43 protein-coding genes and 1 tRNA gene (2 of these 44 running past the window's edge) are annotated in these 57,671 nt (G+C 34.6%); 24 read left to right on the forward strand and 20 right to left on the reverse strand.

The genetic code is table 11. The features are described 5' to 3' along the window. The 5 genes from pyrH to rplM all read right to left on the reverse strand — a co-directional run. Window positions 1-560 carry the 5' portion of a UMP kinase gene (gene pyrH / locus PQF96_RS15770; protein WP_109435663.1) on the reverse strand. It extends 148 nt beyond the left edge of the window, so 560 of the gene's 708 nt are visible here — the first part of the coding sequence; it begins with the start codon at window positions 558-560; its stop codon lies beyond the left edge, outside the window. Between the two features lie 458 nt (window positions 561-1,018). Next, on the reverse strand, window positions 1,019-1,984 hold the full coding sequence (gene tsf, locus PQF96_RS15775; RefSeq protein ID WP_109435662.1) for a translation elongation factor Ts: 966 nt from the start codon (window positions 1,982-1,984) through the stop codon (window positions 1,019-1,021). A 170-nt stretch (window positions 1,985-2,154) separates the two neighbouring features. Next, window positions 2,155-3,000 (reverse strand): 30S ribosomal protein S2, encoded by an 846-nt coding sequence (gene rpsB, locus PQF96_RS15780; RefSeq protein ID WP_109435661.1) that lies wholly within the window; start codon window positions 2,998-3,000, stop codon window positions 2,155-2,157. 128 nt (window positions 3,001-3,128) lie between these two features. Further along, complete coding sequence (rpsI, locus tag PQF96_RS15785) at window positions 3,129-3,515, reverse strand: 30S ribosomal protein S9 (RefSeq protein ID WP_109435660.1); 387 nt, start codon at window positions 3,513-3,515, stop codon at window positions 3,129-3,131. Then, window positions 3,515-3,970, reverse strand: a complete 456-nt coding sequence (gene rplM / locus PQF96_RS15790; protein WP_109435659.1) for a 50S ribosomal protein L13 — start codon at window positions 3,968-3,970, stop codon at window positions 3,515-3,517. The genes rpsI and rplM overlap by 1 nt, the downstream gene beginning before the upstream one ends. A 282-nt stretch (window positions 3,971-4,252) precedes the next feature. Here rplM and PQF96_RS15795 point away from each other — a divergent pair, with 282 nt between their 5' ends. Both PQF96_RS15795 and PQF96_RS15800 read left to right on the forward strand, forming a co-directional pair. Further along, entirely contained in the window at window positions 4,253-6,946 is a 2,694-nt protein-coding gene (locus PQF96_RS15795; RefSeq protein ID WP_271767321.1) for a DUF5916 domain-containing protein, read from the forward strand. 133 nt (window positions 6,947-7,079) lie between these two features. Next, window positions 7,080-8,270 carry a serine hydrolase domain-containing protein gene (locus PQF96_RS15800; protein WP_271767323.1) on the forward strand — a complete coding sequence of 397 codons (1,191 nt, stop codon included), beginning with the start codon at window positions 7,080-7,082 and terminating at the stop codon, window positions 8,268-8,270. A gap of 58 nt (window positions 8,271-8,328) precedes the next feature. Here the strand turns inward: PQF96_RS15800 and PQF96_RS15805 are convergent, their stop codons facing one another. Next, window positions 8,329-9,012, reverse strand: coding sequence for a hypothetical protein (locus PQF96_RS15805; RefSeq protein WP_143918030.1), 684 nt, complete (start codon window positions 9,010-9,012; stop codon window positions 8,329-8,331). Window positions 9,013-9,214: 202 nt separating this feature from the next. Here PQF96_RS15805 and PQF96_RS15810 point away from each other — a divergent pair, with 202 nt between their 5' ends. After that, on the forward strand, window positions 9,215-9,685 hold the full coding sequence (locus PQF96_RS15810; protein ID WP_143918031.1) for a lipocalin family protein: 471 nt from the start codon (window positions 9,215-9,217) through the stop codon (window positions 9,683-9,685). A gap of 52 nt (window positions 9,686-9,737) precedes the next feature. Here PQF96_RS15810 and polA read toward each other — a convergent pair whose 3' ends face one another. Continuing rightward, complete coding sequence (gene polA, locus PQF96_RS15815; protein WP_271767643.1) at window positions 9,738-12,566, reverse strand: DNA polymerase I; 2,829 nt, start codon at window positions 12,564-12,566, stop codon at window positions 9,738-9,740. A 415-nt stretch (window positions 12,567-12,981) separates the two neighbouring features. Between polA and PQF96_RS15820 the strand changes: the two genes are divergently transcribed. Both PQF96_RS15820 and PQF96_RS15825 read left to right on the forward strand, forming a co-directional pair. After that, window positions 12,982-14,220 (forward strand): metallophosphoesterase, encoded by a 1,239-nt coding sequence (locus tag PQF96_RS15820; RefSeq protein WP_143918033.1) that lies wholly within the window; start codon window positions 12,982-12,984, stop codon window positions 14,218-14,220. A gap of 84 nt (window positions 14,221-14,304) precedes the next feature. Continuing rightward, window positions 14,305-14,601 (forward strand): thioredoxin family protein, encoded by a 297-nt coding sequence (locus PQF96_RS15825; RefSeq protein WP_109435652.1) that lies wholly within the window; start codon window positions 14,305-14,307, stop codon window positions 14,599-14,601. On the opposite strand, the gene PQF96_RS15830 is transcribed toward PQF96_RS15825, so the two are convergent. Next, window positions 14,598-15,251 (reverse strand): polysaccharide deacetylase family protein, encoded by a 654-nt coding sequence (locus PQF96_RS15830; protein WP_271767325.1) that lies wholly within the window; start codon window positions 15,249-15,251, stop codon window positions 14,598-14,600. The two genes, PQF96_RS15825 and PQF96_RS15830, sit on opposite strands and share 4 nt — an antisense overlap. 52 nt (window positions 15,252-15,303) lie before the next feature. Beyond that, window positions 15,304-18,612: a glycosyltransferase family 117 protein gene (locus tag PQF96_RS15835; RefSeq protein ID WP_143918035.1), complete on the reverse strand. Its 3,309-nt coding sequence runs from the start codon at window positions 18,610-18,612 to the stop codon at window positions 15,304-15,306. Between the two features lie 207 nt (window positions 18,613-18,819). Between PQF96_RS15835 and PQF96_RS15840 the strand changes: the two genes are divergently transcribed. Both PQF96_RS15840 and PQF96_RS15845 read left to right on the forward strand, forming a co-directional pair. Next, window positions 18,820-18,892 (forward strand) — tRNA-Gln (locus tag PQF96_RS15840). Between the two features lie 393 nt (window positions 18,893-19,285). Continuing rightward, entirely contained in the window at window positions 19,286-19,801 is a 516-nt protein-coding gene (locus PQF96_RS15845; RefSeq protein WP_271767328.1) for a hypothetical protein, read from the forward strand. A gap of 49 nt (window positions 19,802-19,850) precedes the next feature. On the opposite strand, the gene PQF96_RS15850 is transcribed toward PQF96_RS15845, so the two are convergent. Then, window positions 19,851-21,359, reverse strand: coding sequence for an alpha-L-fucosidase (locus PQF96_RS15850; RefSeq protein WP_271767329.1), 1,509 nt, complete (start codon window positions 21,357-21,359; stop codon window positions 19,851-19,853). Between the two features lie 540 nt (window positions 21,360-21,899). Then, complete coding sequence (locus tag PQF96_RS15855; RefSeq protein WP_333925538.1) at window positions 21,900-22,733, reverse strand: universal stress protein; 834 nt, start codon at window positions 22,731-22,733, stop codon at window positions 21,900-21,902. A gap of 214 nt (window positions 22,734-22,947) precedes the next feature. Between PQF96_RS15855 and rimP the strand changes: the two genes are divergently transcribed. From rimP to infB, 3 genes are read left to right on the forward strand one after another with little or no spacing between them, the layout of a single operon-like run. Further along, a complete protein-coding gene (gene rimP / locus PQF96_RS15860; protein ID WP_235010934.1) occupies window positions 22,948-23,448 on the forward strand; it encodes a ribosome assembly cofactor RimP in 501 nt (166 codons plus the stop codon). A 15-nt stretch (window positions 23,449-23,463) separates the two neighbouring features. Next, the gene (gene nusA / locus PQF96_RS15865) at window positions 23,464-24,696 is read left to right on the forward strand and encodes a transcription termination factor NusA (protein ID WP_109435626.1); all 1,233 of its coding nucleotides are present in this window, start codon (window positions 23,464-23,466) and stop codon (window positions 24,694-24,696) included. A gap of 43 nt (window positions 24,697-24,739) precedes the next feature. Then, complete coding sequence (infB, locus tag PQF96_RS15870) at window positions 24,740-27,595, forward strand: translation initiation factor IF-2 (RefSeq protein WP_271767330.1); 2,856 nt, start codon at window positions 24,740-24,742, stop codon at window positions 27,593-27,595. Between the two features lie 83 nt (window positions 27,596-27,678). Here infB and PQF96_RS15875 read toward each other — a convergent pair whose 3' ends face one another. Beyond that, entirely contained in the window at window positions 27,679-28,137 is a 459-nt protein-coding gene (locus tag PQF96_RS15875) for an SPOR domain-containing protein (protein WP_271729968.1), read from the reverse strand. Window positions 28,138-28,367: 230 nt separating this feature from the next. On the opposite strand from PQF96_RS15875, the gene PQF96_RS15880 reads away from it, so the two are divergent. Genes PQF96_RS15880 through PQF96_RS15915 form a run of 8 tightly spaced genes read left to right on the forward strand, consistent with a single transcriptional unit; the run spans window position 28,368 to window position 40,194 of the window. Continuing rightward, entirely contained in the window at window positions 28,368-29,687 is a 1,320-nt protein-coding gene (locus PQF96_RS15880) for a cytochrome c3 family protein (RefSeq protein ID WP_271767331.1), read from the forward strand. Window positions 29,688-29,747: 60 nt separating this feature from the next. Continuing rightward, window positions 29,748-32,876 carry a TAT-variant-translocated molybdopterin oxidoreductase gene (locus PQF96_RS15885; RefSeq protein ID WP_271767332.1) on the forward strand — a complete coding sequence of 1,043 codons (3,129 nt, stop codon included), beginning with the start codon at window positions 29,748-29,750 and terminating at the stop codon, window positions 32,874-32,876. A 34-nt stretch (window positions 32,877-32,910) separates the two neighbouring features. Next, on the forward strand, window positions 32,911-34,647 hold the full coding sequence (gene nrfD / locus PQF96_RS15890; RefSeq protein WP_109435621.1) for an NrfD/PsrC family molybdoenzyme membrane anchor subunit: 1,737 nt from the start codon (window positions 32,911-32,913) through the stop codon (window positions 34,645-34,647). 4 nt (window positions 34,648-34,651) lie between these two features. Beyond that, window positions 34,652-35,191, forward strand: a complete 540-nt coding sequence (locus tag PQF96_RS15895; protein WP_109435915.1) for a DUF3341 domain-containing protein — start codon at window positions 34,652-34,654, stop codon at window positions 35,189-35,191. Between the two features lie 5 nt (window positions 35,192-35,196). After that, a complete protein-coding gene (locus PQF96_RS15900) occupies window positions 35,197-35,847 on the forward strand; it encodes a c-type cytochrome (protein WP_271767334.1) in 651 nt (216 codons plus the stop codon). Between the two features lie 37 nt (window positions 35,848-35,884). After that, window positions 35,885-37,222 carry a quinol:cytochrome C oxidoreductase gene (locus PQF96_RS15905; RefSeq protein ID WP_143917123.1) on the forward strand — a complete coding sequence of 446 codons (1,338 nt, stop codon included), beginning with the start codon at window positions 35,885-35,887 and terminating at the stop codon, window positions 37,220-37,222. A gap of 33 nt (window positions 37,223-37,255) precedes the next feature. After that, window positions 37,256-38,332, forward strand: a complete 1,077-nt coding sequence (locus tag PQF96_RS15910; RefSeq protein ID WP_109435618.1) for a cytochrome c oxidase subunit II — start codon at window positions 37,256-37,258, stop codon at window positions 38,330-38,332. Between the two features lie 44 nt (window positions 38,333-38,376). Beyond that, the gene (locus tag PQF96_RS15915; protein ID WP_109435617.1) at window positions 38,377-40,194 is read left to right on the forward strand and encodes a cytochrome c oxidase subunit I; all 1,818 of its coding nucleotides are present in this window, start codon (window positions 38,377-38,379) and stop codon (window positions 40,192-40,194) included. A 55-nt stretch (window positions 40,195-40,249) separates the two neighbouring features. On the opposite strand, the gene PQF96_RS15920 is transcribed toward PQF96_RS15915, so the two are convergent. From PQF96_RS15920 to PQF96_RS15945, 6 genes are read right to left on the reverse strand one after another with little or no spacing between them, the layout of a single operon-like run. Further along, window positions 40,250-41,278, reverse strand: coding sequence for a Gfo/Idh/MocA family protein (locus PQF96_RS15920; protein ID WP_271767338.1), 1,029 nt, complete (start codon window positions 41,276-41,278; stop codon window positions 40,250-40,252). Next, on the reverse strand, window positions 41,271-42,530 hold the full coding sequence (locus PQF96_RS15925) for an MFS transporter (RefSeq protein ID WP_271767340.1): 1,260 nt from the start codon (window positions 42,528-42,530) through the stop codon (window positions 41,271-41,273). The genes PQF96_RS15920 and PQF96_RS15925 overlap by 8 nt, the downstream gene beginning before the upstream one ends. 1 nt (window position 42,531) lies before the next feature. Then, complete coding sequence (locus tag PQF96_RS15930; protein WP_271767342.1) at window positions 42,532-43,935, reverse strand: four-carbon acid sugar kinase family protein; 1,404 nt, start codon at window positions 43,933-43,935, stop codon at window positions 42,532-42,534. Next, the gene (locus PQF96_RS15935) at window positions 43,932-44,570 is read right to left on the reverse strand and encodes a cyclase family protein (RefSeq protein ID WP_271767344.1); all 639 of its coding nucleotides are present in this window, start codon (window positions 44,568-44,570) and stop codon (window positions 43,932-43,934) included. Before PQF96_RS15935 ends, PQF96_RS15930 begins: the two co-directional genes overlap by 4 nt. A gap of 10 nt (window positions 44,571-44,580) precedes the next feature. After that, window positions 44,581-45,627, reverse strand: coding sequence for a tartrate dehydrogenase (locus tag PQF96_RS15940; RefSeq protein ID WP_109435914.1), 1,047 nt, complete (start codon window positions 45,625-45,627; stop codon window positions 44,581-44,583). After that, window positions 45,620-46,264: a GntR family transcriptional regulator gene (locus PQF96_RS15945; protein ID WP_160114104.1), complete on the reverse strand. Its 645-nt coding sequence runs from the start codon at window positions 46,262-46,264 to the stop codon at window positions 45,620-45,622. The genes PQF96_RS15940 and PQF96_RS15945 overlap by 8 nt, the downstream gene beginning before the upstream one ends. Before the next feature lie 159 nt (window positions 46,265-46,423). Here PQF96_RS15945 and ruvB point away from each other — a divergent pair, with 159 nt between their 5' ends. Continuing rightward, a complete protein-coding gene (gene ruvB, locus PQF96_RS15950) occupies window positions 46,424-47,446 on the forward strand; it encodes a Holliday junction branch migration DNA helicase RuvB (protein WP_109435611.1) in 1,023 nt (340 codons plus the stop codon). A gap of 33 nt (window positions 47,447-47,479) precedes the next feature. Further along, the gene (locus tag PQF96_RS15955) at window positions 47,480-48,808 is read left to right on the forward strand and encodes a cytochrome P450 (protein WP_271767347.1); all 1,329 of its coding nucleotides are present in this window, start codon (window positions 47,480-47,482) and stop codon (window positions 48,806-48,808) included. Window positions 48,809-48,824: 16 nt separating this feature from the next. On the opposite strand, the gene PQF96_RS15960 is transcribed toward PQF96_RS15955, so the two are convergent. Beyond that, complete coding sequence (locus tag PQF96_RS15960) at window positions 48,825-49,580, reverse strand: RNA polymerase sigma factor (protein ID WP_271767349.1); 756 nt, start codon at window positions 49,578-49,580, stop codon at window positions 48,825-48,827. Window positions 49,581-49,740: 160 nt separating this feature from the next. Here PQF96_RS15960 and queG point away from each other — a divergent pair, with 160 nt between their 5' ends. The 3 genes from queG (at window position 49,741) to PQF96_RS15975 (ending at window position 54,548) form a co-directional block, all read left to right on the forward strand. Beyond that, on the forward strand, window positions 49,741-50,667 hold the full coding sequence (queG, locus tag PQF96_RS15965; RefSeq protein ID WP_271767351.1) for a tRNA epoxyqueuosine(34) reductase QueG: 927 nt from the start codon (window positions 49,741-49,743) through the stop codon (window positions 50,665-50,667). Between the two features lie 209 nt (window positions 50,668-50,876). Further along, window positions 50,877-52,595: a sodium:solute symporter gene (locus tag PQF96_RS15970; RefSeq protein WP_271767353.1), complete on the forward strand. Its 1,719-nt coding sequence runs from the start codon at window positions 50,877-50,879 to the stop codon at window positions 52,593-52,595. 12 nt (window positions 52,596-52,607) lie between these two features. After that, complete coding sequence (locus PQF96_RS15975) at window positions 52,608-54,548, forward strand: trehalase family glycosidase (protein ID WP_109435606.1); 1,941 nt, start codon at window positions 52,608-52,610, stop codon at window positions 54,546-54,548. Between the two features lie 93 nt (window positions 54,549-54,641). On the opposite strand, the gene PQF96_RS15980 is transcribed toward PQF96_RS15975, so the two are convergent. Continuing rightward, a complete protein-coding gene (locus PQF96_RS15980) occupies window positions 54,642-56,834 on the reverse strand; it encodes a bifunctional alpha,alpha-trehalose-phosphate synthase (UDP-forming)/trehalose-phosphatase (RefSeq protein WP_271767356.1) in 2,193 nt (730 codons plus the stop codon). Between the two features lie 93 nt (window positions 56,835-56,927). On the opposite strand from PQF96_RS15980, the gene PQF96_RS15985 reads away from it, so the two are divergent. Then, on the forward strand, window positions 56,928-57,671 hold the beginning of the coding sequence (locus PQF96_RS15985; protein WP_271767358.1) for a glycoside hydrolase family 15 protein. It continues 1,044 nt past the right edge of the window; 744 of the gene's 1,788 nt are visible here — the first part of the coding sequence; it begins with the start codon at window positions 56,928-56,930; the stop codon falls past the right edge of the window.

Here is a 57,671-nt window from a genome sequence, read left to right on the forward strand (position 1 = left end):
AAAACATCATCAAAGGATATAAAATCAAATTTTGTTGCATCTGCATTTTTCTCAGGATCAGAGGTGTATATGCCATCTACTCTGGTGCCTTTTAGAATAACATCTGCATTAATTTCAATTGCTCTTAATACTGCTGCAGAGTCCGTAGTGAAATAAGGGTTTCCTGTTCCTCCTCCAAAAATAACAACTCTTCCTTTTTCAAGATGGCGCATTGCTCTTCTTCGTATAAATGGTTCTGCTACTTCATTAATTTTTACCGCAGATTGTAATCGAGTAGGTATTTCGGCATCTTCAAGGGCGCTTTGCAATGCTAGTCCGTTAATAACAGTAGCAAGCATTCCCATATGGTCAGCCTGGACTCTATCCATTCCTTTACTAGCGCCTGCAACACCTCTAAAAATATTACCCCCTCCAATTACAACAGCAACCTGTACACCTCTATCGGTGATCTGTTTGATTTCGTCAGCATATTCTGCTAATCTTTTAGGATCAATTCCATATTGGCGATCACCCATTAAAGCTTCGCCAGATAATTTAAGTAATATTCTTTTGTATTTCATTGTGAGATTTAACTGTGGTGCAAATATAATGATATTCTTAATTTAGGAAATAGTTTAGCTTATAAAGGTAATTTTTTGAATTTAATACCTAAATGTTAAAATTTAACTCAATTATAAAAAAGGGTGGTTTTCCCCTATAAAGGGTATTGGTTAGTGTCAAATTATGTTATAGGTTTGCCTCAGGGAAAACAAAAAAAATGTGGGGGACGAGAAATATTTTTGGAAGAGTATTTAGATATTTAAAACGCATAAATATCATTGATATTGATGCAATATAAACTGATTGGGGAGTCTGTTTGTATAATTGGGGGATAAGCGCTCAAGGAAACTTGAAGCTTATATAAATATCTTGAATCTAGAAAAAAAATATTTTTTAAATATGATGAAGAAAAAACCGCTTCTATATAGAAGCGGTTTTTGTTTTTTTAGATCTAACTCTAAAAATATGTGATTTGTAATTATCCTAAGGCTATTCTTTCAAAATTAACCACAGATACATCACCTAATGATTGTACATAATCAGCTACAGTCTTCTTTTCATCTTTGATGAAGTTTTGGTCAAGAAGACATTGTTCTTGATCTAATGTAGTATTATCAGATATAAATCTTTCTAATTTACCAGGAAGAATTCTATCCCATATTTGCTCAGGCTTTCCTTCTGCTTTAAGCTCAGCTTTTAATTTTTCTTCTGCCTGTGCAATTATTTCATCAGTCAATTGAGATCTTGAAATAAATTGAGGGACGTTTTTTAACGTTTTTCCTAATCGACCAAGTTCGATATTTTCTTTTTCGATTGCAGCAATTCTTGCTTGAGTTTCTGAAGCAACATATTCTGGATCAAAATCTTTATAAGATAATGTAGTAGCTCCCATAGAAGCTACTTGCATAGAAATGTCTTTAGCAAGGCTTTCTGCGCTTTCTATAGCAGTAGATAATCCTGTTAAAGCACCAATTTTATTTCCATGAATATAAGACCCGACAAAAGGAGCTTCTAATATTTTAAAATCTCCAATTTCGATTTTTTCTCCAATAACACCAGTTTGTTCAGTAAGTTTTTCCTGAACAGTCATACCATTAAAATCTGAAGCTAAAAACTCTTCTTTAGAGGAAGTGTTAAGTGCTACTTCAGCTAATTCTTTTGCTAAAGAGACGAAAGATTCATTTTTTCCAACAAAGTCAGTTTCACAATTAAGAGAAACGATTACTCCTTTATTTTTTGTGTCGTTAACTTTTGCAATAACCGCACCTTCTGCAGATTCTCTATCTGCTCTTTTATCAGCAATTTTTTGTCCTTTTTCTCTTAGGATTTTAATTGCTGCGTCAAAATCTCCTTCAGCTTCAACAAGTGCTTTTTTGCAGTCCATCATTCCGGCACCTGTAGCTTTACGTAATTTACTTACGTCGGCTGCTGTAATATTTGCCATATCTTTAAATATTTAATGTGTAAATGTGTTGTTTATGTAAAAAACAAGTCGTTTAGTTAGTACTGCAAAAGTAAAGAACCAAACGACTTATTAATTTTATGCTAAAGTTAAGTTTACCTTAAAGATAAAACCCTAACCTAGAATTTTAATAGATTGAGTAATCAATCTGTTTATTCTTCTTCTTGCTTAGCAGCTTCAGTTACTACTGGTGCTTCTACTACCGCTGCAGCTTCAACTTTTGCAGGAGCTTCTTTTACAGGTGCAGCTTCTTTTGCAGGAGCGGCTTGTTTTGCAGGAGCATCCTTTTTAGGAGCATCTTTTGAAGCTTTTCTTTCACTTAAGCCTTCGATAACAGCATCACTAACATAAGTCATTACTTTGTCAATAGATTTAGAAGCATCATCATTTGCAGGAATTACATACTGTACTTGACGAGGGTCAGAGTTAGTATCAACCATTGCGAAAATAGGAATGTTTAATTTTTGAGCTTCTTTTACCGCGATATGTTCACGAGTAATATCTACAACAAATAACGCTCCTGGTAGACGAGTCATATCAGAAATAGAACCTAAGTTCTTTTCTAATTTAGCTCTTAAACGATCTACTTGTAAACGTTCTTTTTTAGATAATGTGTTAAAAGTACCATCTTTCTTCATTCTATCGATAGCAGCCATTTTTTTAACGGCTTTACGAATTGTAACAAAGTTGGTAAGCATACCACCAGGCCATCTTTCAGTGATGTAAGGTTGGTTAGCTTTAGCTGCTTTTTCAGCAACAATTTCTTTAGCTTGTTTTTTGGTAGCGACAAAAAGGATTTTTCTGCCAGATGCTGCGATTTTTTTTAAAGCTTCACTAGCTTCATCAATTTTTGCAGCAGTTTTATATAAGTTAATGATGTGAATACCATTGCGCTCCATATATATATATGGTGCCATGTTTGGATCCCATCTTCTTGTCAGGTGACCAAAGTGTACACCCGCATCAAGTAATTCTTTTACTTCGATATTGTTTGCCATTTTTGTAATAGTTTACGTTCTGTTGAATTAGCAATGCTCAAGTGGCTACTTTTGTATGGCCTTGGGCATTTAGATGCTAAACTAACCCCTCATATAGATGAAGTAACAACAAATACTGTTTTAATAAATTAACGTTTAGAGAACTGGAATTTCTTACGAGCCTTCTTCTGACCGAATTTCTTACGTTCTACCATTCTTGGATCTCTTGTCAATAAACCTTCTGGTTTAAGGATTGATCTGTTTTCCTCGTCTAGCTCACATACCGCTCTTGATATAGCTAAACGTACAGCTTCTGCCTGACCAGTGATTCCTCCACCATATACATTTACATTTACATCGTATTTATCCTCATTACTTGTTAAAGTTAAAGGTTGGTTTACTTTGTATTGTAAAGTAGCGGTAGTGAAATAGTCAGCAAGATCTTTTTTGTTAACCGTAATTTTTCCAGAACCATCTTTAAGATAAATTCTAGCTACAGCCGTCTTTCTACGACCAATTTTGTGAATAACTTCCATTACTTAAATTCTTTTAAGTTAACAGTTTTAGGCTGCTGAGCGTCCTGACCGTGGTCTGCTCCTGCATATACCTTTAAATTACGGAATAAAGCTGCTCCTAATTTGTTCTTAGGTAACATTCCTTTTACCGCTTTTTCGATTAAACGCTCTGGATTTTTGTCATACAATTCCTGAGCAGTAAGACTTCTTTGCCCTCCAGGGTATCCAGTGTGACGGATATAAGATTTATCTGTCCACTTTTTTCCTGTTAAGTTGATTTTTTCGGCATTGGTAATGATAACATTATCACCGCAATCAACGTGTGGGGTAAAGCTAGGTTTGTGCTTACCTCTAAGTAGTATTGCTACTACAGAAGAAAGACGACCTAAAGTCTGTCCTTCAGCATCTACATGCAACCATTCTTTAGTAACGGTAGCTTTGTTTGCAGATACTGTTTTGTAACTTAATGTGTCCACACTAATTATTTTTTACTTAATTAAACATTCCTTTTCCTATATAAAATAGGGGTGCAAATGTACAATTATATATTTATATAGCAAACTGGTAGTTGATATTATTTTTAAAGTATGATGCATTGGTTTTCAGGGATGTTGAGGTAATTACCGTAGAGCTCGTTTATTTTATGCTTTCAAGGTGTCATCCTCTGTTAATTTTTTACTAAAAAACAACGGTATGTGTGACAAACTAGAATAATTTCTGTCATCTTAGTTATATCAATCATCAAACTTCTAATCATCATGAAATGTTATACCTGTCTTTTGGTACTCTTTTTATTTCCAATAATTATCTTTGCACAAGATTCTACTAGTACAGTTAAAAAAAGAATTTATACTACAAAACCTTTGCAGGGAGCAGAAGCTCCAACAATCGATGGGTTAATTAATGAATCGGGTTGGGATCTGGTAGAATGGACCGGTGATTTTACAGAAAATCAACCAGATGAGAATACTCCTCCTAGCCAAAAAACAAAATTTAAAATAGTATACGATCAAAAATACCTATATATAGCATATCGTTGTTATGATGACGAACCTGATAAAATTGAGAAAAGACTATCCCGAAGAGATGGTTTTGCAGGTGACTGGGTAGAGATTAATCTTGATACTTATCATGATAAGAGGACCGGTTTTTCATTTAGTATTACTGCTGCCGGTGTAAAAGGAGACGAATTTATCTCTCAGAATGGAGATAATTGGGATAGTAGTTGGAATCCAATTTGGTATACAGCTACAAATATTGATGAAGAGGGATGGACAGCCGAAGTGAAAATTCCCTTAAGTCAGGTAAAATTTGGTAAAAGTAAAGAGCAAATATGGGGATTGCAGGTTAATCGTAGGTTGTTTAGAAAAGAAGAACGCTCTGTATGGCAACGTATCCCGCAGGATGCACCTGGTTGGGTAAGTGAGTTTGGAGAACTACATGGATTAATTGATATTGAACCACAAAAACAATTAGAAATCCAACCTTTTGCTGTGACTCAATTAGATACATATCCAAAAGAAGAAGGGAATCCTTTTAGAGATGGTGATGATTTTGAGTTGAATGGCGGTTTGGATGCAAAAATAGGGATTACAAATGATCTTACTTTGGATTTGACAGTGAATCCAGATTTCGGGCAAGTAGAAGCTGACCCTGCAGCCATTGCATTAGATGGATTTCAGATTTTCTTCAGGGAACAACGACCTTTTTTTGTAGAAAATAAGAACATATTCGATTATCGCTTCGCTAATAATCAGGATAATGTATTTTATTCTCGTAGAATAGGAAGAAATCCACAGGGGTCAATTTCGGGAATTGATAACGAATTTATAGACAGGCCCACAAATACTACAATTCTTGGCGCAGCAAAATTTAGCGGAAAAACCAAAGATGGCTGGTCTATTGGTATCTTAGAGAGCGTAACTTCTAGAGAGATTGCAAAAATTGAAGATGAAAATGGAAATAAAAGGGAGGCTATTGTAGAACCTTTAACGAATTATATGGTGGGTAGAGTTCAAAAAGATTTCAATAAACGTAATTCTTTTATTGGAGGGATCATTACAGCTACCAATCGAGATCTTGGAGATACATTTAATATAGATGAAGAAGATCCTGATACAGATGAAACATCTGAAGTGGCAGGTACAAGGGAAAATAACCTTAATCTTCTTAGGAAATCTGCATATTCGGCAGGATTAGATTTTAAACATAATTGGAAAGACAGAAAATACTTCTTAGAAGGCAATATTGTAGCTAGTCATGTAGAAGGTTCTAAAGAAGCTATTGAAGAAACTCAAAATGAATTAACTCATCTTTTTCAACGAGTAGATGCAGGGCATGTAGAAGTAGATCCTAATAGAACTTCATTAACCGGAACTGGAGGTAAGTTAACCGGAGGTAAATCTGGAGGAGGAAATTGGAGATATAGTGCAGGGGTATTTTGGCGCTCTCCAGAATTGGAGTTAAATGATATAGGGTTTTTACGTCAAGCAGATGAAATCAGACAGTTCAGTAGTGCGCGTTATCTTTTCTTAAAACCAACAAAGTTGTATAGAAGAGCAAATATCAATTTTAATCAATTTGCTACATTCGATTTTGATGGAAATTATAATCGCATTCAATATCGATTAGAAGGCTTTATTAATTATAAAAATAACTGGTGGACAGAAGCTGGTTTTGGTCATAAGCCTCGTATTTTTACCAACACCTTTTTGAGAGGTGGGCCTCGCTGGCGTTTCTCTGATGAGAATTTTGCTTATTTGTTTTTCGGTTCAGATCGAAGAAAGAAATTTAATTTTACTATTGGATATGATGGATCCAGAGCAGCACAAAACAGTTTTTCATTCAATCGATATGTGATTAGATTGAGATACCAGCCTTTTAATTCTTTTAGTATGTCTCTTAATCCACAGTTTCGACAAAATCCTAATAAAACTCAATATGTAACAGAGGCAGATTTTAATGGAACGGCACGTTATATTACAGCAGATATAGATCAACAAACATTGAGTGCAAGTATTAGGTTGAATTATAATATTAATCCAAACTTGACAATACAGTATTATGGAGAGCCTTTTATATCGAGAGGGAGATATAAAGACTTTAATTATGTAAATAATGCGGTAGCCAAAAACCTTGGTGAACGAGTAACGCTATATAATCAAGATCAGATTTCGTTAGTGGATGATCAATACGAGATAGACGAAAATAGAGATGGGACGGTTGATTATACAATTGATAATCCTGATTTTGCATTTGTGCAATTTCGTTCTAATTTGGTTTTGCGTTGGGAATATATTCCAGGTTCAGAGATATTTTTAGTTTGGTCACAGGGGGTTACCGGAGATGGGAATCCTGGAGATCATCTTTTTAGAAGTTTAAAAAATCAAATTTTGGATCAGCAACCTGAGAATACTTTCTTAATTAAAGCTACATATAGATTTGTACTTTAAATTCTTGATGTACTTAATTTCTGAAAAGATGCTTTTCAAGTTGTTTATTATGGGATAGCCATTGTTATTGTAAAAAACTTTTTCAGGCTTAGTATTTTACCTTTATTTTGCAGCATTATTAGAATATGACTATATGAAATACCTTTATGCTGTATGTATTGCTGTTTTTTTAGTGTCTTGTAACACTTCAAAAGTGGAGAAAGAAGTGAAAATAATTGAAGAAAAACCTGAGGTTTCAGAACAAGAATCTTTAGCCTTATTTTTAGAACATTATGAAAAGTTTTTTGCTACTAATTTTAATGTTTCTGAATGCCCTGGTGCGGCAGTGGTGATTGTAAAAGACTCAACAATTATTTATAAAAGAGGGTTTGGAGTAAAAGAAATTCACACACAGGATTCTGTAGACGTTGAATCTGTTTTTAGGATTGCAAGTTTGTCTAAAGGTGTAACTGCAGTTCTTGCAGGAAATATGGTTGATCACGGAGAACTACAATGGAATCAGAATGTAAAAGAGTCTTTACAATCATTTGATCTTAAGGATAGACAACAGGCAGATAGACTTAAAGTGAATCATTTGCTATCTCAGACTACAGGATTGTATCCTTATACGTATACAAGGCTAATACAACAAGGTTTATCTTTGGATCAAATCATTAGAAGTTTTAGAAGAAAAGGAGTTGTGGCTAGAGAAGGAGTAGAGTATGGCTATCAAAATGCAATATTTTCTGTGATCGAAAAAATTATGGAAAATGGCTCAAAAAAATCTTTTGAAACATTACTTAAAGAACGGATTTTTGATCCGGCAGGAATGTATAGTGCTTCAAGTACATATACTGCTATAAAAAACACTGATAATGTAGCGCTACCACATTCGTACAATCATTATTCAAAAAAATACAGATTAGATAAACTTCATAAAAACTATTATAATGTAGCTGCAGCCGGTGGTGTGAATGCATCAATTTCTGATATGGGAGAATATCTAAAAGTTCTGCTTGGATATCGTCCTGATATTATTTCGAAGGAAAGTCTTAGTGATATTTTTAATCCTGTTATATGTACAAGTAATGAAGATACTTACGTTAATTTATGGGATGGAGTAACAGATTCATACTATGCAAAGGGTTGGCGTGTTTTGGATTATCGAGGTAGAAGAATCATCTATCATGGAGGGAATGTAAATCAATATAAAACACAACTGCTTGTTGATCCTGATAATGATATTGCTATGTGTGTGCTTTTTAATGCTCCTAATTCTTTTAATGGGCCGGTAATACCGACTTTTCTTAATTATTATGATTTTTATCTGGATGTAAAAAAGTAAAACCCTGCAGGTTGATCCAACAGGGTTAAAGGATATTTAAGTGATATGTTTTTATCCGTTATCGAGTGCTTACAGCTGGAACTTCTTCTAAGACAATAACATCAACTTCTCCAGAAATAGAAAGGTTGTTTCCTGTTTCATTACTGTCTGAAGCGATATCCATAGAGAAAGAGAATACCAGGTTATTTGTTTCTTCATTAAAACTATAGTTGGTAATGCTAAAATTAGACACACCCATATCGGTATTGCTAAATTCACCATCATCGATTACAAAATATTTATTGTCATTTGAAATGATAGCATAATCATCAACTTCTAAATCGAACGATATCGTTTGATCGTCTTGTCCTGGGTTGGTGATATCCAAATCAATGGCTGCTAAAGTTTCCTGGTATGAGTCATCTGGAGTGCTTAAAAATCGAATCAATTCGAAATTGATTTCTGAATCCTGAATAGTTACCGAAGAATTCTCATCAAGTTGATCACCTTCGATAGCTGTAAATTTAAATGCTACAGTATCTGTAAAAGTTACATCATCAGGTCGCGTTCCTTCAAAAGAAAGAGTAATACTACCAAATTGAGTAAGTTCATCAAAACCAACTCCATTCTGCCCATTTTCTCCATTCACACCGTCTATTCCATTTGCTCCATTTAGTCCATTCATTCCATCTTCTCCTTCACAATTAGAAAGGAAGATCCCTAAGCAGCAAATTAAGATAGTTTTTAAGTACATTTTTTTCATTCTTTTTTGTTTTAAGTAATTTATTGCAATTCTGACTAAAAAATTAAGAGTGCAAATGTAGAAGGTCTTATGAGGTGATGAAATACGTGGCGCTACTTATTTATATGATTTCATTTACTGCTGACTTGTTAAAATTGATTATGATTTTTATAATGGTATGGTAGTTGTTTCTTCTTCGCATAACCATAAATTATTAAAACACATGAAAAAATCATTTTTACACATTTTGGCTTTAGGGTTGGTATTTGTATCGTGCTCAAATGACGACGATAACAGTGCTACGGATTTTAAGGGTATAACATATAAGTTGATTGAAGTCAATGTAGAGACTCCACAAGACGTCAATGGAGATGGAAAAGCAAATAGAAACGAAATGCTAGAAACAGATTGTTATCAGAATACCCAAATCGTTTTAGAAAGTCCAACAGATTTTTATAACGTAACTCAAAAGTTTGGTCATTTGGATAGGGGCCTTGAAGTTTCTACTTCATGTCAAAGTAATGATTATAACGGAACCTATGAGTTATCAGAAAAACAATTGGTGTTAAAGGATAAAGATCAAAAGGAAGAAACTTTTCAAATTGTTGGAGATCAGCTAAAAGTCTCTTATGATTGGACTTTTTTTGATGGAGATCTAACAAAAAAAGTAGAATTTGTTTACCAAAAACAATAAAATAAGATTTTAAAATAAAAAACCCTATGCCAGAGCATAGGGCTTTTTATTTTTAATGAGCCTCTAACCAGTTGTCTCCTAGTCCAAGATCTACATCTAATGGGACAGCTAAAGTATAGGCGTTTTCCATTTCTGTTTGGATGAGTTCTTTGATGGTGTCTAATTCTGGTTTAAAAACATCAAATACCAATTCATCATGTACCTGAAGTAACATTTTGGTTTTATAGTCTCCTTCCTTTAGTTTTTTATGAATGTTGATCATTGCGATTTTAATGATATCAGCAGCACTACCCTGGATAGGCGCATTTACTGCATTTCGTTCTGCAGCACCTCGTACGATAGCATTCGCAGAGTTAATGTCTTTGAGGTATCTACGTCTTCCTAAAACCGTTTGTACATAACCATTTTCTCTTGCAAAATCAACCTGCTCGCTCATGTAGTTACGTAGTTTGGGATATGTTTTATAATAGGTTTCTATCAGTTCTTTGGCTTCGCTTCGGGAAAGGCTGGTTTGGTTACTTAATCCAAAAGCCGAAACCCCATAAATAATACCAAAATTCACGGTCTTGGCATTGCTACGCTGTTCTCTGGTAACCTCTTCAAGAGAAACATTAAATACTTTTGCAGCAGTAGAAGCGTGGATATCTTCTCCATTTTTAAATGCTTCTATCATAGTTTCCTCCTCACTTAATGCGGCAATAATCCGTAATTCTATTTGAGAATAATCGGCGGCTAGTAATGTATAGTTTTCACTACGTGGAATAAAAGCCTTTCTCACCTGTCTTCCTCTTTCAGTACGAATTGGGATGTTCTGTAAATTAGGGTTGTTAGAACTTAGTCGCCCAGTTGCAGCTACAGTTTGCATATAGTCGGTGTGAACATGACCAGAATTTTCATTAACCTGTGTTGGTAGTGCATCGACATAGGTGCTTTTTAGTTTAGATAAACCACGAAAATCCAATATATTCTGAATAATCTCATGATCCTTTGCTAAATATGATAATACATCCTCTGCCGTAGAATATTGCCCGGTTTTCGTCTTTTTAGGTTTGTCTACCAATTTCATTTTCTCAAATAAAATAACACCTAGTTGTTTCGGGGAAGCAATATTAAATTCTTCTCCAGCTTCAGTATAAATCTTCTCTTCTAATTGCTTAATGTCATTGTCTAATTCTTCAGAAAGAGATTGTAAGAAACCTTTGTCAAGATTTATTCCCTCGATTTCCATATCTGCCAGTACTCTAAGTAATGGAATCTCAATATCTTCAAATAAAGAAACTGTTTTAGCTTCTGTAAGTTCAGGAGCAAAGTGTTCTTTAAGTTGAAAAGTTATATCTGCATCTTCAACAGCGTATTCAGTCTGTTTGTCAATAGGTACTTGTCTGAATGATAATTGGTTTTTACCTTTTTTACCTATTAATTCGGTTATCGAAACCGGAGTGTAATTAAGGTAGGTTTCAGAAAGCACATCCATATTATGCCTCATATCAGGATTGATAAGATAATGCGCAAGCATGGTGTCAAAAAGTTTTCCTTTTACTTCTATATTATATTTTGCCAGAACTTTTATATCATACTTGAGGTTCTGACCAATTTTTGTATTATGTTCTGCTTCAAAGAAGGGTCTTAATTGTTCGATTAACTCTTGTGCTTCTTCTCGGTCTTCAGGAAATGGAATATAAAAGCCTTTTCCGGCTTCCCATGAAAATGCTATTCCAACTAATTCTGCAACCAGAGGATTCAGACCTGTGGTTTCTGTATCAAAACAAACATAATCCTGTTTTAATAAATTTTGCAGAAATAGTTTCATGGCCATCCCGGGAGCAATACTTTGATAAAAATGCTCGGTATTTGCGATTGTTTTCCTGGTTGAAAAAGAAGCCGCTTCCGATGATTCTTCAGTCCCTCCAAATAATGAAAACTGACCCGCTCCAGCTTGTGTTCCTTTTTTCTTTGTGGTTGCGGGTTTATCACCCTGAGCTGCAGTTGTGTCTTCTCCAGAAAATATTTTCATGAACTGATCAGTGAGCCTCCTAAACTCTAATTCCTGAAAGATTTCATGTACTTTCTTAGCATCAGGTTCTGTGAGTTCATAGTCATTGGCATTAAAAGTTACATCACAATCCAGAATTATGGTAGCAAGCTTTTTAGACAGTAAACCTAACTCTGCATTAGCTTCTACTTTTTCTTTCATTTTTCCCTTTAGCTTATCTGTATTGGCTAATAGCCCTTCCATAGAGCCGTACTCGGCAATGAATTTTTTGGCGGTTTTATCTCCAACTCCAGGTAATCCAGGAATATTGTCAACGGCATCACCCATCATACCCAAATAGTCAATGACTTGTTCTGGACGTTCTACTTCAAATCTTTTTTGCACTTCTGGAATTCCCCATATTTCAATCCCGTTACCCATTCTGGCCGGACGATACATAAAAATATTTTCAGATACCAATTGGGCATAATCTTTATCTGGGGTTACCATATATGTTTTGTATCCTTCTTTTTCTGCTTGCTTGGCAATAGTCCCAATTAAATCATCAGCTTCTACACCTGCGCGTTCTATAATTGGAATATGCATAGCTTTTAGTATTTCCTGGATAATGGGTACAGCAATTCTGATTGCCTCTGGTGTCTCATCACGATTTGCTTTGTATTCAGGAAAAATCTCTAGTCGATCTTTACTTCCTTGCTTATCAAAAGCTACGGCCAAATGATCTGGTTTTTCTCTTTTGATAACATCAAATAGAGAATTTACAAATCCCAAAATAGCTGATGTATCCTGACCCTTGGAGTTAATCCTGGGGTTTTTAATGAGTGCATAGTATCCTCTAAAGATAAGAGCGAAAGCATCTAAAAGAAAAAGACGTTTTTGTGACATGATATGAGTTAAATTTTTTTAGAAATGCAATATAAAAAGAAGATTAATCAAAATCCCTTCAAAAAACAGAATATGTGATAAAAAAACAAAAAGAAATGCCGTCAAAAACTGACGGCATTTCGCCCCAAAATAAAATTGATAACAATGTATCAACTGCTATAAATACGATAGTAATTGTTTATTATATAGTATATGATTTTTTTTATTGTAATTAAGCCCTAAAGGAAATTATAAAACGAAGTTACAAATAAAAATCTTACTTCTGAAAGAAATCATTAAGATTTATGATAGATAAGATGATGATTTTAACGCTTTTTAGTGCTAAAAATTTATTTATCGTTAATTTTTACTTAAAAAACAGTGTCGAACTAAAAAGGAGAGATAGTTTTGTTTGGTAATTGAAATACAAAAATAAACTATGCGTTGGTTGATCCCCATTTTCATATATATGCTTATAGAAGTGTATTCTTATCAAGCTATTAAGACCATTACAAAAAATAATTGGGTACAAATAGGATATTTTGTTGTGTCATTATGTATTCTAGGATATGTGATTTACATTTTTGCAAATTATGATAGAAGTGTAGGGCCAACAAAATATACTTTAAGGGCTAGTGCTTTATTGTTGCTAACCCTGGTCCCGAAGCTCATTCTGGTATTATTTCTATTTGGAGAAGATATTATTAGATCTTGTGTAGCAGGATATAATTATTTGACAAATACCTTTTTTGAAGGCACAGCAACTCAATATCTGCCTGATCGAAGAAAATTCATAAGTCAGCTAGCGCTTGGTGTAGCGGCAATTCCTTTTGCTGGATTATTACATGGAATTTTTAAAGGAAAATATAACTTTAAAGTAATACGCCATGTATTATACTTTGAAGATCTTCCTAAAGCGTTTGATGGATTTAGGATTACCCAAATTTCTGATATTCATTCAGGAAGTTTTGATGATCCTGCCAAAATTGAATATGCTGTGGATTTGATTAATGAGCAAAATGCCGATCTTCTTTTGTTTACAGGTGATATTGTTAACACTATGGCTAAGGAAATGGATGATTGGATTGATACGTTTAAGCGCATAAAAACACCTCAATATGGAAAATACTCTGTTCTGGGAAATCATGATTATGGCGAATACGTTACCTGGGATAGTGAGGAAGAAAAAGATGCGAATTTTCAGGCCATAAAAGATATTCATAATAAAATCGATTTTAATCTGTTACTAAATGATAGTGCTTTTGTTGAGAAGGATGGAGAACGAATTGCTGTCATAGGAGTAGAGAATTGGGGACATAATTTTAAAAAAGCAGGTGATTTGAATAAAGCTTCTGAAAAAGTGGTTAAAGAAGATTTTAAAGTGTTATTAAGTCATGATCCTTCGCATTGGGAATATGAAGTAAAGAAACATTCTGATCATTATCATCTTACATTAAGTGGTCATACCCATGGATTTCAATTTGGAATCGAAATTCCGGGATTTGTGAGATGGAGTCCCGTGCAATATGTGTATAAACAATGGGCAGGAATGTATAACGAGACCGGGCGTTATCTTAACGTAAATAGAGGTTTTGGTTTTCATGCTTTTCCTGGAAGAGTGGGTATATGGCCTGAGATTACGGTAATTGAATTGAGAAAAGGTTCTAAGCCTGCTTAATTCATAGAAAGTGTTATATTTACAATTGTTTATAAGTCTGTTTTTAATAAAATATAGAGACTTGAAACATTAAAGTTTTTGGACATGTCAAAGTTTGGAGATATAATAGGTATTGAAGTTCCGGTTCTGTTGGACTTTTATACAGAGTGGAATGAACCCTCTCTTGCAATGCACCCTGTGTTAAAAGATGTGGCTGCTGCTCTTGGTGATAAAGGAAAGGTTGTAAAGATAGATGTAGATAAGAATGAAGAATTAGCTACAGCTTTACGTATTAAAGGGCTTCCTACATTAATGATTTATAAAGAAGGGGAGATGGTTTGGCGACAAAGTGGTGAGCAGGATGCAAATACACTTATTGGGCTTATGAAAGAGTATGTTTAAAACTCAATAGCCTCAAAAACAAATCCTCTATTTGTAAAATATTCCAGTACTTTTGGAAGTGTAGCTGTAAGATTTTTTGATGCTTTTATGCTATCATGAAATACGATGATACTTCCCGGTCTTACACTTTCTATTACATTTTGGTAACATTCTTCAGGAGATGTGCTTAATTCCCAATCTTTTGATAGGACATCCCAAAGGATTGTTTGATAGCCCAAGTTTTCTAATGTTTTAAATTTAGAATGACTTATTTGTCCATAAGGAGGTCTAAATAACTTTTGTGTATTTTGATTAGATGTATTGTGTTTCTTTATGATTTCTTCACATTCAATAACGTTTTGAATATATGTGTCATGATCACTTTTCCAGGCTTTAAGGTGATTTGTAGTATGATTTCCAATAGCATGTCCTTGAGATAAGATAGAATTGAAAACTTTAGGGTGTTTTTTTATGTTGTCTCCAATACAGAAAAAAGTAGCCTTAGCATTATAGCGGTTCAATTGTTCTAACACAAATTCGGTAATCACGGGTATTGGTCCATCATCAAAGGTGAGATAGATTTTATTTTCACTAATATGGCAAAAGTCCCATATGTACTTAGGGAAAATTTTTTTGACGAGCCGAGGTGTTTTGTTGGGAATTTTTGGCACCGATTATATTGAATAAAAAAGTGAGCCTTTTAAAAAGCTCACTTTTAATAATTTAGTCTGATATACTATCTCTATCTAAGGAGTCTAAAGGTTTTTCTTGATTTTGAAGTTCCTTTATGAGTTCTTCTTCTTGTCTGCGGATAGCTTCATCATCATCGTATTTTTCATCTTCAGAATACAATCTTGTAAATAGATCAAGGTATTTATTAAACTCATCTGCTTTTTCTTCAATCATTTCTCTGTCTCGATTCATCAGTAATAAATCAACAACACTACGATAACGTTCTACATTTGTTACTATATCTTCTGCGTAACGGTATTGATCTTTAAGCTCAAGGCTCCCAAAATAAGTGAGTTGCTCCTGGTATTTTTTTGCTAATTTTTCCCAAAGATCACGAGCTTTTTGTTTTTCTCCTATCTCGTAGTATCCACTAATATAGGGTTCTACAAGAGTATAGTATTCATAATACTCGATAGGCATTTTGTCCATTGCCAGATCTATAATTTCTTTGGCTTTGTCCTTTTTGTCTTCTCGAATTAATGCTTCTACCAATCTTGCTAAATTACTTCTATACGTAATCGCGTTTTTTCTAGTTTCAGGATCATGATATATATTCGGGTCATTGCTATTTCCCCAATCCCAACTAGTAACATTTTTATACATTAATTCTGTGTCAATACGTCCCATTTCAAATGGGTTACGAGGATCTACCTTGGTACGTATGGGTACAAGTTTAAAAGTTACACCATCTAGTTGCAGGTAATCTTTCATCCATAAAAAATCATCATCTCCATAACTTCCACCTGTAAAGTAAATTGGTCTTTCCCAATTATTATTAGCAAGCATGTCTAACATTAATAAACGATTCTTGAAGAGTAGATCTCCTTTTAGATGGATGTCGATATAAGGAACAATAAGATCTGCATCCTCTGGAGCTACAATTCCATTTTTGAGAACGGCTTCCTTATCTACAGGGATTCTTATATGTTTTGTAGGAAATGTATTTACTTTTTTTCCGCTTTGTAAATCTCCTTTGGTTCTGGGGTCATCTGTTTCTATCCATCTCATCCAGTTTTTGATAAGCATAGTATCATTTGTCACTGGTTTGTAATAAATAGCATCATTGTTACCAAACCTATAAAATTCATGGGTAAGTTGGGATGGTATTGGTTTTCCTTCGTAAGCGGCCCTTTTCATCTGATCGATATACCAATCTGTTGCAAATAAACTTGTGTTTACTGTCCGTACATCGGTGCGATAACCTTCAATATCTTGCGCATACCATAGTGCAAAAGTATCGTTATCCCCAATTGTAAATAATATAGCATCTTTTTGACAAGATTGTAGGTACATCTTAGCCATAGCTTGCGCTGTATATCTGTTAGAGCGGTCATGATCATCCCAGTTCTGAGCAGCTAAAAGAACCGGTACCGCTAATAGACAAATTGCTGTAACGGCAGGAGCGAGTATTTTTGGTTTTAAATAACTTTTGAGTAAATCAAATAATGCGTATACCCCGAATCCTATCCAAATTGCAAACACATAAAATGATCCAACTAAAGCATAGTCCCTTTCTCTAGGTTCAAAAGGTCTTTCGTTTAGGTATATTTTTAGTGCTAATCCAGTAAATAAGAAAAAGACCAGTAAGACCCAGAATTTTTTCTTGTCACGCTGTAGCATGAATACAAATCCTATTAACCCTAATAACAAGGGTAAAAAGTAATATGTATTTCGAGCTTTATTTTTAAGAGCATCTCCTGGTAAGTTGTCCTGGGATCCTAATCGAAGCTCGTCGATAAATTTAATTCCACTAAGCCAATTCCCTTCTAAATCTGTTAGCTTACCTTGATTGTCATCTTGCCTTCCAACAAAATTCCACATAAAATAACGCCAATACATATACCCCATTTGATAGTCAAACAGGTAATATAGATTATCTTTGAATGAAGGTTTTTCTACATTAATATAATTCCCAAATGATTGCAAGAATTTATTGTAATCATCATTGTCTAATTTTCCAGTAGCATACTCTCTTTTAAACTCTGTTACTGCTTTTAGTAATTCTTCTTCCCCTTGGTATTCTGGTTTTATAGTAAATTTAATAGGACCAGAATATTCCATATAGTTGCTAATGTGTTCGGTGCTCCACATTCTTGGTAAAAAGGCTTTATGCGCATCGTCAAGATTTTGTTTTGCATTTTTCCAATCATTGACAATAATGTATTTCCCTGTCTTAATATCCTTTTCGTATTTAGGTTTACCATCCTCGTATGGGTTGATTTCGTCTAAGCCAGCATAGATTTCTGTAAATTGCGGACCATAAAAAAGATGTGTTTCTGGGTATTGCTCAAGATTATAGTAGGCTAGAAGTTCCCTAGCATTATTGGGGTTATTCTCGTTAATTACAGTTCCTGCATTTGCTCGAATGGGTAACATGATCCAGCTCGAGAATCCAACAAGAATAAAGACAACGCACAGTAATAAAGTATTTAATTTCACATAATTTTTCTTGCGGGTATATTTTATAGCAAAGTAAAAAGCCGTTGCTATGATGAGTCCGGCAATGATGGTTCCAGAATTAAAAGGAAGTCCAATCGAATTTACAAAAAAGACTTCTGCTGCACCAAAAAACTTAAGTGTTGAGGGTAATAAAAGTTTGAAAATAAATAATAGTATGGCAACAACAACAATGTTGGCTATGATAAAGTTTTTTATGGTGATTTCTTTGTAATTTTTGAAGTAGTACAATAAGCCAATTGCAGGGATAGATAATAGTCCCATAAAGTGAACTCCAAATGATAAACCAACAATAAAAGAAATTAGAATAAGCCATTTATTTCCTCTTGGGGTGTGCATATCTCGTTCCCATAATAGCCCAAGGTAAAAAAGAACAGATAAAATACAAGTGGCCATTGCATATACTTCAGCTTCAACAGCATTAAACCAGAAACTATCAGTAAATGTAAATGCTAATGAGCCTACCAATGCACTACCTAATATCGCTATTGCTTTGCCTTGTGTGAACTCTTCATCTTTTACGATTACTTTTTTGAGCAGTATAGTTATTGACCAAAACATAAAAAGTATGGTAAAGGCACTGGCAAATGCTGAGGTCATATTTACCATTAGAGCAATTTGCGTAGGGTCTGAAGCAAAAACTGAAGCAAAAGCTCCAATCATTTGAAATAGAGGCGCTCCTGGAGGATGCCCAACTTGTAATTTGGAAGCGGTGGCAATATATTCTCCTGCATCCCAAAAACTAGCGGTCGGTTCTACTGTCATTGCGTAAACGCATAATGCGATAGCAAAAACTATCCATCCAGATATTTTATTCCACTTGGTAAAGTTGAATGTACTCATAAGATTTATTCGGTTATATAACGTGTGGCGAATTTAGTAATAAAAATACTTTCACCTTGGTTTTTTTAGCAAACGCTTAACAGAAGTTTATATTTTGATCAATTGTAATTGAATTAAAAATAGAAATATAATTTAATAGAATATTTTTTTAAAAAAATGTTTGCAGAGCCAAAAGAAAGTTTTAAATTTGCACCCGCAATGACTCATTGGTCTATGGTGTAACTGGCAACACGTCTGGTTTTGGTCCAGAAGAGTCTAGGTTCGAGCCCTAGTAGACCAACTTAAATTGAAGGAATTAGTTTTGATCTAATTCCTTCTTTTTTTTGAAATAAAAATTACTTAGGCAAAGTAAAGTAGTTTATCTTGAGTCGTAGTCCAAGGTACTCCTAAGTAAACAGGTACAACAACCCTTTAAACATAATCGTTTAAAGGGTTGTTTTTTTAGCAATTTATTTTGTAGGCTTTTTTGTCTTAAGTTGATATAGAAGTTTCTTTTTTGAAAAAAGAGTAAAAACTGATGGGATATCCTGAAAATTTTTAAAAAAGAATCCAACAAGTATCAAAGGAAATTAAAATGATATATGTAAATCTAAGAATTTGTAATTTATTTATGTATTTTAATGTATTGGTTTAAAGGGAGGTAATAGAATGTAAATCTAATAAAACGTAACCTATGAAAATTAGTCATTTTTCACTCTTAATTATAATGCTTTTTCTTTCAAAATTAACTTTTGCTCAAAATCAGGATGTTGATCGAAAAGAAATTGATGAGGTGATCTTAGATTTATATGAATCAATTTCGTTTGATAAAGGAGGAGCCCCGGATTTGGATAAATTAACATCGATTCATCATGCTGAAGCTATGGTTGGAGCTGTAGATACCTCAAAAGTAAGAATGTTTACCGAGAAAGAATTTAGAGCGGCAAATAAAAAAGCTTTCGAGAAAAATAACATTATTTCATTTCAGGAAAAGGAAATTAATGCAATCACTCATGTGTATGGGGGAGTGGCTATGCGTTTTAGTACTTATGAATTTACGATTAAACGAGAGGGTAAAGAGCGTACTATTAGAGGTGTAAATACTATTCAGCTTATAAAAGATCCAAAAAATGGTTGGCTTATATATTCTGTTATTTTTAGTGATAATCGTTCCTACCCTGATTTGCCTTTAATATATCTAAAGGAATAAAAAGTATATTTCACTTTTTAAATATTAAAGCCAAGCATATCGTTTAAAATTAATCTACATGAGCATCAACCGCACCGCCAATATCATTTTCAGTATATCCTTCAAGTGTTATTTTAAATGAATGAGCGTAAGGAGTGGGTAATTTTTTTGGCACAGTAATAACCAATCCTCTTTCATTTCTTTCCCATTTTATTTTTTCATCACTTCCTAATAATTGGATGTTTTTAATTTTAGAATTTAACAGACCAATTTGCGTGGTCAAAGATTTAATAATTATTTCATCCTTTGGAGCATCCAAGACAATAGCGTAAATCTCTTTATCGGATTTTTTAGTAAATCTAATATCTGTATTTGTATATGCAATTTTTATTTTTTCAACTTTATGCCCTCCTTCAGGTAAGCGTGTTGGACCTTCTCCAAAAATCGTCCAGGGTCGAGTTCCATATATTGCATCTCCATTTACTTTCAGCCAGGTACCCATGTCTTTTAGTAAAGTAGCCATGTCTTCAGGGATAGAGCCATCCGGATTTGGAGGTACGTTTAATAGCATGGCTCCATTTTTTGATACAATGTCAACTAGGATGTCTATGAGTTCATTAGGTGTTTTAAATTTTGCATTTGGGCGATAGAACCATTGTCCGGGAGAAGTGTCGGTTAACCATGCTGCTTTTTTTGGTTGATTTGGACGGCCTCTTTCATAGTCCTTAATTGCAGTTTTTTCGGTAAATGTGCTTTCTTTGTAACATATGGCTACTTCTTTATTCCATTCTAATCCTTTATTGTAATAATATGCTAAGAATTGAAGTCTTGATTCTTCGGTCATGTTTTCTAACCACCAATCAAACCAAATTAAATCAGGCTGATATACATCTATAAATTCTTTCAATTTTGCCCACCACTCTGTGTAAAAACGATCAGAAGGGATGTCAGAATCTAACTCATGAGAGTCGGTATATAGATCGTAATCTTCAGATTTTATTCCGCCATACGCATGTGCGGGAGCAAAAAATTTCCAGGTAAAAGCATGATGAAAAGATCCCATGAATTTCATACCTCTTGCCTCGATTTCTTTTTTCAACTCAGCAGAGGGATCGATCCCTCCATAATTCATGGAGTTCCATCGAGTAGCTTTACTGTCCCACATAGCAAAATTGTCATGATGCATAGCTACTGGTCCGGCAAACCTAGCTCCAGAAAGAGCAAATAAATTAGCCCATTCTTTTGCGTTAAATGCTGTAGGTTTAAATTGTTCAATGATATGTTTGTAGCCGAATTTTTTTGGATCACCATACTTTTTTTTGTGATGCATATAATTTGATGAGGGTTTGGTTTTCTTTCCCTTAGTTAACTTTCCATTTTGATACATTAGCATTCCGTGCCAACCCCCGTAGTATTTGTCCGGATCGGCTCCAGCAAATACTTCTGATACAGGTCCCCAGTGTGTGTAGATGCCAAATTTAGCGTCTTGGAACCAATCAGGAGTGGCATTTACTTTGTTTATTGATTCCCAGTTTTCTTTAAATTTTTCTGTGTGCTGGGCATTTATAAATATTGTCATATTCAGTGTCATCAAAATGAACATGAAAGTTTGTATGTAGCTAATTTTCATAATGTATTGAGTTTTCAGCTTTTTGACTTCAAAATTTGATTTTGCATTATTTCATCTGTTGTGATGAATGTTGATTCTAATCACGATTTTTTTCGTTTATAGAAAACCATCGTCTTTAATCTAATGTTATTACTATTGTTTATGCGGGGTTAGTTATAACGTTTTGGGATGAGTAAATTTAGAGAATTAAGGAATGCGTATTTCAGATTTGAATACAACAAATCATTCAAATATTTGATGATATGGTTAAATTACATGGCTCAATTGTTTTTGTGTCTTAATTCAGTAAAGTCGATAAGCTTTTTTGGGAAAACATAAAAAAAGAAAAATTGAAAATAATATTAGGGGGCTTGTTGATAAAAATTTGAAGACAGAGATAGTTGTTCTAGAGGGTATTTCTAAAACTTAGAATACTTTATGTGACTCTGTTGATCTTCTTGAAGAAGTATGGTTATTCTTTTAGTTGTAAAACTCAGTGTTATAACAAATTTATATTTTAAAAGTTAATACAGGTCTTTTTGCATGGTTCACTACGTCTTCACCCAGACTACCGTTGATAAAATGAGATATCCCTTTTCTACCATGAGTGCTAATGCCGATCATTCCTGCATTTACAGAACCTGCAAAATTAAGGATTCCTTTTTCTACCGTAATATCATTGTAAATATTTAAAGAATAGTTGTCTATTGGTAAATTAGAGATCATACCGTTCATTTTCTCCTCGGTTTCATAAGTGGTTTTAAAACCGTTTGCAGTATTTACCCATACCAAGTGAAGTTTTGCACCTATTGCTTTAGCGAATTCATGGGCAGCTAATAAAGAAGGTTTGTCTTCATCGTCAAAATTGGTTGCGTATACAAAATCATTAACATCAAAAATATCACAATCTTCTTTGATAACTAGTACTGGTTGCTTTGAGGTACGAACTACTTTTTCTGCATTGGATCCAATAAATAATTCTTCAAAACCAGAAGAGCCATGTGACCCCATGATGATGATGTCCACATTATTTTTTTCACAGGAATCAATAATGCCTCCAAGAACATCTTCAAAACTAACTGTTTCTATAACTTCAATATCTTTTAAGTATTCTTGTTCCATAACTTCTTCAAATTTTTTATGCGTTTGTTTCATGAAGAAGATGGCTTCGGGAGCTGCCGCTGACGCTCCAGAGGACATAAGATCAGAAAGATGTATGGGGAGGTCTAGAATATGTAACAAATAGATTTTGGCACCATTTTTCTTAGCAATTTGCGCGGCCACTTTTAATGCACTTTCAGCTTGTGTAGAAAAGTCAGTTGGCACGAGTATATTTTTAATCATAACAGCACTTTTTTGAAATGAATAACTAATCTTTAATTTACAATTTTAAGCGTATTTGTAATTATTGAATAGTACTTAAGTAGTCAGCTATTACTTTGGGGATGAAACTATCCAAAATTAAGTATCTTAAATTTACGAATAAATTCATTCTCAGCGATATTTTGAATCTAAGATATTATTACTATCTTTGCACCGTTGAAATTAAAAAACCAGGATGAGGGGACGGAAAGTCCCCTCTTTTTATCTATTTATGTCATTAAAGGATCAGGTTCAGGAATTATTAGAAGGGGCGCTTAAAGAAAATCCGTCTTTATTTCTTATCGAAAGTAAAATTCATCCCGATAATAGTATCGAAATTATTATTGATGGAGATGATGGAGTGAAGGTTGAAGATTGTATTGCGGTAAGCCGGGCAATTGAACACAATCTTGACAGAGAAGAGGAGGATTTTTCTCTTCAAGTAATGTCAGCTGGTGTTTCTGAAGGTTTACAGCACATTCGTCAGTATAAGAAAAATCTTGGTAGGAAAATTAAGATAAAGACAGATGAAGAGGTGTTAGAAGGGGATTTGATTTCTGCAACAGATGATGAAATTACCTTAACATGGAAAGCAAGAGAGCCTAAGCCAGTAGGTAAAGGTAAAGTGACAGTGACAAAAGAGGCTAATGTAGCTTATGAAAATATAGTAGAGGCTAAAGTTATGATAACATTTTAATTATAATATACTGATATGGAAAATATCGCATTAATAGAATCATTTTCAGAATTCAAGGATGATAAGTTTATAGATCGTGTGACGCTGATGTCGATCTTAGAAGATGTATTTAGAAATGCTCTAAAGAAGAAATTTGGTAGTGATGACAATTTCGATATCATTATAAATCCTGATAAAGGAGATTTAGAAATTTGGAGAAACCGTATTGTGGTTGCAGATGGAGAGGTAGAAGATGGTAACCAGGAAATTTCAATAACTGAAGCAAGAAAAATAGAACCAGATTTTGAAGTTGGAGAAGATGTGTCAGAGGAAGTTAAACTGATAGATTTAGGAAGACGGTCTATATTAGCACTTCGTCAGAATTTGATCTCTAAAATTCATGAACATGATAATACGAATATCTATAAACAGTTTAAAGAATTAGAAGGAGAAATATATACTGCAGAGGTTCATCATATTAGACATAGAGCTATTATAATGTTGGATGATGAAGGTAATGAGATTATATTGCCTAAGGATAGGCAAATTCCATCTGATTTTTTCAGAAAAGGAGAAAATGTAAGAGGAGTTATAGAATCGGTTGAACTTAAAGGAAATAAGCCAGCGATTGTTATGTCTAGAACATCTCCATTGTTTTTAGAAAAGTTATTCGAATCAGAAATACCAGAGGTTTTTGATGGTTTAATTTCTGTTAAAAAAGTAGTTAGAATTCCGGGAGAAAAAGCCAAAGTTGCTGTAGACTCCTATGATGATAGAATTGATCCGGTTGGTGCATGTGTGGGAATGAAAGGTTCTCGTATCCATGGTATTGTTAGAGAATTAGGGAATGAAAATATTGATGTTATTAATTATACAAATAACTTACAATTGTTTATTACCCGAGCTTTAAGTCCGGCAAAAGTAACTTCGATTAAGATTAACGAAGAAACTAATCGAGCAGAAGTGATGTTAAGGCCAGAAGAAGTTTCTAAAGCAATTGGTCGTGGAGGACATAATATTAGATTAGCTGGTCAATTAACTGGTTTTGAAATAGATGTGTTTAGAGAAGGAGTTGAAGAAGATGTCGAGTTAACAGAGTTTTCTGATGAGATAGACGCATGGATTATAGAAGAATTTTCTAAGATAGGGTTAGACACGGCAAAAAGTATTTTAGAACAAGATATTAGTGATTTAGTAAAGCGTACTGATCTTGAAGAAGAGACAGTAGGTGAAGTGATTAGAATTTTAAAATCTGAATTTGAAGATTAATAGTCACAATTAATTATATTTGAGCATTAAATAAAAGGCATTTATGGCTGAAGCAGGAACAATGAGATTAAATAAAGTATTACGCGAATTCAATATCTCGCTAGATCGGGCTGTTGACTTTTTGAATTCAAAAGGTCACGAGATAGATGCGCGTCCTACTACCAAGATTTCTTCAGAGATCTATAAGCTCTTGTTTGATGAATTTCAAACTGATAAGAGTAAAAAGGTAGCTTCAAAAGAGGTTGGAGAAGAAAAGAAGAAGGAGAAAGAAGCATTGCGAGTGCAGATAGAGCATGAGCAAGAAGAAAAACGAAAACTTGCCGAAGCTCGCGAAGTGGTAAAAGCCAAAGCTCAATTGAGTGGACCAAAACAAGTCGGTAAGATCGAATTAGAAGGAGGGAAAGAAAAAGATACTGCAAAGCCCGAAACTGAAGCAGTTGAAGCTCCTAAGAAAGAAGAGGTGAAGGAAGAGGTTAAAAGTGCTGCTCCAGAGATGGTGTCAAATAGACCTCAAAAGAAAGGTTTGAAAATCACAAAACAAGCACCAAAAGAGGTGAAGCAAGAAAAGCCTGCAGAAACCAAGCCTGTAGAATCTAAGTCTGCAGAGGCTAAAATAGCAGAAGCTAAACCAGCGGTGTCTGTTGATAAACCAGTTAAAGCAGAAGATGCTCAGCCAGAAGTTCCGGCAGAACCTGTAAAGGTTAAAACACAATATAAAAAGTTAGATGGTCCTAATTTTACAGGTCAAAAAATTGATTTAGCTCAATTTAAAAAACCTGCTAAAAAGAAGGATGATAAATCTGATAAAAAGACTTCTAATGCAGGAGATGCAGCAAAGAAACGTCGTCGAAGAATAAGTAAAGAAGGAGGTTCTCCTGGATCAGGTGGAGGAAGACCAGGTGGTCAAGGAGGTGGAAACCGTGGAGGTGGAAATCGAGGTGGCGGAAACCGAGGGCCTGCAAAAGGAAGAAAACCAGCTGTTGTAAAAGAAGAGCCAAGCGAAGAAGAAGTACAAAAACAAGTTCGTGAGACTCTTGAAAAATTGCAAGGGAAATCAAATAAATCTAAAGCGGCTAAATATCGTAGAGATAAAAGAGATCAACACCGTCAAAAAGCAGAAGATGATGTGGCTCAACAAGAACAAGAAAGTAAAGTTCTTAAAGTTACAGAATTTGTTACGGCTGCAGAGGTTGCGACAATGATGAGTGTGCCTACTACAGATATTATATCTGCTTGTATGTCTCTTGGGATAATGGTTACAATGAATCAGCGTCTAGATGCTGAAACACTTTCTATTGTTGCAGATGAATTTGGTTATGAAGTTGATTTTGTAACAGCAGATATAGAAGAATCTATAGAAGAGATTGTAGATGCGCCAGAAGATTTAAAAGCAAGAGCTCCTATAGTAACTGTGATGGGACATGTTGATCACGGAAAAACATCGTTGCTGGATTATATTCGAAAAGAAAATGTAATAGCAGGAGAAAGCGGTGGAATTACACAGCATATTGGAGCGTATGGAGTTCAGTTAGAAAATGGGCAAAAGATCGCGTTTTTGGATACACCAGGTCACGAAGCATTTACAGCGATGCGTGCTCGTGGTGCACAAGTGACTGATTTAGCAATTATTGTAATTGCTGCGGATGATGACGTGATGCCTCAGACCAAAGAGGCAATTAGTCATGCTCAAGCTGCCGGAGTTCCAATAATATTTGCAATTAATAAGGTAGATCGACCAGAAGCAAATCCAGAAAAGATAAAAGAAAAATTAGCTTCTATGAATTTATTGGTAGAAGATTGGGGTGGTAAAATACAGTCTCATGATATTTCTGCTAAAACTGGATTAGGAGTTAAAGAGTTGCTTGAAAAAGTACTTCTTGAAGCTGAGATACTCGAACTTAAAGCAAATCCAAATCGATTGGCCTCAGGAACTGTGGTTGAAGCGTTTTTGGATAAAGGACGAGGTTATGTGTCAACAATATTAATACAAACCGGAACATTGCGTGTAGGAGATTATGTTCTTGCAGGAAAAAATAGTGGAAAGGTGAAGGCGATGCAGGATGAGCGTGGTAATAATGTAAAAGAAGCCGGACCATCAGCACCAGTATCTATTTTGGGACTTGATGGTGCTCCACAGGCAGGGGATAAGTTTAGTGTGTTAGAAGATGAGCGTGAGGCAAAAGATATTGCTTCAAAACGAGCTCAGTTGCATAGAGAACAATCTGTTCGTACGCAACGTCACATAACATTGGATGAAATTGGACGAAGAATTGCATTAGGAGACTTTAAAGAACTTAATATTATTCTAAAAGGAGATGTTGACGGTTCTGTTGAGGCACTTACTGATTCGTTCCAGAAATTATCGACAGAAGAAATTCATGTAAATATTATTCATAAAGCCGTAGGTGCAATTACAGAAAGTGATGTGTTACTTGCGTCAGCTTCTGATGCAATTATTATTGGATTTAATGTTAGGCCTGCTGGTAATGCAAGACAGGTTGCTGATAAGGAAGAAATCGATATCAGAACATATTCTATTATCTATGATGCGATCAATGATCTTAAAGATGCAATGGAAGGAATGTTGTCACCGGTAATGAAAGAAGAAATTACAGGTACAGCAGAGATTAGAGAAACCTTTAAGATTTCTAAGGTCGGTACTATTGCTGGATGTATGGTGTTGACAGGTAAGATTTATCGTAACTCAGGAATACGTTTGATACGAGAAAGTGTTGTTGTGTATACAGGTGAATTTGCTTCCTTGAAAAGGTTTAAAGATGATGTAAAAGAAGTTGCTAAAGGATATGATTGTGGTCTTCAGATTAAAAATTACAATGATATTAAGGTTGGTGATATAGTAGAAGCTTACCAGGAAGTAGCAGTAAAGAAGAAACTATAGGTTGTATAAATATAGTATTGAACAAAACAAAAGCCCGATGTTTTTACATCGGGCTTTTGTTTTGTTATTGTATGTAGTGGTATTTATTTTTTCTCTGGTTTGAATATAAAAGCATTTGGAAACTTTTCATGCACCTCTTTTAAGGCTCTGTCGGCTTCGAGTCTTGTACGAAAATTACCTAGCCATACTTTATAATTTGGAGTCTCCCATTGAATAGTAGATTCCCATTTTTCAAATGATTCTTTAGATGATTTTACAATTTCATTAGCTTTATTTAGGTTCCCGTAGTATAATTGAATCTTATAACGGTCGCTAAAATCACCATCTTTTTCCATTTTTAACTTTATATCAAGTAATCTTTTTATTCTTGGATCTTGATTAATAGTAACGGTTGCTTCTGGTGGTGGTAAAATATTAACAGGTACAAAATTGCTCTGATTTAAGTTTTCAGAACTAGGATTTGGGCTATCTTGAGCAGTTAAAGTGCTGGTAGCGATAAGGTAAAAACCAAATATAAAAATACAGTTTGTGGTGTTTAACATTCTCATTACAAATTAATTTGAAGCAAAGGTATGGTTTAATAACTCAAAACAGATTAAAAATATTATTTAGAATTATTATAAATTAATACTTAACGCTTCTCTAACATTTCCAAAATCGACTTATTATAGTACTTTTGTCGTCGAATTAAAAGTGCTGGTTTTTATGTCTTTTTTAAAGAGATTAAAGAAAAAACCATACCAAAATTAAGACGATAATTCTACTTGATAATATGAGACAGGTGAAACACCGAAATTCAGCCTCTAAAATCCTAATCCTAGGAACTGTTTTTTTATTTACTTTTTTTAACCCTGTTTTTGCACAGGATGAAGCGGCCGTTGATAATGTTGCCGCTACTGAAGCTTCGTCTGGAGGAGATGTAGCTAAAGGGGAAGAGTTGTTTAAATCTCTTTGTGCTGCTTGCCATAAGCGTTATAAAAAGATGACAGGTCCTGCTCTTTTTGGAGTAGCTGATAAGTACGAAAGAGAATGGATATACTCTTGGGTAAAGAATAGTGCAGCAATGGTCGCTTCTGGTGATCCTCAGGCTGTTGCTATTTATGAAGAGTATAACAAAACTGCGATGAATGCATTCCCGCAGTTGTCCAATACAGACATTGATAACATCATGGCTTACGTGATGGTGCCTAAAGCAGATCCACCACCACCGCCTACTGACCCTTCCGTAAAAGGAGGAGGAGATGGTTCAGGAGTTTCAATGAATGTTATTTTGGCAATATTGGCATTGGTATTCCTAATGTTATTGGTTGTATTATTCTTAGTGAATAAAACACTTAGAAGTTTTGCTGCAGCTAATAATGTTGAATTACCAGAGTCAGAAGCAAGAACTCCTATCTGGAAAGCATTTATTCAAAATCAATTTTTAGTATTGGTTACAGCAATTTTCTTGTTGTTGTCTAGCGGATACTTTGTGTATGGGTATTTTATGCAAGTAGGGGTTGATCAGGGATATGCTCCTATTCAACCAATTCATTACTCGCATAAAATTCATGCTGGGGATAATCAAATTGAATGTAAATACTGTCACTCTTCTGCAAGAGTCAGTAAAACATCTGGGATACCATCTCTTAATGTTTGTATGAACTGTCATAAATCTATAAGTGAGGTTGCGGATGCTACTGCGACACCAGATCATTCTAAAGAATTTTATGATGGTGAAATTCAAAAGCTTTATGATGCAGTAGGTTGGGATGCTAGCGCTCAAGCGTACACTGGTAAAACGAAGCCGGTAAAATGGGTGCGTATTCACAATCTTCCGGATTTTGCATATTTTAATCACTCTCAGCACGTAAGTGTTGCAGGAGTAGAATGTCAGACATGCCATGGGCCTGTAGAAGAAATGGAAATTATGTATCAACATGCTCCACTTACTATGGGGTGGTGTATTAACTGTCACAGAGAAACTAACGTGAAGGTTGCTGATAATAAATATTACGAGAAAATTCATAAAGAACTTTCTAAGAAGTATGGTGTAGAGCAATTAACGGCAGCTCAAATGGGCGGTCTGGAATGCGGTAAATGCCATTATTAATAATAAACATTTGATTCCGGATATCGGGAAATAATAGTAAGAAGCTAATATCAATTATATATGTCATCAAACAAGAAATACTGGAAAAGTGTTGAAGAGCTAAACGAAGATAGCTCTATTGTTGAGACGCTACAACAAAACGAGTTTGTTCAGGAGATTCCTACAGATGAGTTTTTAGGTGATAAATCATCTTTAGAAAATTCTTCGACTTCTCGTCGTGATTTTCTTAAATATGTAGGTTTTAGTACTGCTGCTGCAACATTGGCGGCGTGTGAAGGACCTGTTAAGAAATCAATCCCTTACGTGGTTCAACCAGAGAGAATTGTTCCTGGTGTAGCAAATTACTACGCTACCACTATAGCAGATGGATATGATTTTGCTAGTGTTTTGATTAAAACAAGAGAAGGTAGACCAATTAAAGTAGAGAATAATAACCTTGCAGTGTCAAATGGTGATGCTAATGCAAGAGTACATGCCTCTGTTTTATCATTATATGATAGCTCACGTCTTAAAGGGCCTAAAAAAGGTGCTGAAGATATCAGTTGGGATTCATTAGATAAAGAAGTGGGAGCTAAACTCAATGGATTAGGAAGTAAACAAATTGTTTTACTAACTCAGACATTTGCAAGTCCTTCTACTTCGAAGTTAGTTTCTGAGTTTAGAGCAAAGTACCAAAATGTTAAGCATGTAGTGTACGATGCTGTATCAAACAGTGAGGCTTTGGATGCTTATCAGATGATGTATGGTGAAAGAGCACTTGCCGATTATGATTTTGCTAAAGTAAATACCATTGTAAGTATTGGTGCTGACTTTTTAGGAGATTGGCAAGGAGGAGGATATGATAGTGGTTATGCAAAAGGACGTATTCCTAAGAATGGAAAAATGTCAAGGCATATTCAATTCGAAGCTAATATGTCTTTATCTGGTGCTAATGCAGATAAAAGAGTTCAGGCAACTCCATCACAACAAAAACAAGTACTGGCTGCATTGTATAAATATGTAACAGGATCTGGTTCAAAAGGGGCTTTGGATTCTGGATTAGATGCAGAAGTAGTTAAAGCTGCTAAACAAATCCAAAAAGCAGGAAGTAACGCATTAGTAGTTACGGGTATTCAGGATGTTGATGCACAATTGGTAGTTTTAGAAATAAATAAAGCCATAAAGAGTAAAGCTTTTAATGAAAGTACTCCACGTACTATCCGTAAAGGTGATGCAAAAGCAGTAGCTCAATTGGTAAAAGATATGAATGCAGGGCGCGTTGGTGGTCTTTTGATTGCTGGTGTTAACCCAATGTATTCTTTACCTAACGCAAGCGAGTTTAAAAGTGGTCTTGAAAAAGTAGATGTATCTGTAGCTTTTAGTATGCATAATGATGCAACTGCAGAATTATGTCAATATGTTGCTACTACTCCGCATTACCTTGAGTCTTGGGGAGATGTAGAGTTGAAAAAAGGTAGCTATAGTTTAATGCAGCCTACAATTCGGCCATTATTTGATACTAGGCAGTTCCAGGAAACTTTATTAAAGTGGACAGGGAATACAGCAACGTATCATGATTATATAAAAAATGCATGGACTGGTATTTTAGGAGGTACATCCTGGAATCAGGCACTGCATGATGGAGTATTAGTAAAGCCAATACTTCCAAAACAAGAATTAGTAGATGCTCTTGATGCTCCAGAAGGAGATATTGCAGATATAGAAGCAGTTCCAGCTCCGGCAGTTGTTGGACCTAATGTAGGTGCTGCAGCAAGAAGGCTTTCTGTGACGAAATCAAATGATGGTCTAGAGCTTACATTATATACTAAAACATCATTAGGAGATGGTCAGCAGGCAAACAATCCTTGGTTACAAGAGATGCCAGATCCTATTACCAGAACATCATGGGATAATTACCTTACAGTTTCCAAAGTAGATGCGGATCAATTAGGATTAACTAATGAAAATGTTGCAAATGGAGCTTTAAATGGCAGTTATGCTAAAGTAGTTGTTGGTGGAGCAGAAGTTACTGTTCCTGTAATTATTCAACCAGGGCAGGCCAAAGGTTCTGTAGGGTTGGCATTAGGATATGGTAAGTCCAAAGGGCTTAAAGAAGATATGAATGTTGGTGTTAATGCATATCCTCTATATCAAAACCTTAATGCAGTACAGACTGTTTCTGTTACTGCAGCAGAAGGAACACATGAGTTTGCATGTGTGCAATTGCATAATACATTAATGGGTCGTGGAGATATTGTAAAAGAAACGACTCTTGAGATATTTAATACAAAAGATCACCACGAATGGAATGCTATTCCTGAAGTGAGTAAAAATCATATTGAATATGAGGTTACTTCTCCTGAAGTTGATCTTTGGGATGAATTTGATCGTTCTGTAGGACATCACTTTAATCTTTCAATAGATTTAAACGCTTGTACAGGATGTGGAGCGTGTGTGATCGCTTGTCATGCAGAAAATAATGTTCCTGTGGTTGGTAAATCAGAGGTGCGTAGATCTCGTGATATGCATTGGTTGCGTATTGATCGTTACTATTCTTCTCAGGATAGTTTTGAAGGGGATGACAATAAAAAGAATGCTATTGCTGGTCTTGGTAGTTCGTTATCTGAATTTGGTGAGATGGAAAATCCATCAGAGAATCCTCAGGTAGTATTTCAACCAGTAATGTGTCAACATTGTAATCATGCTCCTTGTGAGACTGTATGTCCTGTTGCAGCGACATCACATGGTAGACAAGGACAAAATCATATGGCATATAACCGTTGTGTAGGTACAAGATATTGTGCAAACAACTGTCCTTATAAAGTTCGTAGATTTAACTGGTTCTTGTATAATAACAATGACGAGTTTGATTATCATATGAACAATGATTTAGGTAGAATGGTTCTTAATCCTGACGTTACTGTACGTTCGAGAGGGGTTATGGAAAAATGTTCTATGTGTATCCAGATGACTCAAAAAACTATTCTGGATGCAAAACGAGATGGAAGAGCAATTAAGGATGGAGAATTCCAAACGGCTTGTTCTGCGGCTTGTTCATCAGGTGCTATGGTATTTGGTGATGTCAATGATAAGGATAGTGAAGTAGCTAAACTTAAAGAGGATAATCGTATGTATCACTTACTTGAACATGTTGGGACTAAGCCTAATGTGATGTATCACACCAAAGTAAGAAATACTACAGAAGCCTAATTAACTAAATAAAGAATCAATTCAATTATAAAGGATTATGTCTCATTACGAAGCACCTATAAGAAAGCCTTTAGTAACCGGCGATAAAACATATCACGATGTAACTGTGGATGTAGCCGCACCGGTTGAAGGTAAAGCAAATAAATCTTGGTGGATTGTGTTCACCATCGCGCTTATTGCTTTCCTTTGGGGGATAGGTTGTATTATATATACAGTTTCTACAGGTATAGGAACCTGGGGATTAAATAAAACAGTAGGATGGGCCTGGGATATCACCAATTTTGTTTGGTGGGTAGGTATAGGTCACGCCGGAACCCTGATTTCTGCGGTATTATTATTATTCCGTCAGAAATGGAGAATGGCAATTAACCGATCTGCAGAAGCGATGACCATTTTCTCGGTTATTCAAGCAGGTCTATTCCCTATTATTCACATGGGACGTCCTTGGTTAGCATATTGGGTATTACCTATTCCTAACCAGTTTGGATCATTATGGGTAAACTTTAATTCACCATTACTTTGGGATGTATTTGCGATCTCTACGTACCTTTCGGTATCATTAGTATTCTGGTGGACAGGTTTATTACCAGATTTTGCGATGATCAGAGACCGCGCTATTACACCATTTAATAAAAAGATATATAGTTTACTTTCTTTTGGATGGAGTGGAAGAGCAAAAGATTGGCAACGTTTTGAGGAGGTATCTCTTGTATTAGCAGGTTTGGCAACTCCACTTGTACTGTCGGTACATACAATTGTATCGTTTGACTTTGCTACTTCAGTAATACCTGGATGGCATACAACCATATTCCCACCATACTTCGTTGCAGGTGCGATTTTCTCAGGATTTGCTATGGTAAATACTCTTCTTATTATTATGAGAAAAGTATCTAACCTTGAAAATTATATTACCATTCAACATATAGAATTAATGAATATTGTGATCATGATCACAGGTTCTATTGTTGGAGTCGCCTATATTACCGAACTGTTTGTTGCCTGGTACTCGGGTGTAGAGTATGAACAATATGCATTCCTTAATAGGGCAACAGGACCTTATTGGTGGGCATATTGGGCAATGATGACATGTAACGTGTTCTCACCGCAGTTTATGTGGTTCCCAAAATTGAGAAGAAGTATTATGTTCTCATTCTTTATCTCTATTGTAGTAAATATAGGAATGTGGTTTGAGCGTTTCGTAATTATTGTGACATCTCTTCACAGAGATTACTTGCCATCATCCTGGACAATGTTCTCTCCTACATTTGTGGATATTGGAATATTTATAGGAACGATAGGATTCTTCTTTGTATTGTTTTTATTATATGCTCGTACATTCCCGGTAATAGCACAAGCAGAGGTGAAAACAATTTTAAAATCTTCTGGAGAGAAATATAAAAAACTTAGAGAAGCAGGAATTGATCATAGAGATGAACTGCCAAAGGGTAAAGCAGAAGTAACTAAGGAAGAAACGAAACCTGAAAAAAAAGCTGAAACAAAAGAGGCAAGTCAGGAAGATATAAATAGTTTATTAGGTAACTTAGGAACATTTGATCCTTCAACCCAAAAAGCTGATGATCTTAAAAAAGTTAATGGCATCGGACCTGTAATGGAAAAGAAACTTAATGAGATTGGAATATTCACTTTCGATCAAGTAAGTAAAATGACCACGACAGAGTACGATTTATTAGATAGTATCACTGGATCTTTTCCTGGTAGAGCACAACGCGATGATTGGGCAGGACAGGCAGAACAACTTAAAAATAACTAAGAGTATGGCATCAAAAGTTATACATGCATTATATATAGACGACGATGTCCTGATGGACGCTGTCAAGAAAGTTCGCGCAGAGCATTATCATATCGAAGAGGTATTTACTCCTTTTCCGGTTCATGGACTTGATAAAGCGATGGGATTACCTCATACACGATTAGCAATCACATCTTTTATGTACGGATGTGTTGGGTTAACTGTTGCAATTTTGATGATGAATTTTATCATGATCGAGGATTGGCCGCAAGATATTGGTGGTAAACCAAGTTTTAGTTATCTGGAAAATATGCCAGCATTTGTTCCTATTATGTTCGAGCTTACTGTGTTTTTTGCAGCCCACTTAATGGTAATTACTTTTTACATGAGAAGTAGATTATGGCCATTCAAAGAAGCTGAAAATCCTGATTTAAGAACAACAGACGATCACTTTTTAATGGAAGTAGACGCTGGAAATCACGACGTAGATACACTTACAAGTTTATTAAGTGATACAGGAGCAGTAGAAATTAAAGTAATAGATAAGGAAGAAGATAACCATTAGTAATAATGAAGAATACTATAAAAATATTAGCAGCGGCAGTAGTGATGATTAGTGTTGTTTCTTGTCAAAAAGATTCAAAACCTAATTATCAATATATGCCTAATATGTATGAACCAGTAAGTTACGAGGCTTATGGGGAGTATGGTGTTTTTCCTGGAGGACAGGAGGCTATGTTACCAGCAGAAGGTTCTATCCCAAGAGGATGGATGCCTTATGAAATTGAAAACTCAAATGTAGGATACCAGTTTGCAAAAGATTCTCTTAAAAATGCCGTTCGGTATACCAAAGAAAACGAAGAAGCTGGTAAAGAGTTATATAATATCTATTGTGCAATATGCCATGGTGAAAAAGGAGATGGAAAAGGAACATTGGTGAAAAGAGAAAAAATTCTTGGAGTGCCAAGTTATGATGATGTAGGTAGAGCAATCACAGAAGGAAGTATCTATCATGTGATGTACTATGGAATTAACTCTATGGGGTCTTATGCTTCTCAAACAAGTGAGCATGAACGCTGGCAGATTGTTCAATATGTACAGAAATTAAAGGCAGACTTAGAGGGGAAAACCCCTAGAATAGATACAGATGTTGTTGTTGCAGAGACAAAGCTGGAAGAAGAACATCATGAGTCAACAGAAGATCATAGTAACGCACACTAGTGCACTAGTATAAAGTTAAGAATAACGATATTAAGATATGTATACGCTATCAAATAGATTAAGATTATTTTCTATCATTCTAATGGTTGTAGGTGGGATTGGACTTGTTTCTGGTTTTCTTACTACCCCAGGAACTGTTGAAGAAGTAAAAGAAATGATGGCAGCGCACGATGCTCACGGTGGTGGTCATGGTGAATCGCATGCAGAAGAAAGTGGTCATGGTAATCAAAATCATGGTGAGGCAGCAGCAGATGCACATGGAGGTGATGAACATTATAAGCATGTTTTACACCAGTTACAAAATAAACCCTGGGCTTCTCTTTATGTAGCTGCATTTTTCTTTTTTATGATTGCGCTGGGAGTATTAGCATTTTATGCTATACAATTTGCAGCACAGGCAGGTTGGTCTCCAGTGCTGTTTAGGGTTATGGAAGCTATTACAGCATACTTGGTACCTGGTGGAATCATCTTATTTGTAATATTGGCATTATCAGGATTTCATGTAAATCACTTGTTTGTATGGGCAGATCCTAAAGTTGTAGAACATGATGCGCTTATTCAAGGTAAATCAGGTTGGTTAAATGGTACTGGTTTTATTATAAGAGCAGCAATCTTTTTAGGAGGTTGGTTATTATATCGTCATTTTGCAGTAAAATATTCTAGACTGCAAGACGAAGATGCAACAGGAAACAAATGGTACAAAAAGAGTTTTAAGATATCAGCAGGGTTTTTGGTATTCTTTATCTATACAGAATCTATGATGTCTTGGGATTGGATTATGAGTTTTGATCCACACTGGTTTAGTACATTATTTGGATGGTACGTGTTCGCTAGTTTATTTGTATCCGGAATTACAACTATAGCATTAATTACAATTTACCTAAAGTCTAAAGGATATATGGAATTTGTAAATAATAGTCATATTCATGATTTAGCTAAATTTATGTTTGGAATAAGTATATTCTGGACATACCTTTGGTTCTCTCAATTTATGTTGATCTGGTATTCTAATATTCCTGAAGAAGTTACATATTTCATTACTCGTATAGAAGATTATAAATTACCATTCTTTGGGATGCTAGCAATGAATTTCATCTTCCCGCTTTTAGTGTTGATGAATAGTGACTTTAAAAGAGTAAACTGGTTTGTAGTGATGGCAGGAATTGTAATTCTTTGTGGTCATTATATTGATGTTTATAATATGGTTATGCCAGCTACAGTTGGAGAATCATGGTTTATCGGTGTTAGTGAGATTAGTGCGGTGTTATTATTCTTAGGATTGTTCTTGTTTGTAGTATTTAGAGCGTTAACTAAGGCTCCATTACTGGCAAAAGGAAATCCGTATATAGAGGAGAGTAAACACTTTCATTATTAATAAATAGAATTGTAAAAAAGAAGATAGATAAAAATGACTGTATTCTTAACCATAGTAGTTATAGCGCTTTTTGGAATCACATTGTGGCAAATGTCAAAGATTTTGAAATTGTCTCAATTGAAAGACGCTGATAATTCTCAAGTAGCGAATGATAAGGATAATAATTTACATGGTAAGCTTATGCTTGCGTTTGTAATATTTCTTTACTTATTAACCATATATTGTTTTGTACAGTATCATACTTTTTTCCTTCCAGAATCGGCTTCTGAGCATGGAGTGGACTATGATCAACTAATGTTGATTTCGATGGTACTGATTTTCATTGTACAATTCATTACGCAAGGGCTATTACATTTCTTTGCATACAAATACCGTGGAAAGAAAGAAAATAAAGCCTTGTTTTTTGCCGATAATGATAAGTTAGAATTTATTTGGACAATTATTCCTGTGATTGTATTAGCAGGGTTAATCATTTACGGATTATTTACCTGGACAGATATAATGAATATTGATGAGGAAGATGGTGATCCATTAATAGTAGAGTTATATGCATATCAATTTGATTGGCGTGCAAGATATTCTGGAGAAGATAACGAATTGGGTAAAGCTAATGTTCGTTTTATAGAAGGGATTAATACATTGGGAGTAGATGTTTCTGATTCCTATGGTAAGGATGATAAAATAACCAATGAATTACATCTTCCGGTGAATAGAAAGGTTATCTTCAAAATGAGATCTCAAGACGTATTACACTCAGCATATATGCCTTTCTTTAGAGCGCAAATGAACGTAGTACCTGGTATGATTACAGAATTTTCATATACACCTACTCTTACTTCTGAAGAAATGAGAAATAGTGAGTTTATGGTAGAAAAAGTAGCTACTATTAATAAGATCAGAAAAGAAAAGAGTAAGAAATTAGTTGCTGCAGGTGATGAAGCATTAGAAACATATGCATTTGATTATTATTTATTATGTAATAAAATATGTGGAACTTCTCACTATAATATGCAAATGAAGATTATTGTAGAGTCCGAAGAGGACTATGAAGCTTGGTTAAAAACACAACCAACTTTTGGAGAGCAATTATCAGCTCAAGCAAGTAACTAGAAGAAAAGAAGAATTAATATATTATATTAAAAAAGAATAGCGATATGTCAGCAATAGCACACGCAGATGATCATGCCCACGACGATCACGGACATCATAAAGAGACATTTATTACCAAATATATTTTTAGTCAAGATCATAAAATGATCTCTAAGCAGTATTTAATTACTGGTTTGATAATGGGTATTATTGGTATTGCAATGTCTATTTTGTTTAGAATGCAATTAGCATGGCCAGATCATAAATTTACAATTTTTGAGGTGCTGTTAGGTGATAAGTTTGGTGCAGATGGTGTAATGGATCCAGGAATCTATTTGGCATTAGTAACCATTCATGGTACAATAATGGTATTCTTTGTATTAACAGCAGGACTTAGTGGTACATTTAGTAACTTACTTATTCCTTTGCAGATTGGAGCACGTGATATGGCTTCAGGGTTTTTAAATATGATATCGTATTGGTTGTTCTTCTTAAGTAGTGTAATCATGGTATTGTCTTTATTTGCTGAGGCAGGACCAGCATCAGCTGGTTGGACAATTTATCCTCCTTTAAGTGCATTGCCACAGGCAATTGGTGGTTCGGGAATGGGTATGACCCTTTGGTTAGTTTCTATGGCAATATTTATTGCTTCCTCATTGCTTGGTTCTTTGAATTATGTAGTGACTGTAATTAACTTAAGAACGAAAGGAATGTCAATGACTCGTTTACCATTAACGATTTGGGCATTTTTTGTTACAGCAATTATTGGTATTGTTTCTTTCCCTGTATTATTATCTGCAGCATTACTTTTGATTATGGATAGAAGTTTTGGAACTTCGTTTTTCTTAAGTGATATCTATATCCAGGGAGAAGTGTTACATAACCAAGGTGGTTCACCGGTTCTTTTTGAACACTTATTTTGGTTCTTGGGACATCCAGAAGTATATATTGTATTATTGCCTGCATTAGGGATCACCTCAGAAATAATTGCTACAAATGCACGTAAGCCTATATTTGGTTATAGAGCAATGGTTGCTTCTATTCTGGCAATTGCATTTTTGTCAACCATAGTTTGGGGTCACCATATGTTTATTTCAGGAATGAATCCTTTCTTAGGTTCAGTATTTACATTTACTACGTTATTGATTGCTATACCTTCTGCGGTAAAAGCATTTAATTATATCACGACCTTATGGAAAGGTAATCTACAGCTTAATCCTGCAATGTTATTTTCTATTGGATTGGTATCTACATTTATAACAGGGGGTCTAACGGGTATTATTCTTGGAGATAGTACGTTAGATATCAATGTACATGATACGTATTTTGTGGTAGCGCATTTCCACTTGGTAATGGGTATTTCTGCACTTTATGGATTATTTGCAGGGGTATATCACTGGTTCCCTAAGATGTATGGTAAGATGATGAATAAAAACCTTGGGTACGTTCATTTTTGGGTAACTGCGATAGGAGCGTATGGGGTATTCTTTCCGATGCACTTTATAGGTATGGCAGGATTACCACGTCGCTATTATACAAATTCGAATTTCCCATATTTTGATGATTTAGCAGATACTAATGTATTAATTACTGTTTTTGCAATTATTACTGCTGCAGCTCAATTAGTATTCTTATATAACTTTATTGTTTCGATATTTTATGGTAAGAAAGCTGTACAAAATCCTTGGAGATCAAATACGTTAGAATGGACTACTCCAGTAGAACATATGCACGGTAACTGGCCAGGAGAAATACCTTCTGTTCATAGATGGGCATATGACTATAGTAAAACTAGAGAGGATGGCGAATATGTGATCGCAGGTCAGGATTTCGTATCTCAGATTGTTCCACTTCAAGAAGGAGAGGAAGAAATGCATCACTAATAATGATGTTTAAAAAATATAATGAAGCCCTTTCAAAATTTTGAAAGGGTTTTTTTTATCTTATTGTAATAGAAGCGTTCATTTTGGAAGATTCATATACAGCATCTTGTATCTGTAATGTTTTAAGATAATTCTGTCCATTAGTTTCAAAGGGCTTTCCTGATATAAACTTGTCAATACAATCTCTTTGAAAAATATAACAACAATCTCCAGCAAATCCAACATCATTATGAACATAGAAATGTTCTTTTTCTATATCACCTAGTTTTTGTACTGTTATTTTTCCATTCGAGTATAGACGAAGAGAACCTTTTGACCCGTCAATCAGATATTCTCCGAATGTGTATCTGGATTTTATAAAGTTATTCTCGTTATATCGATTTGCATCCCAAACGGCATGGGCATCATTTTCAAAATTTAAAATCATAATAGCAGCATCCTCTCCTTTAATCACAGGATTTAGTTTTTTGAGGATTGCGTATACACTTTTAACTTCACCAGCATGATATCTGAAAGTGTCTATGTAATGAACTCCTGTCTCATAAATAAGTAACTTTTCATAATCTCTAAAATAAGGTTGCCTTGCCAGGTAAGCATCTTTTCCCCAACCATCACCCATACGGGACCTAAAATTCAAATTAAATAAATCTCCAAGTTCACCTTGATCTATGATTTTTTTGATTTCTCTATGCCAGGGTTGGAAACGAAAATTTTCATGTACTACAAAACGAACTCCTTTTTTCTTTACGTGATCTACGATTTTTTTGGATTCCTCATAGGATGGTGCTAAAGGTTTTTGACATATGATATGCACACCTTGATCGGCAGCAAATAAACACATTTCATAATGTGTCTCTGGAGGAGTAATGATATCTACAAAATCTGGTTTTTCTCTTAGAATCATTTCTTTGTAATCGGTGTAATGTTTTTTAATGCCATAACTATTCATGATGATTGTGGCTCTATCTACATCAGAATTACAAAGGGCAGTAATTTCTACTTCAGGTATTCGTGTCCAGGCTTCATATTGAAACTTACTAAAATAACCTGCTCCAATGACTACGCCTTTTAACTTTTTAATCATCTATTAATTTTTTATTTGGGTTCATAAACAACCAGAGTATAATTGCTATACCCGCAAGTATTGCTGCGAGGTAAAAGAAAGGTTCGTCTGATCCTGTCCATTTTTGCATATAAGGAAAAGCAAGTGCCGTGGTAAAGGCCCCTAAATTTCCTGCCATATTCATCATTCCGGATACTTTACCTGAGTTTTCTTGGCCTATATCCATGCAAAAAGACCAGGATGGACTAAGTGTCATGTCCGCTCCAAAAATGGCAATAGACAGGCATAGAACGGCTCCTAGAGCAGTATTCATGTATAAGCTGGAAATGATTCCGATAATGACAAAACTAAAACCTATAATTGCTGGGATTCTTCTGGAAAGCTTCCATTTTCCTTCTCTATAAATAATATCTACCATATAACCAGAAACCCAATTGCCAACGGCTCCAGCTAATAAAGGAAGCATTGCATAGAATCCTGTATCTATCAAATTAAGTTGATATTTTTGCTTTATATATGGAAATAACCATGTTAGCATAAAAAAGAAAATAAAATTACTGCCTATGTATTGACCCATAGCCAATAGCACATTGCTCGAACTTAAAATTGTTCCAATTCCTATTCCTTTAGTTTTTTTGGTATCAGTCTTTTGTTGTCGATTTTGAATAATGAATTGTTTCTCCTCGTCAGATAATGCAGGATGATCTTCAGGCTTGTTTCTAAATACAAAGTAGAATATGACAGCAAATATAATCCCAATGAGTCCAAAGAAATAAAAGATATATCTCCATCCCCAGGCTTCAATTAAATAGGCAACCAAGGGTAAAGCAAATGCAGCACCCAAGCGTGATCCTGAAAAATTAATTCCTTGAAATATTCCTCTTTCTTTAAGAGGTACCCAAGAGAATGCTGCTCTTGAAATATTAGGGAAAGCTCCTGCTTCCCCTGCACCAAATATGAATCTAAAGAATAAGAGAGAGAGATAATTCCAGGCAGCTCCGGTTAGAGAAGTGAATAATGACCAAAGTATCATGATACTCGCCATTACTTTTCGAACGCCATATGTATCTCCTAACGCACCTCCGGGAACTTGAAATAATGCATAACCCAGAGCAAAAGCTCCTAAAACCCAACCCATTTCTGTATCAGAAAGACTTAAATCGTTACCAATAGCGTCTTTTGCTGTAGATATGCATACTCTATCAACATACAACAGTAATGTTATTAAAAAAGAACCGGCAAAAAAACCATATCTTTTGAAAGATGTACCCATATCAAGATAGTTTTTGTGTTATAGTATATAATAATGTGTCATCTCCTACATTCCCAGGAAAAACAATATAAGGTAGTTTAGGAAACATGGTTGTTGCACCCATTTCCCATACAGGAACTCCGGGAGCTATTTGCCCCATAACTTTTGATCGTCGCATTCTTAATCCTTTTATTGCTAGATCGTGAGAGGTAATACCTCCTTTTGCTAAGATATATTTTGGGGAAACACTAATTCCTTTGATGATCTTTACTAAAGCCTCAGAAACTTTAGAACCTATATTTAAATTATCGTCAATATCAGATCCGGTAATTAATTTTCTGCTGGTATAGAGAACTACATCTTTACCAGAATTTAGTTTTTCCTCTATTTGTTTACTGATAACATTAAGATATGATAAAGCACTATCATTAAGTATTTTCTCGACATTAACCTCTATGGTATTATTGTTATCAAAGTACTTTAAAAGGTAATTAAGCTGAGCTGAGGATTTAGGAACATATGATCCTACTATAATTAAACCACCGCTTTTAACATTTTTAGGAATAAGATCCTCTGTGGTTAGTAGTTTTTTAGGTGTAATTCCAATGTAAGAAGGAATAAACGAACTAGAAGTACGATACAATATTTTTTTGCCAGACTTTTCTGCTAATAATAGAGCATGTGTTATTTTGTCGAGATCATGATAGTTAATTGCATTTACAATGCAGTAACTGCCGGGAGTGAGAGCTTGTACTTGCTTAGATAATAATTGCACACTATGTGTTCTTATATTCTTAATAGAAAATGAAAATACTTTAGAAGCATTTACTTGCCCTTCAGTTTTTTCCTCTATCCATTCACTAAGGTTGGCTTTAGTATATCCAAAAGAGTGATCTTGAGCAAATGGAGTTTTATCTACAGGAATTAAAGTTTCTTTATCGGAAATATAATGGATATCATTCACGGTAACTCTTCCTCCTTCAAACATCACAGGGATAAAAACTAGAATTACTTTGTCTAGATTACTTGCTTGTTTTATGGTATTCGTTTCTACGGGAAAATGTCCTCTCAAAGTAGAATCGCTGCGACTAATTATAGTATATTCTCGATTTGTCATTGTCGAAGCGACAAGGATATTTTTTGAAATTTCCTGATATATGATTGAGACCTTGGCTTGTGGTAAACTCCTGGAATTCGTTAGTAAAAAGAATACGGGAGTTTGTTTTTTAAATTCTTGTATCAAGGTGTCTTGATCCCATTGCGCTAATAATGGGATGTCATATACGGTTTGATTTCCAGTGGGATCATCATCAATAATAATACAAGTATGGTTCTGCTTTTTAAAAAGTTCGTGATTAAGCTTTCTGTATTCGGTTTGATCTACAGGAGGTAATGATTTTAATATGTCAGATAATAGTAAAGTCACTCGTATTTTTCTATAGCAATTACTCTGGCAGGAGCACCATCTCCACCAATTATTTTTATCGGTAATGCGATTAACTCTACACAGTTAGATTGTAGCTTGTTAATATTCGTAAGCCCTTCTATAATAACAACTCCTTTTAATAGGATTTGGTGGATTTTGGTAACTTCTTCCAGATTATTTACATCAGCTACAGAAGGAGGTTCAACACCAATCATTTTTATTTTTTTTTCTAAACACCATATAGCAAACCGCTCACTTATTCTAGGTAATTCATTTCGATAAGCAGAGGTGTTGATTTGTAGTGACCAATTTGTCCATAGAATTAGACTGTCTCCTTCAATGATTTTTTTTTGAATATCCGCGGGGATATGTGTTGGATTGATTAACCCTCTGGAACCAATATGACGTAGATCAATGACCCAAGCTCTACCTACAAAATCAGAAACCGGAATTTGATCAATAGTTTGATTACTTACATTAAAATGAATTGGGGCATCCATATGAGTACCGCAATGAGAATAGAAAGTTAGAGTACTGGCATTCCAACCATCTTTTTGGATAGTTTTGCTAGCTTTTTTTGAGAAACCATCTATCTGATTTGTATAGGTAAGCGTAAGATCAACGATGTTTTTCATACAAAACCTATTAAAGATTTTTGATTACCGCATCTGCTACATCAGAAGTACTGGCATTACCTCCTAAATCAACAGTGAGTATACCTTGTTGAGTGGATGTGTCAATAGCCTGCATAATATTATTGGCAGCTTTTGTTTCTCCTAAGTGCTCTAATAATAAAGCTCCAGACCATATTTGACCATATGGATTTGCAATATTTTTACCAGCAATGTCAGGTGCAGATCCATGAATAGGTTCAAACATAGATGGGAACTCTTTTTCGGGATTAATATTTCCACTACCTCCAAGTCCGAGACTACCCATAACGGCTCCGCCAAGATCACTAAGAATATCTCCAAAAAGATTGGTAGTCAATACCACATCAAAAATTTCTGGTTTTAAAACAAAGTTAGCAGTAGAATTATCGATATACATTTGATCATGCTCTATATCAGGATATTGCTGTGCAACTTCTTTAATAACTCTATCCCAATAGGTTAGGCTATTAATCAATGTATTAGATTTTGTGATATGAGTTACTTTTTTTCTTCGGGTACGAGCAAGTTTAAAGGCATAATGAGCAATCCTTTCGATCCCTTTTCTTGTAAAAATACTAGTATCCACTCCCATTCCGTTTTCAGAATCGGGGAGATACTGATCTCCGACCTGTACAAATTCCCCTTCTGTATTTTCTCTAATGATAACAAAATCAATATGTTTTTCACTTCTAAGAGGACGTTGTACACCAGGGTAAGTGCGTACTGGTCTGTAGTTAACGTATTGATCAAAATGTGTACGTACTTTGAACGTATAATCTTTGGCAGGAAGTGTATCATCAACCTCGGGTAAACCTACAGATCCAAAATAAATAGCATCAAATTGTTTGAGAGTATCTAAGCCATCTTTTGGTAAAAACTCTCCATTTTTGATATAGTATCCTGCTCCCCAGTCAAAATGTGTTGTCGAAATAGTAAAACCATGTTTTTGGGCTACTGCCTCAAGAACTTTTATTCCTTCTGGGACAATTTCATTTCCTATACCATCTCCTGGTACAACTGCAATATTATAATTATTCACTTTTATGGTTTTTATATTGGTCAATTAATAATTCTCTCGATTTTCTAATGTGCTCCCTGGCATATCGTTCTGCATCATCAGGATTTCCTTGTTCGATAGCGGTGATAATTTTAAAATGCTCTTCTAAGGTTTCTTCCGGCGGACGTACTAATCCATGCCCAATTACCTTGTCATGAATATTGCTGAAAAAGTAAATTTTATCGAGAGGAGCATTTTCTGTGAGTTTAATGAGAAGCTTATGGAAATTTTCATCTGCTTTAGTATAGGTTTGAAAATCAATATTTTCATCTTCTAAAAAAGGCGTAAAACACTTTTTTAAAGCATCAGTGTTATTATCGTTCTTATACGTTGCTAATAACCGAGCAGCCATACCCTCGATAGCTTCCCTACATATATATACATCTATGATTTCTTTTAGGTCTCTGGTTTTTACAAACATTCCCCTTCTGGGAATACTCTCAATCAAATACTCGTTTTCCAGGGTGAGTAAGGCTTTCATCAGAGGAGTTCTGCTAACTCCTAAAGTTTCAGCAATTTTTTCCTGAATTATTTTTTCACCGGGCTTTAGATCCCCATCAAGAATCATTTCTTTTAACCGTATATAAATCGGTCTGCTAAGGTCTGCGTGTTCTATCACAATTATTTTGTATTTTGTATTTTGTATACAAAATGCAATTTACAATTTAATTTTGGATTTAGATGATCGGAAACGGATGGACTTTTTCTATTATCTTTGTGGAGATTTAAAAAAATCATTTCACATTTATTATTATTTTTCTTTTTTTGAATATATCTTATGAATGAAAACCTCGATCCAACAAATGAACATTTTTCTGGCGAAGACCTTGATATAGAGAGAGCGTTAAGACCACTGGCATTTGAAGATTTTGCAGGACAGGATCAGGTATTAGAAAATCTTAAGATTTTTGTACAGGCAGCTAACCTTAGAGATGAAGCTTTGGACCATACCTTATTTCATGGCCCTCCAGGTCTGGGAAAAACTACATTAGCACATATTTTGGCTAATGAGTTAAGTGTTGGTATCAAAGTGACATCAGGTCCAGTACTCGATAAGCCGGGAGACTTAGCAGGATTGTTGACTAATCTTGATGATAGAGATGTATTATTTATAGATGAAATTCATAGATTAAGTCCTATAGTAGAAGAGTATTTATATTCTGCTATGGAAGATTATAAGATTGATATCATGATCGAAAGCGGTCCAAATGCGAGGACTGTGCAGATTAATCTCAATCCATTTACATTAGTTGGAGCAACGACAAGATCAGGATTACTAACCGCTCCCATGAGAGCGCGTTTCGGGATTCAATCTCGATTACAATATTATACTACAGAATTACTATCAACTATAGTAGAAAGAAGTGCTCATATTCTTAATGTGCCTATTTCTATGGAAGCTGCTATAGAGATTGCCGGAAGAAGTCGAGGTACACCTAGAATTGCAAATGCCTTATTACGTAGAGTTCGTGATTTTGCCCAAATCAAAGGAAACGGAAAAATTGATATCGAAATTTCTAAATTCGCTTTAAAAGCACTTAATGTGGATGCACATGGATTGGATGAGATGGATAATAAAATCTTGACAACTTTGATCGATAAGTTCAAAGGGGGACCGGTAGGTATAACTACTCTTGCTACTGCTGTTAGTGAAAGTGCAGAAACTATAGAAGAAGTATATGAACCTTTTTTAATACAGCAAGGGTTTATTATGCGTACTCCGCGCGGTAGAGAAGTTACAGAGGCAGCGTATAAACATCTTGGACGCATAAAAGGCGGAATTCAAGGTGGATTATTTTAATAGTATTAACTTTTCCAAACAAATTATTTTGTAATGGGTAACGATATCCCCAAAGTTTCTTTTTTTAATGTACTTAACAATGCCAATCGTATTCTCAAGAATCCGCTTCCTTTTCATCATGAGAATTTTGAAAAACACGGAGATGTTTTTGAAGTAAAATTAGGATTCGGGAAATCTGTAATTTTTACACGAGATGCAGGTTTTGCTAAACATATGTTGCAGAAACAACATAGAAAATATAGTAAGTCATCACTGCAAACCAAAGATCTTGCTAAATATATAGGAGAAGGCCTATTGACAGCTGAAGGTGAAAAATGGCTGAAACAAAGAAGACTTATTCAACCTGCTTTTCATAAGAAAAAATTAGAAACTCTAATAGATACAATTACCGAAGTAATTAGAGAAGAACTTTTAAAAATAAAACCTAACAAAGAATTAGATGTTTTTCCCTTAATGAGTGATTTAGCATTTAAGGTAGTTGCAAAATCATTATTTAGTTATACCGATGAAGGTGAAACCATATCTCGATTGCAACACATAACAGAAGCTGCACAACAATTTCTCATCAAAGAAATAAGACAACCCTATAAACGGTGGTGGTTTTATCTTACAGGAAAGGTCAAAGATACCCTTACATTAACAAGAGAATCCAGAGATATTCTCAATACTATTATTGAAGAAAGAAGAGCGTCTAAGGTAGAATACAATGACCTGTTGGATATGTTGTTAGTATCTCGATACGAAGATGGAACCGCAATGGGTAATGAACAATTAATTGATGAAATTCTGATATTGTTTACTGCAGGTCATGAAACTACTTCTAATGCTTTAACATTTACCTTGCTGTTGCTTGCAAAACATCCTGAGATTCAAGAAAAAATATACAAAGAGGTTTCTGGAGATGAAGAAAATAAATCACCAATAGAACAGATTGCAAAGTATCAATATACAAAACAATGTATCGAAGAAGCAATGCGATTATATCCTCCTGCATATTTTTCTGATAGAGTTGCCATAGAAGACGATTCATATAATCATCTTTTTCTTAAAAAAGGAACTACCGTGCTTATTTCTTTTTTTGAAATACATAGGCATATGAATTTTTGGGAAAACCCAGAAAGTTTTAATCCAGAGCGATTTAGTCCAGAAGTTGATAAAAAAGAGTATTCTGATCAATATTTCCCTTTTGGCTTAGGGCCACGGATGTGTATTGGTAATAATTTTGCGATGTACGAAATGATTCTGGCAATAAGTAGTATGATCAGGAAATATAAAATTCAAACCAGTCTTGATCGTATTGAAGTAAAACCTTTGATTACATTAAAACCAATGGAGGCCCCCTTAACTTTTACTTCCAGATAAGTATTTTTAAGGGACTTTATGTTATTTGTTTTAGAATCTCTGTGTGGTATTTTAGGAAATATACCAATGTGATAATGACAAGTATTAAAGCTAACACGAACCACCATTTTATTTTCTTTTTTCTTTTTTCATGAATAGGACCTTTAGATTCTATGTCAGAAAGTAATAATCGAAAATTTTGTGAATCATGATCTTCAGTTATTCTTTTAAGGTTTCCCTGAAATTCAATTTCATTCTCTATACCTGCATTCAGATTTTTAAGTTGTTGTGTGCAAAGTGATTTTTTGTTTTTTACTACAGTGATATTTTCATACCCTGGTCTGTCGGCAATCTCCTCTATAGCTAGACCTCTATAATAAAATAATATTAATATTTCCTGACAGCGCTCTCCAAGTGTGCCAAAAAACTGATGTAAAACTTTTTGTTCCTTAGATAATGTAATGGGTGCATTTAATTCTACTTCCACAAATTTGCTATCCGTAGAAGAAAATTGTAAATCAGGAGAAGTGCTGTCTTGTTGGTAGTTAGATAACATGGTCTTGCCAATTCCAAATAAATAAGGCTTAATAGAGCCTTTGATTTGATTCAGTTTTCCTTGTATACAATGTTTTCTTAGTACAACAAATGCTTCCTTATAAATATCAATTACGATATCAGCTTCGGTTTTATGTTTCTTACCAAAATTTAAGAAAGCTTTCTTATAAGAAAAATACAACCGACTAATTTCTTTTGGACTGCTGTTAGTTAAAATATGGATAAGCGATGGGTTCATTAGGGGGAGTTTGTATTCCTCTAAGGTATAAAAAACATTTTTTCTTTTTTGGTAGAAAGAAAAAAGTAATAGATTTTAGAAAATAATAGCAGTATCAATTTTAATCTATATTGAGCAATCGTTGTACTTTAGCAAAACACAGTAATAATATTTTATCGAATTGAATTCTAAAGCCAAACATACCCAATTGATAAAAGCAGAGGCAAAACGCCTTGGTTTTTTATCTTGTGGAGTTTCTAAAGCAGAATTTCTTGAACAAGAGGCTCCAAGGTTAGAGCAATGGCTTAATAATAATATGCATGGCCAAATGCAGTATATGGAGAATCATTTTGATAAACGACTGAACCCGACTCTACTTGTTGATGATGCTAAGAGTGTCATATCCTTACTCCTTAATTATTTTCCTTCTGAAGTACAGCAAGACTCAGAAGCTCCCAAAATTTCAAAATATGCCTATGGTACCGATTATCATTTTGTAATAAAAGACAAATTAAAACAGTTGCTATCTTTTATTCAGGAAGAAATAGGAGATGTCTATGGGCGTGCTTTTGTAGATTCTGCTCCGGTTTTGGATAAAGCCTGGGCGGCAAAAAGTGGTTTGGGATGGATTGGTAAAAATAGTAACCTACTTACGCAACAAGTTGGTTCTTTTTATTTTATTGCAGAATTAATCGTCGATCTCGAATTAGAATATGATACCCCGGTTACCGATCATTGCGGAACGTGTACAGCCTGTATAGATGCATGTCCTACTCAAGCTATAGTAGAGCCATATGTAGTAGATGGAAGTAAATGCATTTCTTATTTTACTATAGAATTAAAAGAAGAGATACCTAATGGTTATAAGGGACAATTTGATGATTGGATGTTTGGCTGTGATGTATGTCAGGATGTATGTCCTTGGAATCGTTTCTCTAAACCTCATAATGAACCTTTGTTTTATCCAAAACCAGAGTTGTTAGAAATGACCAAAAAAGATTGGCAAGAAATTACTCAGGAAGTATTTTCAAAAGTTTTTCAGAAATCTGCAGTAAAAAGAACCAAGTTCTCTGGGTTACAAAGAAACATTCGATTTTTAGAGGATTAACAGAGTTTTTATTACAAATTTCATAATACAAACGTTTGCATTTTGAATTGAGGCTATTTTGAATATCAAAATCGTATCCAATTTTGAATTATCTTGTATATTCATCAGATAATTTAACAAAAAGTAAACAATTTTAGTTTTTAAGGTACCCCCTAGATCTTATTCTTTGAAAACGAATATTCTTTGATTTAGCATAAAACACTTCACACATGAACGAATTATCTTATATCGACATTGCGGTAATCGTAGTATACTTAGTCGGTATTATTATTTACGGGATTTCCAAATCCAAGAGAGGGAGTTCTGAGGATTATTTCCTTGGAGGTAGAACGATGACATGGCCTATTGTAGGGATTGCTTTGTTCTCAGCAAATATTTCGAGTTCTACATTAGTTGGACTCGCTTCAGACGCATATCAAACCAATATAAATGTGTATAATTATGAGTGGTATGCAGTAGTGGTTCTGATATTTTTTGCCATATTCTTTTTACCTTTTTATCTAAGATCAGGGGTATATACTATGCCAGAGTTTTTAGAAAGGAGATATGATAGTAGATCCAGATATTATTTTTCTTTTATAACAGTAGTGGGTAATATTTTAGTAGATACTGCTGCCGGATTATATGTAGGTAAAATTGTTTTAACCTTATTGTTTCCATCAATGGATTCGACATTGATCCTTATTATTCTTGCTGTGGCTGCGGCTGCATATACGATTCCCGGAGGGTTAAACTCTGTAATCCAGACAGAGGTTATCCAGGCAATATTGTTAATTTTGGGTTCATGTCTGTTAACGTATTTTGCTTTTGACCAATTAGGAGGAGGATGGTCTGGTATGATGGCCAAACTCGACACTATGTTATCAGCAGGGGATGTTAATTTTGGAGATCGAGCAGCAGAAGGAAAATTTATACCAAAGAATTCTAGTGAAGTATTTAGTTTAGTAAGACCTGCTAATGATGAGTTTATGCCTTGGTGGGGATTACTCACTGGTGTTCCTTTATTAGGGTTTTATTTCTGGGCAAATAATCAATTTATGGTGCAACGTGTATTGGGGGCCAAAGATCTAAATCATGGCCGATGGGGAGCCCTTTTTGCAGGGTTACTTAAATTACCTGTAATTTTTATTATGGTAGTTCCGGGTGTTTTAGCACTGCTTTTATTTAGTACATTAGATATAACAGGACTTAATTATGAATTGACCAATGGTGAAATTTGTAATAATCTTGCAGATTGTCCTAATCTAACTTATCCTGTATTACTATTTCAGTTGTTACCCGTCGGAGTTTTAGGATTGGTAGTTGCAGGCTTAATGGCAGCGATGATGTCATCTGTTTCGGCAACATTTAATTCGGCTTCTACATTAGTGACTATGGATTTTGTAAAACAAATGAGACCTGATTTAACAAGTAAGCAATTAGTAAGGGTTGGTCAGGTTACAACGATAATTCTTGTGGTTTTAGCAATTTCCTGGGTTCCGTTTATAGAAAGTGTCAGTGATTCTCTATGGACATATTTACAATTAGTAATTGCGTATACTTGTCCACCAGCAGTGTCTACATTTATTCTTGGTTTGTTTTGGAAACGTGCAAATGGAACAGGGTCTATTGTGAGTTTACTAACAGGTTTTTCCCTTGCCATATTTATGATTTTGTCACAGTCTTTTGATTGGGTACCAGAAATCAATGAATTGCATTTTCTGGCAAAGGCGACTTGGTTATTTGTAATTTGTATATTGATCCATGTAATTGTGAGTTTATTCACTAAACCGCAATCAGAACAACAAATAAAAGAATACACATACAAGAAAGCTATGTTTGCAGAAGAATCAAAAGAACTTGCCGGAATATCATGGTATAAAAATTATAGGATATTATCAGTTATTCTTTTGATCTTAACAGCAATTGTCGTAGGTTTTTTTTGGTAAGAAAATAAGATGATGAATACTATTAAATTCAGATATATACTTGGGCTATTTGTGATAGTAATTTTGGTGGCTTGTCAACAAGAACAGAAACCCGAATATCTAAATCATGCTTTTCTATTAGAAAAATTAATCAAACAAGAAGACACTGATGGAGATAAGAAAATTACTATAGAAGATAAAGGGCCTAAAAGATTTGAATTTGTTAACCAAAAAGGAGTGTCTTTTGTAATAGAAGGGACATACGAATTGTCAAACCTTCTTCAAGAACTAGCAATCACCGGGGATGATGAATCCATTGATATCGATAAGATTACTGAGAAGCCTACAGATCGTATTTCAAGATTAATCAAAACTCGATTTTGGAATAACCTAACTCGATCTATTGATAAACAAGGATTAGCAAAGGTTTTAGAAGATACAAAATCTACTACCGATACACTGCGACTATACATCCCACATCGAGATACTGCAGCTGCAAAATATTTTAATACCCTTACAACAGAGTTTTCAAAACTGGAGGTTGTTATCCTTCCAGAAGAAATCACGCCTGAATATGTGAACAAAATAAATCAAAAACCAGGAATCCTTAACCTTGCTCATGATGCAATTGATAAAGAATATAAAGGAAAACCTTTTGTAGTGCCAGGAGGAAGGTTTAATGAAATGTATGGATGGGATAGTTATTTTGAATCTATAGGATTGTTAATTGATGGCAGGGCAGATTTGGCTATGGCTATGGCAGATAATTTTGCCTACCAGATTAAACACTATGGGAAAATTCTTAATGCCAACAGAAGTTATTACTTAACTCGTACACAGCCTCCTTTTTTTAGTTCTTTGGTTAAAGAGGTCTATCTTAATAACCCTAAAGTTTCAAAAGAATGGATAGCCGAAAACCTAAAAATGGTCATTCAGGAATATGAAACAGTCTGGATGAAAAAAGGGATTAGGTTAACCAATACAGGACTTAATCGTTTTTATGGAGAAGGTATAGGAATGCCTCCAGAAACAGAAGAAGGTCATTTTGATTTTGAACTAAAAAAGTATGCAGAAAAACATCAATTATCTCTAGAAGAATTTAAAGAAAAATATAGAAATCGAGATTTAATCGATACAGAATTAGATTCCTATTTTACTCATGACCGTTCGATGAGAGAAAGCGGTCATGATACATCTAATCGATTGGATGGAGTATGCGCCAATTTAAATACCGTTGGCTTAAATAGCCTATTGTATAAATATGAAACTGACATTGCATATCTTATAAAGAACGTGTTTGATAATGCTTTTGAGGTCAATGGAACGAAATATGAATCAGCGATTTGGTTACTAAAAGCAGAAGAACGAAAAAAAATGATGAATGTATTGATGTGGAATGAAGAAAAAGGTTCTTTTTATGATTATGATTTTATAATCCAAAAGCAAGTACCTGTGGTGTCTGCAACCAATTTTTATCCATTATGGGCAGGAATCTGTAGTAAAAAGCAAGCATCTGTTTTGTTGGAAGGATTATTCGAAAATTTGGTTCAAAAAGGAGGGATTTCGGGGACTACAGATATCACAGACAAAAATGACCCTAATGCCCCACAAAGGCAATGGGACTATCCAAATGGGTGGGCTCCACATCAAATGCTACTTTGGAAAGGATTGATGACTTATGGATATGATAATGAAGCACAAGAACTAATATATCGTTGGTTATGGACGATTACCAAAAATGCAGTAAATTATAATGGTACGATACCCGAAAAATATGATGTAGTGGATGCTACACATAAGGTATATGCAGAATATGGTAATGTAGGAACAGAATTCGATTATATCACTCCCAGTGGTTTTGGGTGGATGAACGCCTCTTATCAACTAGGATTAAGTCTTTTACCAATAGATCTTAAAAATAAACTAGATCAACTCATAGATCCAGACGAAATTTTTACAAAAACAAATATGTGATTACATGATTGGTAATAGATACGTTAGAAATAATAGTCCTTTTTTCTATTTGTTATTTTTTAAAGTCTAAATTCACAACGAGCTAAGTTTATATTACTTAAATGAACTAAGAAGTTCATGAACCTGGTTGGTGTCTTCGACATAATATCGAGCAACAGTTTTCTTTAAACCAACTTTAACCGTATATGCCAAATCAGGTAATTCTTTAAACATATATTCATCGGTCCAATCGTCGCCTATAGCAAATATAAAATCATAGTTTTGTCCGACTAACATTTTTGCAGCAGATTTTCCCTTGTCAACGCCACTTACCTTAATTTCTAATACCTTATCTCCTTCTAGAATTTCAAGATTGTGATTTGCTATTAAATGTTGGATAGTCATTTTGAGTTCCATAGCTCTTTTTTTACCAAGATCTGGATCTACACTTCTAAAATGCCAAGCCAGAGAATAGTTCTTTTCTTCTATCAAGGATCCAGGAGTGCGATCTGTAAAGGATTCTAATACTGGCGAAATGGACTCAAACCATTTGTTGGTTACTCTTTCAAGTAGTTCCCAATCTTTTTCTGTTTCTTTAAGCCAAACACCATGTTCTGTAATTAGTGTGTAGTCTTTATGGCCAAACCATCTGTTAAAGGTGTCCTTGTCTCTACCCGTTATGATAATTAATTTTGTATTAGGAGCTTTATGAATAGCATCTAGGATATCAAATATTTTTTGAGTTGGTTTGGCATTTTCAGGTAATTTTTCAAAAGGCGCTAATGTTCCATCATAATCGAGGAAAAATATTTTTTTGTTAGCGTTTAAAAAATCAGACAGTATAGCGTCTTTGATAGAGGGAGTTAATTTTTTTAATAATATTTTTTTTGCATTGGTTTTGGTATTTTCTAATGCTTCCATAAAGTCATTAGCCCATTTTTCGACATTGTATCTCTTTAGTCGTTTCTGTAAAGCAGTGTTTCTTTTAATTTGTTCTTCCTCAGGCATTTCGAGAGCAAACTTGAGGGTGTCTGCAATCTCTTCAAAATTATTTGGATTAATAATCAAAGCCTCACTCATTTCTTTAGAAGCTCCTGTCATTTCACTCAAAATCAACACCCCTTTTTTATCTACTCTAGAGGCTACGTATTCTTTGGCAACCAAATTCATACCATCTCTTATGGGTGTTAGTAAAGCAACTTCACTCGAAGTGTACAGGTCGATCAGGTTTTCAAAAGGCATTGAGCGATAGAAATACCAGATAGGTGTCCAACTAACTTCTGCAAACTTTCCGTTAATACGACCTACTAATTGGTCAATTTCATTTTTTAAGATTTGATATTGTGGTACGTCAGATCGAGATGGAACCGCAAGCATTACCAATCTTGCTTTACCTTTAAATTGAGGGTATTTTTCCAAAAAATACTCAAAAGCTCTCAACCTGTTTGCAATTCCTTTGGTATAGTCAAGCCTATCAATAGATAATATAAGTTTTGCGTTATAATGTTTATCTATTTCTTGTTGAATTTCAGTTTTTTCCTTTTTCTCTTTTTGGTCGTGGTCTAAAGCAGCATTGTAAAATTTTTCATAATCAATACCCATTGGAAAAGAATCAACTTTTACAATTCGATTATCAAGATGTACATTATTAAAATTAATTTCATGACCTAATATACGCTGAGTAGCACTTAAAAAATGACGTTCATAATCGTATGTGTGAAATCCAATAAGATCAGCCCCTAACATACCCTTGAGAAGTTCTTTTCTGTAAGGAATTGTTCTAAAAACTTCATATGATGGAAAAGGGATATGTAAAAAGAATCCTATAGAAACGTTAGGTTTCTTTTTTCGAATCATTTCTGGCAATAACAATAATTGATAATCATGAACCCAAATAGTATCTCCTTCATTAAGATTTTCTATGACAACATCTGCAAATTTTTGATTTACGTCATAATAGGCGTCCCAGGTATCTTTTTCAAACTCTGTGTATTCCATAAAATAATGGAATAATGGCCATAAGGTGTTATTGCTAAAACCAAAATAAAATTTATCAATATCATATTCAGTCAGAGGAACCCCTACACATTGATGTTTTTTTAAGGCATTAGCAACTAATTCTTCTAAGTTTTTATCTAGTTTTTCTTCTGGAAGACCGCTCCAGCCTATCCATATACTATCACTACCAGAATGTACCGATTTCATACCTGTTGCTAATCCGCCAACACTGGGAGTAGTTTCAATAGAATTATTATCGATTCTTAATTGAAGTGGTAGTCTATTTGAGATTATAATAGTTTTACTCATAAACAGTGTTTAAATTTGGTTTTTTGTTTTTGTTTTTTGCTAAATTTCGGAAAAAAGGATTTAAAAACAGCAATTAAAAAGAACTTTGAGCCTATGGATAATCTCGATTATGGAATTATTGGAAATTGTAGAAGCGCAGCCCTAATTTCAAAAACCGGATCTTTGGATTGGTGTTGCTTGCCTAACTTTGATTCTTCTTCGGTATTTGCAAAAATTTTAGATGAACAAAAAGGTGGTTCTTTCGAAATCCTGGTTTCTGATGATTACAAAGTATCACAAAAGTATATTCATAAAACCAATATCCTGGTCACAGAGTTCAACAATGGAACAGATATTTTTGAGAGTATAGATTTTATGCCCAGATATCAAAATGAAGATGGGAGTTATCATAATCCGGCAGATATTATAAGGTATATCAAATTAATTGCCGGAAAACCTACTTTCAGAGTAAAATATAATCCAAAGCTTGAATATGCAAAGGAAGAAACGTATTCAAAAAAAACAGAAAATTACATAAAAAGTATTACCAATAAGGATAAATATGACACCTTATATTTGTACTCAGATTTGGATTTGGAGGGCATACTGAGCGGAGAAAAAATTACATTAACCGATCATGCTTATTTTCTGATTAGTTACCATGAAAAAATTCTGGAACAAACTTTAGAGCGCTGTTATCTTAAATTACAACGAACCCGTGTGTATTGGTTAAATTGGAGCGAAAAAACAACCACGTATGCAAAATATAATGATGAAATATTAAGAAGTGCTCTTGTGCTCAAGTTATTGAGTTATGAAAAATCTGGAGCTGTATTAGCCGCTGCAACTACTTCATTG

It is taken from the genome of Aquimarina algiphila (assembly GCF_947494415.1).
Taxonomy (GTDB): Bacteria; Bacteroidota; Bacteroidia; order Flavobacteriales; family Flavobacteriaceae; genus Aquimarina; species Aquimarina algiphila.

Excerpts from the sequence above, each read along its gene's own strand:
- tsf (WP_109435662.1), bottom strand. The coding sequence starts at position 1,984 with ATGGCAAATATTACAGCAGCCGACGTAAGTAAATTACGTAAAGCTACA.
- rpsB (WP_109435661.1), bottom strand. The coding sequence starts at position 3,000 with ATGGCAAACAATATCGAAGTAAAAGAATTACTTGATGCGGGTGTACAC.
- rpsI (WP_109435660.1), bottom strand. The coding sequence starts at position 3,515 with ATGGAAGTTATTCACAAAATTGGTCGTAGAAAGACGGCTGTAGCTAGA.
- PQF96_RS15795 (WP_271767321.1), top strand. The coding sequence starts at position 4,253 with ATGAAATGTTATACCTGTCTTTTGGTACTCTTTTTATTTCCAATAATT.
- PQF96_RS15800 (WP_271767323.1), top strand. The coding sequence starts at position 7,080 with ATGAAATACCTTTATGCTGTATGTATTGCTGTTTTTTTAGTGTCTTGT.
- PQF96_RS15805 (WP_143918030.1), bottom strand. The coding sequence starts at position 9,012 with ATGAAAAAAATGTACTTAAAAACTATCTTAATTTGCTGCTTAGGGATC.
- PQF96_RS15810 (WP_143918031.1), top strand. The coding sequence starts at position 9,215 with ATGAAAAAATCATTTTTACACATTTTGGCTTTAGGGTTGGTATTTGTA.
- PQF96_RS15820 (WP_143918033.1), top strand. The coding sequence starts at position 12,982 with ATGCGTTGGTTGATCCCCATTTTCATATATATGCTTATAGAAGTGTAT.
- PQF96_RS15825 (WP_109435652.1), top strand. The coding sequence starts at position 14,305 with ATGTCAAAGTTTGGAGATATAATAGGTATTGAAGTTCCGGTTCTGTTG.
- PQF96_RS15835 (WP_143918035.1), bottom strand. The coding sequence starts at position 18,612 with ATGAGTACATTCAACTTTACCAAGTGGAATAAAATATCTGGATGGATA.
- PQF96_RS15845 (WP_271767328.1), top strand. The coding sequence starts at position 19,286 with ATGAAAATTAGTCATTTTTCACTCTTAATTATAATGCTTTTTCTTTCA.
- PQF96_RS15850 (WP_271767329.1), bottom strand. The coding sequence starts at position 21,359 with ATGACAATATTTATAAATGCCCAGCACACAGAAAAATTTAAAGAAAAC.
- PQF96_RS15855 (WP_333925538.1), bottom strand. The coding sequence starts at position 22,733 with ATGATTAAAAATATACTCGTGCCAACTGACTTTTCTACACAAGCTGAA.
- rimP (WP_235010934.1), top strand. The coding sequence starts at position 22,948 with ATGAGGGGACGGAAAGTCCCCTCTTTTTATCTATTTATGTCATTAAAG.
- nusA (WP_109435626.1), top strand. The coding sequence starts at position 23,464 with ATGGAAAATATCGCATTAATAGAATCATTTTCAGAATTCAAGGATGAT.
- infB (WP_271767330.1), top strand. The coding sequence starts at position 24,740 with ATGGCTGAAGCAGGAACAATGAGATTAAATAAAGTATTACGCGAATTC.
- PQF96_RS15875 (WP_271729968.1), bottom strand. The coding sequence starts at position 28,137 with ATGTTAAACACCACAAACTGTATTTTTATATTTGGTTTTTACCTTATC.
- PQF96_RS15880 (WP_271767331.1), top strand. The coding sequence starts at position 28,368 with ATGAGACAGGTGAAACACCGAAATTCAGCCTCTAAAATCCTAATCCTA.
- PQF96_RS15885 (WP_271767332.1), top strand. The coding sequence starts at position 29,748 with ATGTCATCAAACAAGAAATACTGGAAAAGTGTTGAAGAGCTAAACGAA.
- PQF96_RS15895 (WP_109435915.1), top strand. The coding sequence starts at position 34,652 with ATGGCATCAAAAGTTATACATGCATTATATATAGACGACGATGTCCTG.
- PQF96_RS15900 (WP_271767334.1), top strand. The coding sequence starts at position 35,197 with ATGAAGAATACTATAAAAATATTAGCAGCGGCAGTAGTGATGATTAGT.
- PQF96_RS15905 (WP_143917123.1), top strand. The coding sequence starts at position 35,885 with ATGTATACGCTATCAAATAGATTAAGATTATTTTCTATCATTCTAATG.
- PQF96_RS15910 (WP_109435618.1), top strand. The coding sequence starts at position 37,256 with ATGACTGTATTCTTAACCATAGTAGTTATAGCGCTTTTTGGAATCACA.
- PQF96_RS15915 (WP_109435617.1), top strand. The coding sequence starts at position 38,377 with ATGTCAGCAATAGCACACGCAGATGATCATGCCCACGACGATCACGGA.
- PQF96_RS15920 (WP_271767338.1), bottom strand. The coding sequence starts at position 41,278 with ATGATTAAAAAGTTAAAAGGCGTAGTCATTGGAGCAGGTTATTTTAGT.
- PQF96_RS15925 (WP_271767340.1), bottom strand. The coding sequence starts at position 42,530 with ATGGGTACATCTTTCAAAAGATATGGTTTTTTTGCCGGTTCTTTTTTA.
- PQF96_RS15935 (WP_271767344.1), bottom strand. The coding sequence starts at position 44,570 with ATGAAAAACATCGTTGATCTTACGCTTACCTATACAAATCAGATAGAT.
- ruvB (WP_109435611.1), top strand. The coding sequence starts at position 46,424 with ATGAATGAAAACCTCGATCCAACAAATGAACATTTTTCTGGCGAAGAC.
- PQF96_RS15955 (WP_271767347.1), top strand. The coding sequence starts at position 47,480 with ATGGGTAACGATATCCCCAAAGTTTCTTTTTTTAATGTACTTAACAAT.
- PQF96_RS15960 (WP_271767349.1), bottom strand. The coding sequence starts at position 49,580 with ATGAACCCATCGCTTATCCATATTTTAACTAACAGCAGTCCAAAAGAA.
- PQF96_RS15970 (WP_271767353.1), top strand. The coding sequence starts at position 50,877 with ATGAACGAATTATCTTATATCGACATTGCGGTAATCGTAGTATACTTA.
- PQF96_RS15975 (WP_109435606.1), top strand. The coding sequence starts at position 52,608 with ATGAATACTATTAAATTCAGATATATACTTGGGCTATTTGTGATAGTA.
- PQF96_RS15980 (WP_271767356.1), bottom strand. The coding sequence starts at position 56,834 with ATGAGTAAAACTATTATAATCTCAAATAGACTACCACTTCAATTAAGA.